This is a genomic window from Paractinoplanes rishiriensis, from assembly GCF_016862375.1.
In the GTDB taxonomy this organism is placed as follows: domain Bacteria; phylum Actinomycetota; class Actinomycetes; order Mycobacteriales; family Micromonosporaceae; genus Actinoplanes; species Actinoplanes rishiriensis.
Genome location: NZ_BOMV01000001.1, coordinates 170,224 through 225,312, shown reverse-complemented (window position 1 = coordinate 225,312; position 55,089 = coordinate 170,224). Strand labels below are relative to the sequence as shown.

The 55,089-nt window shown below is 71.9% G+C and carries 50 protein-coding genes and 2 pseudogenes (2 of these 52 cut by a window edge); 32 read left to right on the top strand and 20 right to left on the bottom strand.

Going from position 1 to position 55,089, the window contains the following annotated elements; genetic code table 11:
* The 6 genes from Ari01nite_RS01060 to Ari01nite_RS01035 all read left to right on the top strand — a co-directional run.
* On the top strand, positions 1-1,579 hold the 3' portion of the coding sequence (locus tag Ari01nite_RS01060; RefSeq protein ID WP_203778683.1) for a phytoene desaturase family protein. It extends 8 nt beyond the left edge of the window; 1,579 of the gene's 1,587 nt are visible here — the last part of the coding sequence; the start codon falls outside the window, past its left edge; its stop codon occupies positions 1,577-1,579.
* Positions 1,580-1,674: 95 nt separating this feature from the next.
* Complete coding sequence (locus tag Ari01nite_RS01055) at positions 1,675-2,862, top strand: glycosyltransferase (protein ID WP_203778483.1); 1,188 nt, start codon at positions 1,675-1,677, stop codon at positions 2,860-2,862.
* 94 nt (positions 2,863-2,956) lie between these two features.
* A complete protein-coding gene (locus Ari01nite_RS01050; protein WP_203778482.1) occupies positions 2,957-3,865 on the top strand; it encodes an ABC transporter ATP-binding protein in 909 nt (302 codons plus the stop codon).
* Position 3,866: 1 nt separating this feature from the next.
* Positions 3,867-4,607 carry an ABC transporter permease gene (locus tag Ari01nite_RS01045; RefSeq protein ID WP_203778481.1) on the top strand — a complete coding sequence of 247 codons (741 nt, stop codon included), beginning with the start codon at positions 3,867-3,869 and terminating at the stop codon, positions 4,605-4,607.
* 27 nt (positions 4,608-4,634) lie between these two features.
* The gene (locus Ari01nite_RS01040) at positions 4,635-5,906 is read left to right on the top strand and encodes a sensor histidine kinase (protein WP_203778480.1); all 1,272 of its coding nucleotides are present in this window, start codon (positions 4,635-4,637) and stop codon (positions 5,904-5,906) included.
* The gene (locus tag Ari01nite_RS01035) at positions 5,903-6,526 is read left to right on the top strand and encodes a response regulator (protein ID WP_239162384.1); all 624 of its coding nucleotides are present in this window, start codon (positions 5,903-5,905) and stop codon (positions 6,524-6,526) included. The genes Ari01nite_RS01040 and Ari01nite_RS01035 overlap by 4 nt, the downstream gene beginning before the upstream one ends.
* Here Ari01nite_RS01035 and Ari01nite_RS01030 read toward each other — a convergent pair.
* Positions 6,515-7,249 carry a TioE family transcriptional regulator gene (locus Ari01nite_RS01030; RefSeq protein ID WP_203778681.1) on the bottom strand — a complete coding sequence of 245 codons (735 nt, stop codon included), beginning with the start codon at positions 7,247-7,249 and terminating at the stop codon, positions 6,515-6,517. The genes Ari01nite_RS01035 and Ari01nite_RS01030 overlap by 12 nt on opposite strands.
* Positions 7,250-7,314: 65 nt before the next feature.
* Between Ari01nite_RS01030 and Ari01nite_RS01025 the strand changes: the two genes are divergently transcribed.
* Entirely contained in the window at positions 7,315-8,883 is a 1,569-nt protein-coding gene (locus Ari01nite_RS01025; RefSeq protein WP_203778479.1) for a DUF6194 family protein, read from the top strand.
* A 25-nt stretch (positions 8,884-8,908) separates the two neighbouring features.
* Here the strand turns inward: Ari01nite_RS01025 and Ari01nite_RS01020 are convergent, their stop codons facing one another.
* The 5 genes from Ari01nite_RS01020 to Ari01nite_RS01000 all read right to left on the bottom strand — a co-directional run bounded on the left by Ari01nite_RS01020 (position 8,909) and on the right by Ari01nite_RS01000 (position 17,149).
* Positions 8,909-14,242, bottom strand: coding sequence for a DUF4062 domain-containing protein (locus Ari01nite_RS01020; RefSeq protein WP_203778478.1), 5,334 nt, complete (start codon positions 14,240-14,242; stop codon positions 8,909-8,911).
* 65 nt (positions 14,243-14,307) lie between these two features.
* Positions 14,308-14,730 (bottom strand): VOC family protein, encoded by a 423-nt coding sequence (locus Ari01nite_RS01015; protein WP_203778477.1) that lies wholly within the window; start codon positions 14,728-14,730, stop codon positions 14,308-14,310.
* Entirely contained in the window at positions 14,723-15,565 is an 843-nt protein-coding gene (locus tag Ari01nite_RS01010) for a helix-turn-helix transcriptional regulator (RefSeq protein WP_203778476.1), read from the bottom strand. Before Ari01nite_RS01010 ends, Ari01nite_RS01015 begins: the two co-directional genes overlap by 8 nt.
* Positions 15,566-15,569: 4 nt before the next feature.
* Entirely contained in the window at positions 15,570-16,577 is a 1,008-nt protein-coding gene (locus Ari01nite_RS01005) for a Fic family protein (RefSeq protein WP_203778475.1), read from the bottom strand.
* Positions 16,578-16,645: 68 nt separating this feature from the next.
* Positions 16,646-17,149: a hypothetical protein gene (locus Ari01nite_RS01000; RefSeq protein WP_203778474.1), complete on the bottom strand. Its 504-nt coding sequence runs from the start codon at positions 17,147-17,149 to the stop codon at positions 16,646-16,648.
* Positions 17,150-17,290: 141 nt separating this feature from the next.
* Between Ari01nite_RS01000 and Ari01nite_RS00995 the strand changes: the two genes are divergently transcribed.
* Positions 17,291-18,457, top strand: a complete 1,167-nt coding sequence (locus Ari01nite_RS00995; protein WP_203778473.1) for an RtcB family protein — start codon at positions 17,291-17,293, stop codon at positions 18,455-18,457.
* Between the two features lie 30 nt (positions 18,458-18,487).
* Here the strand turns inward: Ari01nite_RS00995 and Ari01nite_RS00990 are convergent.
* Positions 18,488-19,385, bottom strand: a pseudogene (locus Ari01nite_RS00990) (SDR family NAD(P)-dependent oxidoreductase).
* A 97-nt stretch (positions 19,386-19,482) separates the two neighbouring features.
* On the opposite strand from Ari01nite_RS00990, the gene Ari01nite_RS00985 reads away from it, so the two are divergent.
* On the top strand, positions 19,483-20,148 hold the full coding sequence (locus tag Ari01nite_RS00985) for a TetR/AcrR family transcriptional regulator (RefSeq protein ID WP_203778472.1): 666 nt from the start codon (positions 19,483-19,485) through the stop codon (positions 20,146-20,148).
* On the opposite strand, the gene Ari01nite_RS00980 is transcribed toward Ari01nite_RS00985, so the two are convergent.
* From Ari01nite_RS00980 to Ari01nite_RS00970, 3 genes are all read right to left on the bottom strand, one after another.
* Positions 20,111-22,363 carry a heavy metal translocating P-type ATPase gene (locus Ari01nite_RS00980; protein ID WP_203778471.1) on the bottom strand — a complete coding sequence of 751 codons (2,253 nt, stop codon included), beginning with the start codon at positions 22,361-22,363 and terminating at the stop codon, positions 20,111-20,113. The two genes, Ari01nite_RS00985 and Ari01nite_RS00980, sit on opposite strands and share 38 nt — an antisense overlap.
* A gap of 11 nt (positions 22,364-22,374) precedes the next feature.
* The gene (locus Ari01nite_RS00975; protein ID WP_203778470.1) at positions 22,375-23,325 is read right to left on the bottom strand and encodes a DUF8832 domain-containing protein; all 951 of its coding nucleotides are present in this window, start codon (positions 23,323-23,325) and stop codon (positions 22,375-22,377) included.
* Between the two features lie 68 nt (positions 23,326-23,393).
* Positions 23,394-25,052, bottom strand: a complete 1,659-nt coding sequence (locus Ari01nite_RS00970) for a RecQ family ATP-dependent DNA helicase (protein ID WP_203778469.1) — start codon at positions 25,050-25,052, stop codon at positions 23,394-23,396.
* 287 nt (positions 25,053-25,339) lie between these two features.
* Between Ari01nite_RS00970 and Ari01nite_RS00965 the strand changes: the two genes are divergently transcribed.
* Positions 25,340-26,911 (top strand): glycoside hydrolase family 3 protein, encoded by a 1,572-nt coding sequence (locus Ari01nite_RS00965; RefSeq protein WP_203778468.1) that lies wholly within the window; start codon positions 25,340-25,342, stop codon positions 26,909-26,911.
* Here Ari01nite_RS00965 and Ari01nite_RS00960 read toward each other — a convergent pair.
* Both Ari01nite_RS00960 and Ari01nite_RS00955 read right to left on the bottom strand, forming a co-directional pair.
* A complete protein-coding gene (locus Ari01nite_RS00960; RefSeq protein ID WP_203778467.1) occupies positions 26,900-29,605 on the bottom strand; it encodes an AfsR/SARP family transcriptional regulator in 2,706 nt (901 codons plus the stop codon). The genes Ari01nite_RS00965 and Ari01nite_RS00960 overlap by 12 nt on opposite strands.
* Before the next feature lie 124 nt (positions 29,606-29,729).
* On the bottom strand, positions 29,730-30,011 hold the full coding sequence (locus tag Ari01nite_RS00955; protein ID WP_203778466.1) for a GNAT family N-acetyltransferase: 282 nt from the start codon (positions 30,009-30,011) through the stop codon (positions 29,730-29,732).
* A 41-nt stretch (positions 30,012-30,052) separates the two neighbouring features.
* Between Ari01nite_RS00955 and Ari01nite_RS00950 the strand changes: the two genes are divergently transcribed.
* The 7 genes from Ari01nite_RS00950 to Ari01nite_RS00920 all read left to right on the top strand — a co-directional run bounded on the left by Ari01nite_RS00950 (position 30,053) and on the right by Ari01nite_RS00920 (position 34,109).
* The gene (locus tag Ari01nite_RS00950) at positions 30,053-30,376 is read left to right on the top strand and encodes a hypothetical protein (protein WP_203778465.1); all 324 of its coding nucleotides are present in this window, start codon (positions 30,053-30,055) and stop codon (positions 30,374-30,376) included.
* Positions 30,377-30,412: 36 nt separating this feature from the next.
* Positions 30,413-31,237, top strand: coding sequence for a DUF1206 domain-containing protein (locus Ari01nite_RS00945; protein ID WP_203778464.1), 825 nt, complete (start codon positions 30,413-30,415; stop codon positions 31,235-31,237).
* Positions 31,238-31,334: 97 nt separating this feature from the next.
* On the top strand, positions 31,335-32,516 hold the full coding sequence (locus Ari01nite_RS00940; RefSeq protein WP_438872115.1) for a mechanosensitive ion channel family protein: 1,182 nt from the start codon (positions 31,335-31,337) through the stop codon (positions 32,514-32,516).
* A 73-nt stretch (positions 32,517-32,589) separates the two neighbouring features.
* A complete protein-coding gene (locus Ari01nite_RS00935) occupies positions 32,590-33,021 on the top strand; it encodes a phage holin family protein (RefSeq protein ID WP_203778463.1) in 432 nt (143 codons plus the stop codon).
* Entirely contained in the window at positions 33,018-33,317 is a 300-nt protein-coding gene (locus Ari01nite_RS00930; protein ID WP_203778462.1) for a DUF3618 domain-containing protein, read from the top strand. The genes Ari01nite_RS00935 and Ari01nite_RS00930 overlap by 4 nt, the downstream gene beginning before the upstream one ends.
* On the top strand, positions 33,314-33,583 hold the full coding sequence (locus Ari01nite_RS00925; protein WP_203778461.1) for a DUF4235 domain-containing protein: 270 nt from the start codon (positions 33,314-33,316) through the stop codon (positions 33,581-33,583). Before Ari01nite_RS00930 ends, Ari01nite_RS00925 begins: the two co-directional genes overlap by 4 nt.
* 319 nt (positions 33,584-33,902) lie before the next feature.
* Complete coding sequence (locus tag Ari01nite_RS00920; RefSeq protein WP_203778460.1) at positions 33,903-34,109, top strand: cold-shock protein; 207 nt, start codon at positions 33,903-33,905, stop codon at positions 34,107-34,109.
* 357 nt (positions 34,110-34,466) lie between these two features.
* On the opposite strand, the gene Ari01nite_RS00915 is transcribed toward Ari01nite_RS00920, so the two are convergent.
* Complete coding sequence (locus Ari01nite_RS00915) at positions 34,467-35,444, bottom strand: aldo/keto reductase (RefSeq protein ID WP_203778459.1); 978 nt, start codon at positions 35,442-35,444, stop codon at positions 34,467-34,469.
* A gap of 66 nt (positions 35,445-35,510) precedes the next feature.
* Between Ari01nite_RS00915 and Ari01nite_RS00910 the strand changes: the two genes are divergently transcribed.
* Positions 35,511-36,272: a trans-aconitate 2-methyltransferase gene (locus tag Ari01nite_RS00910; protein WP_203778458.1), complete on the top strand. Its 762-nt coding sequence runs from the start codon at positions 35,511-35,513 to the stop codon at positions 36,270-36,272.
* Positions 36,273-36,284: 12 nt separating this feature from the next.
* Positions 36,285-37,310 carry an adenosine deaminase gene (locus Ari01nite_RS00905; RefSeq protein ID WP_203778457.1) on the top strand — a complete coding sequence of 342 codons (1,026 nt, stop codon included), beginning with the start codon at positions 36,285-36,287 and terminating at the stop codon, positions 37,308-37,310.
* Here Ari01nite_RS00905 and Ari01nite_RS00900 read toward each other — a convergent pair.
* The 4 genes from Ari01nite_RS00900 to Ari01nite_RS00885 form a co-directional block, all read right to left on the bottom strand.
* Positions 37,307-37,462, bottom strand: coding sequence for a hypothetical protein (locus Ari01nite_RS00900; RefSeq protein WP_203778697.1), 156 nt, complete (start codon positions 37,460-37,462; stop codon positions 37,307-37,309). The two genes, Ari01nite_RS00905 and Ari01nite_RS00900, sit on opposite strands and share 4 nt — an antisense overlap.
* A 14-nt stretch (positions 37,463-37,476) precedes the next feature.
* Positions 37,477-39,657 carry an RICIN domain-containing protein gene (locus tag Ari01nite_RS00895; protein WP_239162383.1) on the bottom strand — a complete coding sequence of 727 codons (2,181 nt, stop codon included), beginning with the start codon at positions 39,655-39,657 and terminating at the stop codon, positions 37,477-37,479.
* A 209-nt stretch (positions 39,658-39,866) separates the two neighbouring features.
* A complete protein-coding gene (locus tag Ari01nite_RS00890; protein WP_239162382.1) occupies positions 39,867-41,174 on the bottom strand; it encodes a HAMP domain-containing sensor histidine kinase in 1,308 nt (435 codons plus the stop codon).
* A 104-nt stretch (positions 41,175-41,278) separates the two neighbouring features.
* Entirely contained in the window at positions 41,279-41,968 is a 690-nt protein-coding gene (locus tag Ari01nite_RS00885; protein ID WP_203734162.1) for a response regulator transcription factor, read from the bottom strand.
* A gap of 96 nt (positions 41,969-42,064) precedes the next feature.
* Between Ari01nite_RS00885 and Ari01nite_RS00880 the strand changes: the two genes are divergently transcribed.
* Complete coding sequence (locus tag Ari01nite_RS00880) at positions 42,065-43,018, top strand: ADP-ribosylglycohydrolase family protein (protein WP_203778456.1); 954 nt, start codon at positions 42,065-42,067, stop codon at positions 43,016-43,018.
* 91 nt (positions 43,019-43,109) lie between these two features.
* Positions 43,110-43,586 carry an HIT family protein gene (locus Ari01nite_RS00875; RefSeq protein WP_203778677.1) on the top strand — a complete coding sequence of 159 codons (477 nt, stop codon included), beginning with the start codon at positions 43,110-43,112 and terminating at the stop codon, positions 43,584-43,586.
* On the opposite strand, the gene Ari01nite_RS00870 is transcribed toward Ari01nite_RS00875, so the two are convergent.
* Complete coding sequence (locus tag Ari01nite_RS00870) at positions 43,587-45,758, bottom strand: elongation factor G-like protein EF-G2 (RefSeq protein WP_203778455.1); 2,172 nt, start codon at positions 45,756-45,758, stop codon at positions 43,587-43,589.
* Between the two features lie 167 nt (positions 45,759-45,925).
* On the opposite strand from Ari01nite_RS00870, the gene pgsA reads away from it, so the two are divergent.
* The 4 genes from pgsA to Ari01nite_RS00850 are packed head-to-tail and all read left to right on the top strand — an operon-like array spanning position 45,926 to position 49,121.
* Positions 45,926-46,558, top strand: a complete 633-nt coding sequence (gene pgsA / locus Ari01nite_RS00865) for a phosphatidylinositol phosphate synthase (RefSeq protein ID WP_203778454.1) — start codon at positions 45,926-45,928, stop codon at positions 46,556-46,558.
* Complete coding sequence (locus Ari01nite_RS00860; RefSeq protein ID WP_203778453.1) at positions 46,555-47,418, top strand: phosphatidylinositol mannoside acyltransferase; 864 nt, start codon at positions 46,555-46,557, stop codon at positions 47,416-47,418. The genes pgsA and Ari01nite_RS00860 overlap by 4 nt, the downstream gene beginning before the upstream one ends.
* Positions 47,419-47,428: 10 nt before the next feature.
* Complete coding sequence (locus tag Ari01nite_RS00855; protein ID WP_203778452.1) at positions 47,429-48,583, top strand: glycosyltransferase family 4 protein; 1,155 nt, start codon at positions 47,429-47,431, stop codon at positions 48,581-48,583.
* A 25-nt stretch (positions 48,584-48,608) separates the two neighbouring features.
* A complete protein-coding gene (locus Ari01nite_RS00850; protein ID WP_203778451.1) occupies positions 48,609-49,121 on the top strand; it encodes a hypothetical protein in 513 nt (170 codons plus the stop codon).
* A 1-nt stretch (position 49,122) separates the two neighbouring features.
* Here the strand turns inward: Ari01nite_RS00850 and pdxS are convergent, their stop codons facing one another.
* Positions 49,123-50,019, bottom strand: a complete 897-nt coding sequence (gene pdxS, locus Ari01nite_RS00845; RefSeq protein WP_203778450.1) for a pyridoxal 5'-phosphate synthase lyase subunit PdxS — start codon at positions 50,017-50,019, stop codon at positions 49,123-49,125.
* 185 nt (positions 50,020-50,204) lie between these two features.
* Here pdxS and fliQ point away from each other — a divergent pair, with 185 nt between their 5' ends.
* From fliQ to Ari01nite_RS00825, 4 genes are all read left to right on the top strand, one after another.
* Positions 50,205-50,474: a flagellar biosynthesis protein FliQ gene (gene fliQ, locus Ari01nite_RS00840; protein WP_203778449.1), complete on the top strand. Its 270-nt coding sequence runs from the start codon at positions 50,205-50,207 to the stop codon at positions 50,472-50,474.
* 336 nt (positions 50,475-50,810) lie between these two features.
* Positions 50,811-51,416, top strand: coding sequence for a pyridoxal 5'-phosphate synthase glutaminase subunit PdxT (gene pdxT / locus Ari01nite_RS00835; protein WP_203778448.1), 606 nt, complete (start codon positions 50,811-50,813; stop codon positions 51,414-51,416).
* A gap of 17 nt (positions 51,417-51,433) precedes the next feature.
* The gene (locus Ari01nite_RS00830) at positions 51,434-52,186 is read left to right on the top strand and encodes a YebC/PmpR family DNA-binding transcriptional regulator (protein ID WP_203778447.1); all 753 of its coding nucleotides are present in this window, start codon (positions 51,434-51,436) and stop codon (positions 52,184-52,186) included.
* Positions 52,187-52,226: 40 nt separating this feature from the next.
* The gene (locus tag Ari01nite_RS00825; protein ID WP_203778446.1) at positions 52,227-52,772 is read left to right on the top strand and encodes a Uma2 family endonuclease; all 546 of its coding nucleotides are present in this window, start codon (positions 52,227-52,229) and stop codon (positions 52,770-52,772) included.
* Here the strand turns inward: Ari01nite_RS00825 and Ari01nite_RS00820 are convergent.
* Positions 52,766-53,296: a hypothetical protein gene (locus Ari01nite_RS00820; RefSeq protein ID WP_203778445.1), complete on the bottom strand. Its 531-nt coding sequence runs from the start codon at positions 53,294-53,296 to the stop codon at positions 52,766-52,768. The two genes, Ari01nite_RS00825 and Ari01nite_RS00820, sit on opposite strands and share 7 nt — an antisense overlap.
* A gap of 102 nt (positions 53,297-53,398) precedes the next feature.
* Here Ari01nite_RS00820 and ruvC point away from each other — a divergent pair, with 102 nt between their 5' ends.
* The 3 genes and pseudogenes from ruvC to Ari01nite_RS51640 all read left to right on the top strand — a co-directional run.
* Positions 53,399-53,935 carry a crossover junction endodeoxyribonuclease RuvC gene (ruvC, locus tag Ari01nite_RS00815; RefSeq protein WP_203778444.1) on the top strand — a complete coding sequence of 179 codons (537 nt, stop codon included), beginning with the start codon at positions 53,399-53,401 and terminating at the stop codon, positions 53,933-53,935.
* Positions 53,932-54,534, top strand: coding sequence for a Holliday junction branch migration protein RuvA (gene ruvA / locus Ari01nite_RS00810; RefSeq protein WP_203778443.1), 603 nt, complete (start codon positions 53,932-53,934; stop codon positions 54,532-54,534). The genes ruvC and ruvA overlap by 4 nt, the downstream gene beginning before the upstream one ends.
* Positions 54,531-55,089, top strand: a pseudogene (locus Ari01nite_RS51640) (LAGLIDADG family homing endonuclease); its annotated part runs 458 nt beyond the window's last position; the annotation flags it as partial. The gene ruvA and the pseudogene Ari01nite_RS51640, both read left to right, overlap by 4 nt.

Sequence of the window (55,089 nt, the reverse complement as noted above, 5' to 3'; positions counted from 1 at the left end):
CGCGATCGTGATCGGCGCCGGCCACAACGGTCTGGTCGCCGCAAATCTGCTGGCCGACGCGGGCTGGTCAGTGCTGGTGCTGGAAGCGACGCCGCAGCCCGGCGGCGCGGTGCGCTCGGGTTTCGTGACCGCGCCGGGCTATCTGAGCGACCTGTTCAGCTCGTTCTTCCCGCTCGGGTTCGCCTCGCCGGTGCTGCACGGGCTGGACCTCGACATCACCTGGCGGCACGCGCCGGACGTGCTCACCCACCTGCTCCCGGACGGCCGGGCCGCCACCATCAACCGCGATCTGGACGTCACGGCGGCCTCGATGGAGCAGTTCGCGCCGGGTGACGGCGAGCGCTGGCGCCGGGTCTACCGGGAGTGGGCCGGGCTGTCCGGCAACCTGGTGGCATCGCTGTTCGCGCCGTTCCCGCCGGTGCGTGCCGGCCTGGCGCTGGCCCGGCAGGTGCGGGTGGCGGGCGCGCTGCGGCTGGGCCGCCGGCTGGTGCTGCCGGCCCGGCAACTGGCCGCCGAGTTGTTCCGTGGCGAGGGCGCCGCGCTGGCGCTGACCGGCTGCGCGCTGCACACCGACCTCGCGCCGGACGACGCCGGCAGCGGGGTGTTCGGCTGGCTGCTGGCGATGCTGGGCCAGGAGGTCGGCTGGCCGGTGCCGGCCGGCGGCGCGCAGCGGATCACCGACGCGCTGGTGTCCCGGCTGGAGAGCCGGGGCGGCCGGATCGTGTATTCGGCGCCGGTGGAGCGGGTGCTGATCGCCCGCGGCCGGGCCGTGGGCGTGCGGAGCGCGGGTGGCGACTACCGGGCCACCCGGGCGGTGCTGGCCGACGTCCCGGCGCCGGCGCTCTACCTCGACCTGGTGGGCCCGCGCTGGCTGCCGCCGCGGATGGTCGAGGATCTCGAACACTTCCGCTGGGACGGCGGCACCATCAAGATCGACTGGGCGGTCGACGGCCGGATCCCGTGGCGCAACCCGGCGGTGGCCGGCGCCGGCACCGTCCACCTGGGCGCGGACATGGCCGGGCTGAGCCGGTACGCAGCCCACCTCGCGGCCGGTGACCTGCCGCCCGACCCGTTCCTGCTGCTCGGCCAGATGACCACGGCCGATCCGTCGCACTCACCGGCGGGCACCGAGTCGGTGTGGGCCTACACCCACCTGCCGCACCGGCGGGACTGGCCGGCCGACGAGATCGCGGCGCACGTCGAGCGGATGGAAGCCGTGCTCGAGGACCACGCGCCGGGCTTCGGCAAGCTGGTGGCGGGCCGGAACGTGTTCGCGCCCGGCGACCTGGAACGGGAGAACCCGTCGCTGGTCGGCGGCGCCCTCGGCGGCGGCACGTCGGCCGCCTACCAGCAGTTGTTCCTGCGTCCGGTACCCGGGCTGGGTCGGGCGGACACGCCGGTCGACCGGCTCTTTCTGGCCAGCGCGTCGGCCCATCCGGGCGGCGGGGTGCACGGTGGCCCGGGGGCGAACGCGGCCCGCGCGGCGCTGGCCCGTAACCGTCGCCTGACCGGTGACCTCTACCGGCGGGTGATCGGCGCGGCGCACCGGACCGCGTACGAGACGGGTACTCTGCGTTAGGCGCCCTGGTCAGAAGGCTGCGGCACCCGGTGATGTTTACCGATTTCGACGTCGGGCATGGAACCCGCGTACCGCAGCCCGACCGGAGGGACCACGTGCGCATCGCGATGATTTCCGAGCACGCCAGCCCCTTGGGCGACGGCGGCCAGCACACCCATGTCGCCGACCTGTCCGCCGCGCTGATCGAGCTCGGTCACGAGGTACGCGTCTACACCCGGCGCGACGACCCGGCGGCGCCCGACGAGGTGACCGTTCCCGGCGGCACCCTGGTGGTGCACGTGCCGGCCGGACCGGCCCGGTTCGTTCCGCCCGACCTGCTGCTGCCGCACCTGGGCGAGTTCGCCCGGTGGCTCGGTGAGAGCTGGCGGGTCGGCGGCTGGATGCCCGAGGTGGTGCACGCGCACTTCTGGACCAGCGGCCTGGCCGCGGTGACCGTGGCCCGTCAGGTCGGCGTCCCGGTCGTGCAGTCGTTCCACGAGCTGGGCGAGATCGAGCCGGGCGACGGCAAGCCGTCCCGGTCCGGCTACGAGCGGGCGCTCGGCCGCGCGGTGGACCGGGTGGTGGCGCAGAGCCAGGACGAGGTACGCGGCCTCGTGCGCATCGGCGTGCCCCGGGCCCGGCTCACGGTCGTACCGGCCGGCGTGGACAGCATCCGGTTCTCGCCGGAGGGCCCGGCCGTCGAGCGCGACCCGGAACGCCCCCGCATCCTCTCCGTCGGCCGGCTGGTCGAGCGCAAGGGCTTCGGCGACGTCATCCAGGCGATGCGGTACGTGCCCGGCGCCGAGGTGGTGGTGGTCGGCGGCCCGGCACCGGAGCAGCTGCCCGCCGACCCGGGCGCCCGGTCGCTGCGCGCACTCGCCGAGAAGTTCCAGGTGGCCGACCGCTTCCGGCTGGTCGGCCGGGTGCCGTTCGGCGAGATGGCGCGCTGGTACCGCTCGGCCGACGTGCTGGTGGCCGCGCCCTGGCAGGAGCAGTACCAGGCGTCCGTGCTGGAGGCGATGGCCTGTGGCGTGCCGATCGTCGGTACCGCGGTGGGCGGCCTCACCGACACCGTGGTCGACGGGCTGACCGGCGACCTGGTGCCGGCCCGCGACCCGCGGGCGCTCGGCAGCGCGCTGCGCCGGCTGGTCAACGACAAGGTCCGGCGGTTCGCGTACGCCACCGCGGCGCTCGACCGGGCCCGCCAGGCGTACTCGTGGAAGCGGGTCGCCGCTCAGGCCGGCTCGGTCTACGCGACCGTCACCGGGCTGCGCAAGGGCAGCAGTGAGGCCGTCGCGTCATAAAGTCGCGTCGTAATACCGGGTCCACCAGTTGGTGGATACGAATGCCCGCTTGCCGGTCGATCCGGTGGACCCGTGCAGCTGTGAATCTCGATGCATGGCAGTTATCGAGGTCCAGAAGCTTGAGAAACGCTACGGGGACACGGTCGCGGTGCGGGACGTCTCGTTCACCGTCGACCGTGGCGAGATCTTCGGCATCCTCGGCCCGAACGGCGCCGGCAAGACCACCACGGTGGAGTGCATCTCCGGCCTGCGCACGCCCGACGGCGGGCGGATCGACGTTCTCGGCCGGGAGCCGGGCGACCGGGACCTGCGCCGGCTGGTCGGGGTGCAGCTGCAGGACTGCGAGCTGCCGGAGCGCCTCGGCGTGGCCGAGGCGCTCCAGCTCTACTCGTCGTTCTATCCCGACCCGGCCGACTGGCGGGCGCTGGCCCACGACCTGGGCCTGAGCGACAAGCTCGGCACCAGGTTCGGCAAGCTCTCCGGCGGCCAGAAGCAGCGGCTGTCCATCGCGCTCGCGCTGATCGGCAAGCCGCAGATCGCGATCCTGGACGAGCTGACCACCGGACTCGACCCGCAGGCCCGCCGGGACACCTGGGACCTGATCGAGTCGGTCCGCGATTCCGGCGTCACGATCCTGCTGGTCACCCACTTCATGGAGGAGGCCGAGCGGCTCTGCGACCGGATCGCCGTTATCGACGGCGGCACGGTGGCGGCGCTGGACACCCCGGCCGGCCTGATCGCCGGCCTGCACGTGGAGCAGCGCATCCGGTTCCGCCCGTCCGACCCCGTCGACGACGACCTGCTGCGGAAGGTGCCCGGGTTCCGCGACGTGCGCCGGCACGGCACCCAGATCGAGGTCGTCGGCGAGGGCAACCTGCTGTACGAGGTGACCGCGATGCTCGTGCAGCACCAGATCATCCCCAACGACCTGCGGATCGAGCAGGCCAGCCTGGACGACGCCTTCGTGCGGCTGACCGCCAAGGCCGGCACGGAGGAGAACTGAGATGACCGCGTTCACCAAACTCACCATCACCGAACTCCGGCTGCTGCTGCGCGAGCCGCTGGCGACGTTCTTCTCGGTGTTCTTCCCCAGCATCCTGGTCGCGATCCTGGGCGCCGTCCCGTCCTTCCGGGAGCCGGGCGAGGAGCTCGGCGGTCTCCGGGTGATCGACCTGTACGTCGGCATCGCGGTCGTGCTCACCCTCGCCATGCTCGCCCTGCAGGTGACGCCCGGAGTGCTGTCGACGTACCGGGAGAAGGGCATCCTGCGCCGGCTGGCCACCACACCGGTGCCGCCGGCCGTGCTGCTCGGCGCGCAACTGGCCGCCGCGATGATCACCGCCCTGGTGTCGGTGGCGCTGGTGCTGGCGCTGGGCCGCATCGCGTACGCCGTGCCGCTGCCGGCGAACCTGCCCGGTTTCGCGTTGGCGTTCGTGCTGGCCGCGCTCGGCATCTTCGCGGTCGGCCTGTTCATCTCGGCGGTGGTGCCCAACAGCAAGGCCGCCACCGCGGCCGGCACGCTGCTGTTCTTCCCGATGATGTTCTTCGCCGGCCTGTGGACGCCGCGTCAGGTCATGCCGGAGATGCTGCAACGGGTCAGCGACTTCATGCCGCTGGGCGCGGGGGAGCGGGCCCTGCACGAGGCGATGACGGGACACTGGCCCAACCTGCTGTCGGTTACGGTTCTGGTGGGCTACCTGGCGGTCTTCGGAGTGGCGTCGGCCCGGCTGTTCCGCTGGTCCTGACGCGCTCACGGGGAGGATGGTGTTCAGATGTCGGACATCGCGCGGCTGGAGCAGTGGCGTAACAAGGTCGACCGCAAGCTGCTGCACCTGCCGTACGCCGCCCTCGCCTGTTCCGTTGCGCTGCTGCCGGCCGGCGCCGCGATCGGGGCGCCGCGGCAACCGTGGCAGGTGATCGCGAGCGTGGTCGCCGTCACCGTGGCGTGGCTCTTCTACTTCGTCGACCTGCGGCCTCGCTGGGACGACCGCCGCCGCGCCGTGGTCTTCTTCGCCGGGCTGACCGTGCTGACCTTCGCGCTGGTCTGGTGCAGCCCGTTGTTCGGCTTCTTCAGCTGGTGCGGCTACCTCTTCACCAGCTTCGCGTTCCGCACCCGCATCGCGCAGATAGCCGGTAACACGTTCGCCGCGATGGCCACCGCGCTCGCCCAGGTCGGCGGTTTCTGGATCCTCTCGGCGCCGGAGGCGTGGGGCTTCTTCGGCATTGTGCTGCTGTTCAACCTGGTGATCGCCAACTCGATGGCGTTGCTGACCGACCGGATTGACCGGCAGACGACCAAGCGGGCCATGATGATCGACGAGCTGGCCGAGGCGAACGAGAAGCTCGCCGCGGTGGTGCAGGAAAATGCCGGCCTGCACGCCCAGCTGCTGATCCAGGCCCGGGAGGCGGGCGTGCTCGACGAGCGGCAGCGGATGGCCGGCGAGATCCACGACGTGCTGGCCCAGGGCCTCACCGGCATCGTGACCCAGCTCGAGGCGGCCGACGCGGCGGCCGACCGGTCCGCCGACTTCCGCCGGCATCTGGACACCGCGAAACGGCTGGCCCGGGACAGCCTCACCGAGGCGCGCCGGTCGGTGCAGGCGCTGCGGCCGCAGACCCTGGACACGGCCGAACTGCCCGAGGCGATCGGCGAGGTGGTGACGGCGTGGAGCGGGTTGCACGACGTCAGCGCCGAGCTGATCACGACGGGCACGCCGCGGGCGCTGCTGCCCGAGATCGAGACAACCTTGCTGCGTACGGCTCAGGAGGCGCTTGCGAACGTGGCCCGGCACGCCGCGGCCGGCCGGGTGGCGCTGACGCTGTCCTACATGGAGGACGTGGTGACCTTGGACGTGCGGGACGACGGCGCCGGCTTCGACCCGGAAGTTCCGCGGCTGGTCTCGGCCGAGGGCGGCTACGGGCTGGCGGCCATGCGCGAGCGGCTGCTGCGGATCGCCGGCACCCTCGAGATCGAGTCCGAGCCCGGTACCGGCACCGCGCTGTCCGCCTGCGTGCCCGCCATCCCGGTCGGGGCGGCGGCATGATCGGCCTGGTCATCGTCGACGACCACCCGGTGGTGCGGGACGGCCTGCGCGGCATGTTCGCGGGCGACGACCGGTTCCGGGTGCTCGGCGAGGCGGGCAACGGGCGCGAGGCACTGGCGGTGGCCCGGGCGATGGACCCGGACGTGGTGCTGATGGACCTGCGCATGCCCGAGATGGACGGGGTGAGCACCATCAAGGCGCTGCGCGAGCAGGGTTCGCGGGCCCGGGTGCTGGTGCTCACCACCTACGACACCGATCGGGACGTGCTTCCCGCGATCAAGGCGGGCGCCACCGGTTACCTGCTCAAGGACACCCCGCGCGAGGAGCTGTTCCGGGCCGTCACGGCGGCGCACCGGGGCGAGTCGGTGCTGTCGCCCGCGGTGGCCGGCCGGGTGCTGGGTTCGCTGCGCTCGCCCGGCAAGGAGCCGCTCAGCCAGCGCGAACTCGAGGTGCTGACGCTCATCGCCCGGGGCAACAGCAACCGCGAGGCGGCGACCCAGCTGTTCATCAGTGAGGCGACAGTCAAAACCCATTTGCTGCACGCGTACGCGAAACTGGGCGTCCGCGACCGCGCGGCGGCCGTGGCCGCGGCGTTCGAGCAGGGACTGCTAAGCCGCTGATCCCCGGCCCGGCTTCTCCGCGCCGGGGTCGCCGGCCGGCGGCTCGGCAGCGAGGTATGTGTCCAGCCGGGCGGCCGCGGTGAGCATCGCGCGGCCGCGGGCGGTCAGCCGGCGCCGCCAGTCCGCCAGCGAGGCGGCCAGCGGTTCGGCGCCGCCCGCCTCCTGCACGTGCCGCACCACGGTCGCGATGTGCGCCAGCGGATAACCGCCGCGGCGCAACAGGTGCGCGAGTTCGGCGTCGCGGACGTCCGCGACGCGATAGACGCGGTAGCCGGCCCGGTCGCGCTGCGGGGTGAGGATGCCGGCCCGTTCCCACTTGCGCAGCGCGGCGGCCGTGACGCCGAGCCGGTGCGCCACCGCCCCCACCGGCAGCGGCCGGTCCGGCCGGTCGGCGGGCGGCCGGTCGAGCAGCAGGCCCACCGCCGACTCGACCGCGTCCAGGGTCTGCCGGTCCCGGGTCAGCTGGGCGTGCCCGGCGTCGATCGCCTGGAACGCGGCGTCCAGGTCGCCGCGGTGCACGGCCCACATGACGGTGCGCGCGGCCGGGTAGCCGTACGCCGGCACCAGCGCCAGGAACGCGGCGAGCGCGCCGGCGTGCCGCTCGGTGTAGACCCGGTAGCCGCTCGCGGTGCGGCCCGCGGCCGGCAGCACCCCGGCCGCCTCGTAGTTGCGCACGGCCTGCGCCGAGATGCCGTGCTCCTTTGCCAGCTTTTGAGGGTTCAGGCCATCCTCCCGGGCTAGGCTCCGCCCAAACTATCAACAGCAAGTTCAACGATACGGTCAAAGCCATGGAGACTTTCCTGGCAACCCGGCCCGGCCTCGAGGTGCTCGCGCTCGGCGAGCCGACCCACGGTGAGCCGGCTTTCCCGCGCCTGCGCAACCACATCGTCAAGCGGCTCGTCGCCCACGGGTTCCGCTCCATCGCCGTCGAGTCCGACCGGATCGCGGCGCTGGCCGTCGACGACTACGTCCGCGGCTTCTCCGGAACACTCGACGATGCGCTGGCCACCGGCTTCAGCCACCGGCTGGGCGAGGTCGCGGCCAACCGGGAGCTGCTGACCTGGATGCGCACCCACAACGAGTCGGTCCCGGCCGGCGAGCGGCTGTCGTTCCACGGCTTCGACGCGCCGCTCGAGATGGTCAGCGCGCCCAGCCCCGGACCGTACCTGCGGCACCTGAGCGACCACCTCGGCGGTGCGGTCCCCGACCTGGACCGGTTGATCGGCGACGACACCCGGTGGAGCTCGACCGAGGCGCTGATGGACGCCGCCAAGTCGGTGGGCCGGTCCGCGGACGCGGTAACCCTGCGGATCATCGCCGACGACCTGCTGACCCTGCTCGACACCCGGCCGGCCGGGCCCGGACACCGGCGGGCCCGGTTGTACGGCGAGACCGCCCGGTGGCTGCTGCGCTACCACGCCGTCGCGGCCGACCCGGCGCCCGGTGCCGAGCGCACCTCGCTGCTGCTCGGCGTCCGCGACGCCTGGATGGCCCGGAACCTGCTGGACCTCCGGGTCGCCGAGCACGGCCGCGGCCCGACGCTGGTCTTCGCCCACAACCGGCACCTGCAGCGGCACCCGAGCACCTGGCACCTGGCCGGCATGGACCTGGAGTGGCAGCCGGCCGGCGCGACCGTGTCCGCGACCCTGGGCCGCCGGTACGCGTTCGTGGCCGGCAGCCTGGGCGCCTCGGTCGCTCTCGGCCTCGGCCAGCCGGCCGCCGGAACGTTCGAGGCCGGCCTGTCCGGTGACCTCGTCGTCGACGCCGCGGCCATCGACCGCGACCGCGCGGCCCGCCCCGGCGCGGCCGACTACTTCCCGCTGGACGCCTCGACGGTCGCCGGCTGCGACGCCGTGTGGCACGTCGACCGCTTCCCGGCCGCGGCCGAGGAGACGGCCGCCCGCCTGGCGGCGCTGCCCGAGGTGGCCGAACTGGTCGGCGGCCCCGAGGCGGGCACCCCCGAGATGGCCTGGGACGAGCGGTTCTACTTCGTGGGCCCGGACCGGCGCAATCCGTTCGCCACCATCGTGGGCCACGACCTGCCCGGCTTCGACGACGAGTCCCGGCTGGACCGGATCGGCGTCTTCCGGCTCAACGTCGAGCTCGGCAGGATCCACTTCGAAGAGGTGTTCGGCTATCCGCCCAAGGACTTCCCCGACCACCGCGACCAGGTGGATTTCGCGGCCCTCGACCGGATCGTGCCGCACCCGGTCTACGCCACCCACGGCTGGGCCAGCGTGCTCAACCCGGGCCCGGCCGCCGAGCCCGCCCTCACCCGGCTGCTGGCGAACGCACACCGGCGCGCCACCGACCGGGCCCGGCTGCGGGAAACGCGCCGGCCGAGCTCGCCGCGGTAGGTGCCGGACACCGGGTGTGGCCGGCTCAACTCGAGGCGAACTCCCGCAGGGTCTCGGTGGCCAGCCTGCTGAGGACCCGTTCCCGCTCGTCCTCGCTGAGGCTGGTGAGTGGCTCGGACGGCTTGTTGAACGCCTGGAACCCGGCCAGTTCGGGGATCTCAGCGATCACGCTGTGCCCGGCGATCAACGGCCACACCCGGCAGCCGTCGCTCCGCGACGCCGCCAGCAGCCGGGGCAGCTCGACCTCGGTGATGAACTTCGACGCCAGGAAGCTCGCGCTGACCACCAGGATGGCTACCTGAGCCCGGTCCAGCGCCGATTCGATCTCGTCGCGCCACCTGTCGCCCGGGTTGAGCTTGGTGTCGACCCACACGTCGAGCAGGCCCCGGGACTCGAGCGGGGTCATGTGCCGGAGCAACCGGGCCAGCAGGTCGGCGTCCTCGTGGCTGTAGCTGATGAAGATCTGTGACCGCGGCGCCTCGTCGCGCTTGCCGGTCGCCCGGACCAGGGCCGTCCGCTCGCGCTGCCGCAGATAGAACAGTAGGAGTGGATTCTCCACCACGAGCTGCCGGGAATGCGGGTCCAGGAACAGATGCTGGCGCAGCACATCGCCGACCGGTCCCTCGAAGCCGTTCGGGAACGGTTCGAGGATTGCGGTCCGGATGTCCCGCGCCACCGCGGGATCCTCCCGCTGCACGTCGTCGAGGGCCAGTACGCCGTCCGTGCCGGCCAGCCGCAGCAGCAGGTCGACGCAGGTGCGCCGCTTGTCGCCGTCGAGCCGGCAGAACAGGTGCACCACGTCCTGGTAGGTCGCGTGCAGGGCCCGGTCGAGGTATTGCATGGCCCGGTCGATGCCGTCGGTGATGACCATGTGCTGCTCGGCGGTCCGGTCGATCCGGCTCAGCTGGGCGATGTGCAGACAGAGGATCTGCGCCACGTTCAGGCTGCCGGCCGCCTGCCGCACGATCTGGCCCGCCTGCTCGAACGTCACGTTCAGTGCCTTCTCGCCCCGCCGGATCATCTGCAGCACCAGGTCGTCGTCCACCTTGGGCAGCTGGAAGATCTGGATCCGGGTGCCGAGGTCGTGTCCGAACCGGACCAGGTTCCGGCCGGTGTCCGGTATCCCGACGATGAGCAGCTTGCGGTCCTCGTCGCCACGGTCGGCCAGCAGCTTGAGATAGTCGGCGACCCGGCCGCGCAGCTCGGCCGGTAGCCGGTGGAAGTCGTCGACCGCCACCGTGCCGTCGTGATCGCCGCCGAGAATCTCCAGGAGCCGGGGCCGGTGCCTGGGATCGCGGGCGGACAACTCCTCGACCCGGTATCCCTCGTCCCGGAGCTCCTCGAGGCACGCGTGCACCAGGCTGGTCTTCCCGATGCCGGTCGGTCCCTCGATCACGATGCCGAGGCCGGGTTGCCGTAGGGCCATCCGCAGCAGGTCGTAGTCCGGCGGCTCGACGAAGGTGTGTACCGGCGGCCCGTTCCTCCGGAAGACAGAATCGATCTTGAGGATGACCTGCGGAAGGTCGTCCTCGACCGGCTCTTCCGCCGCCGGCTCGGCGAGTTCGGGTTCCGGCACCGGGAGGTCCGGCAGCCGCGCCGGATCGGCGTCCGGCAGCCAGGTCAACGCCTGCCCGCTGATCGCGCGGACCAGCGGATCCGGTGCGTTCGCCGCCAGTTCCCGGACCAGAGCGAGGATGTCGTGGTCGGCCGTCGCGGCGCGGCACAGGGCCTGTGCGGCCGCCACGCGCACCGCCTGATCGCCGTCCATCACCGCGTCGATCAGGACCTGGCGGGCCTCGGCGTCCTCGGTGTACCGGCGGCCGAGCAGCCGCACCGCCGTCACCCGAATCCGGGAGCCCGGGTCCTTGGTGCGCTCCAGCAGGGCCGCCCGCATCGGTGCGACCGGCCCGAAAGCATCGACGTACGTGAGCGCCAAGGCCTCGATCACCGCGGGGTCGGCTGCGACTCGGACCCGGTCGACGAGGCGCGCGCCGAAGTGCTCGTCTGTTTGCGGACCTCTGACGAGATCCGCCAGCACCTCCTGGACGGTCTCGGCAGCCAACCCCGTGTTGATCCGGCCCAGTTCCGGCCTGCCGAGGGCGTGCGCGACCAGAACCTGGGTGGCGGCAGCCCGGACCGCGGCATCAGCGTCGGCCTCGCCGAGCCGGCCGAGCAGAAGGACGGTGGGCGCCAGGAGGACCTGCTCACCGAGTGCGGTGACGGCCGCGGCCCGTACCGTCGGCGACGTGTCGGACACCGCGGCGACCAGGGCCAGCTCGACGGTCCGGCGGTCGTCGGTGTCGGCGGTGCCGAGCGCCGTCACGGCCGCCGCCCGGACCGCCTCGTCGGGGTCCGTGCCGGCGCACCCGATCAGCGTGGGCACGTGCTGGATGAGGGCCAGTACACCGCGCCGGACCTCGGCCGCCTCATCGTTGCGGAGGGTATGGCCCAGCGCCTCGAGCACGGCGGCGTCGGCCGGGAGCACCTCGGCGGCGGTGCGGGCCACGGCCAGCCGGCTGCTCGCCGCGGTATCCGTGCGCAGGCGGCCGAGCAGGATGTCCCGGACCTCGTCGGCCGCGCCGAACCGCGTGGCGAGTGCGTTGGCGGCAATACCGAGCACGCCCTCGTCCTCGTCCGCTTTCAGCCGGTCACGGAAGAAATCGGACCCGGCCCGGTCCGCCAGGAACGCGACTCCCACCTGGCGGACCGACCCGTCCGATTCGCCGGGCACCCGGGCCTGCAACAGCGGGCCGGCGTCCTCGTCGCCGGGCCCGAGCGCCTCGACGGCTGCGGACACGACGGCGGCGCTAGGGTCGGACTGTATTCGCTCGCGCAGGGCGACCCGTACCGGTTCGGCACCGGCGTCGCCCTCCGCCGCGACGACCGCGGCCAACCGCACCGTCGGATCGGCATCGCGCACGGCCTCGAGCAGGGTCTCCTGGACGATCAACGGCTCGACCCGGCTGTGCGACAGAACGGCGAGGGCCACGACCCGGACCGGCGCGCGCTCATGGTGAGCGGCCCATACCAGCGCGTCCTTGGTCGGATCGTCGTCCGCGAACGACAACGCGAGCGCGACCAGCGCCGCCGAGCGGACCGTGGCGTCCTCGGCACCGCGTGCGTGGGCAAGCAGCGGAGCGCGGATGTGGGTGTGCGTGTCCGTGGCAGTCCACCGCGGCCGGAGGGCCAGGGTGGCCAGACCGGCGATCGCGGCCCGCTGAGCGACCGGATCGCCGGTGCGAAGCTCGTCGGCGAAGAGTTCGTGCACACTGTCGGCCGCCTTGGCCAGGATCGCGGCGATCCGGGCGGCCGGCGTGGCGACACCGTCCCACCGCAGCCGTACGCCGCGGCGCCGGTACCACTCCAGATAGGTGCGCCGCCGGGGCCAGGCGGCTCCGCAGGCCTTCACCGCCGGGACGAGTTCGTCCTCGATCAGGGTCACGGTAGCCGGGTCGTCGATGGCCACACAGTGCTCGAGCAGCAGGATGATCCGCCCCAGCACGTGCTGCGCGGCCGCTCTCACCTCGGGGGACTCGAACCGGTCCACCTCGCCGAGGCAGCGGACGGCGAGTACCAGGTAGCCGGGCGGCGGATCGAGCGGGCCGGGCTGCCACGACTGGCCCGCCCCGTCGGCGAGCAGGCGAAGCATCGCGGCGGCATCCCGCTCGGGCAGTCTCCCGGCGACCAGCCGGAGAACCTCGTGCCAGGCCGGGATCGCCCAGCGGTCGGTGTAGAGGGCGGTCAACCGGTCGAGCGGCCAGGTGGCAACGGCCCGGGCGCAGAAGAACTCCAGGAAGGAGCGGTGCGTGAAGCGGTAGTTCTCCGCGTCGTCCCGGCCGAGCAGGAAGCTGCGCTCCTCGAGCCGGCGGATCATCGTCTCGGCCGCTACCACCGACCCCGGTTCGTCCAGCGACAGCCGGTCGGCCAGGTGGGCCGCGGCGAGCGCGACGAGATCCGTCGGGGCGATGCTGTCGTCCGGGAAGATCCGGACCGCGAGTCCGGCCAGGAACTCCGCGATCACCGGCGGTTCCGGATCGGTCCCGCCGAGGTGCCGGGTGGCGTCCCAGTGGTCGAGGAGCACGTCGGCGGCCTGCTCCAGCGCGGGCCCGCGGGCCCGCGACCGGCCCTGCCCCATGATTGCCAGAACGGTGAGCAGCAGCGGGTTGCCGGCCAGGTCGGGGCCGGCGGCCGCGGGCGGCAGGTCGGGGCCGGACCGCCCCAACCGGCGCCAGCGATCCCACAGCTCGTCGCTGCGGCGCTGGTCGAGGCGCTGGATGGTGAAATGCTCGAAGCCGGCCAGCGGACGGTAGCCGGCGGCCCGGCTGGTGACGATCACGCGTACCTGCGGGAACTGCTCGGCGAACGTGTCGATCCGGTCCGCGGTCCGGGCCCGCAGGTCCAGGTCGGCGATTTCGTCGAGGCCGTCGAAGAAGGCGACTGCCGGCCCGCCCCGGTTCAGATATTCGAGCAGGTCGTCGCGGTGCAGGCCGCGCACGTCCAGGTAGTCGAGCACGTCCTGGCCGGACAGTTCGCGCAGCGGGATCAGCGTGGGCAGATGCCCGTCCAGGGCCGCCAGCCTGTCGTCGGCCGGCCGGCCGGTCCGCGCCAGGGCGATGACGAGGGCACGCACGGCCGTCGACTTGCCTGCCCCGGGATCGCCGAGCAGCACCAGCCGCCGGTGCGCCGGATCGGCCACGACCTCGAACAGCTCGCGCTCGGGCCCGGGCGGGCCGGCGCGGACAGCCGGCTCCACGAAGACCGACTCGAGCCGCACCTGGAGGAAGTCGGCCGGGGTCAGCGCGTCGAGATCCAGGTTCAGATTGCCGACGCGCAGCATCGTGTAGTAGCGCCGCAGCGTGTCCGGAGCCAGCGTGCCCAGCCCGCCGACGGGCTGCCCGGTCGAGGCCAGGAAGCGGGTCAGGTCCGCGGTCACCGCGGTGCCGAGATCCCCCGGCCCGCGGAAGGTGACGCACGGGTGACGCTCCTCGAGCCCGGCCCGGAACGCCTCGACCTGGGCGGCGGCCGGGCCGGTGTCCATGAAGGAACGCGGCCACGGCGCATCCTCGTCGAGGAGGAAGACCAGAACGGGCTTGCCGAGCCGAACCGCCTCCCGGTATTCCAGCTCCGTGATCGACCGGTCCGAGCCCGGCGGCACGTAGCCGTACCGCCAGGCCACGACGACCACGCAGATGTCGCTCTCCCCGACACCGGCGAGGCATTTCGCCAGCGGCCGGCGCTCCTCGGCCAGCGAGGCACCCGCGGAAACGTCCTCCAGGCCGAGGCGGCGCAGCGCGAGCGCCAATGCCGCGCGGCACTCCACCAGATCGGAGTAGGTGGCGGAGAGGTAGACCTTGGTCACGAAGCGATCCCGTCACAGACGTCGAAACCGGGCGTCGGGGACGGGCCGACAATACCGGTGCCGCGCTACGGAGCGGAACCGCCGCGTGGCTCGCCGCGGTAGGTGCCGAACGACCACAGGTTGCCCTCCGGGTCGCGGCAGGCGAACTCGAACGAGCCGTAGTCGGTGGAGGCCGGTTCGCGGATGATCTCGGCGCCGGCCCGGACCGCGCGCTCGTGGATCGCCTTGACGTCGTCGGTGACCGCGTACGCGCCGAACGTGCCCGGGCGCAGCGCCCACCTGTCGTCGTCGCCGCGGCCGGCGGAGCCGAGCATGATGCCCCCGCCCGGCGGCCAGCTGAGCTGGCAGTGGTCCACCCGGTCGCCCTCGCCGTAGACGGCGGTCTCCTCGAAGCCGAACACGTCGACCAGGAAGCGGATCAGGGCACGGGCGTCGGCGGCCCGCAGCGTCGGCCACACCTGCGGTGGCGGAGTCCGGTCATCAGTCATACGCCCGATCCTCGTCCGGCCGGCCCGCCCCGGCTTGGACAAAACCGAACTCGTCGGCGAGCCACCGGGAAGGCGTGCAGCCGGCCAGCGCGTGAAACTCGCGTACCAGATGGGATTGGTCGGCGTAACCATGCAGAGCCGCGACATCCGCGAGACGCCCGGTGGGCCGCAGGGCCCACCGGGCCCGGTCGAAGCGGGCCACCCGGGCCGCCTCCTTGGGACGCAGGCCGAACTCGGCCCGGAACCGGTCGGTGAGATACCGCCCGCTCCACCCGATCTCGTCGGCCACCGCGGCCACCGGCGCCGTGCCGGCCAGCAGCCGGCGCCACGCGTACGCGATCTCGGCCGGCACCCCCGGCCGGTCCTCCCGCGGCAGCCGGCGCAACACCGCGTCGAGCGCACCGAACCGCCCCGGCCAGTCCGCCGCCGACCGCACCCGGTCCCGGATCTCGTCCACCAGCCCGTCGCCGAGCACCGCCGCGGCGTCCACGTCGAGCCCGGCCACCTCGGCCGCCGGCAGCCCGAACAGGGCCCGGCACCCGTGCGGCCGCAGCGCCACCTGCAGCCCCGACTGCCGCCCGGGATGCGTGATCAGCGCCGGCCGCAGATGCAGCCCGCCGAGCAGCGACCGATAGCTGCCCGGCGGCTGCCCGGGGTCCGGGTGCGCCGCGATCTCCAACGGCTCGTCCATGGTGAAAATCAGGGTGAGGTACGGCGAGGGCAGCCCACGATGCTTCGCCGGCGGCAGCCCGCGCTGCCGATAGCCGGTGTAGAACGCGACGTACGGGCGCAGAGCGGCACTGGGCCGCACCTGCGCGTACTCGTCGACGCTCACCCGATCAAGGGTAGGGCGAGTCCAGCGTGAACGGCGTCCGTGCCAGGTCCAGCACTTCCGCGGGAAAGCGCGGCCCTTCGGTGTAGTAGCGGGCGCGGGTGCGGCCGACCGGGGCGAGCAGGCCGGCCGTGGCCAGCTCCCGCAGATCGCGTTGGGCCTGCTGAAGCGTGAGGTTCTCGGCCTGCTCGTATCGCGTCCGGCGGACCCGGCCCCCGACCGCGACGTCGTGCAGCGCGGACACGACGCGTTCGTCCAGCCCGCCGCGGTCCGCGAAGGTGGCAAGCAACTCCCAGACAGCGGCCGACCGGTCCATCCGGTGCCGGACCGCCTGCGCCTGCTGGTGGTAGGCGGTCAGGTTGAACCGGACCCAGCCGGAGACGTCCTGGTCGGGCCGATAGACGGCGCCCCTCCGCTGGAGTTCCCGGTAGTACTCCCAGGTATTGCCGGGCCGGCCGAACCACGCTTCGATCGAGGAGAACTCGGGCGCGAGGACTCCTTCGCGGGCGATCAGGAGCGTCTGCAGCGAACGTGACATCCGGCCGTTGCCGTCGGCCCACGGGTGGATCGACACCAGGTGCAGGTGCGCCATCGCGGCGCGGATCAGCGGGTGGGCGTCGTCGCCGGCGTTGAGCCAGTCGACCAGTTCGGCCATCAGCGCGGGTACACCGGCCGCCTCAGGGGCGGTATATGCGGCGACCTGCGGGTCGCGGGGATCGGTGACGTAGACCGGTCCCGCCCGCCACTGACCGGCTGGCTTGCGCTTCGTGTGGCGGTGCCCCTGCAGCATCCAGTGCAGGGCGTTCAGCAGTCCCTTGCTGTACTCGAAGTCGGCGACGTCGTGCAGCGACTGCACGTAGGTCATCATGCGCTGGTAGGCGAGGGTCTCCTCGCGGTTCTCGTCGGACACGTCGACGTCGCGTTCGCCGTCCATCAGGTCCTGGACGTCCTGGGTGCTGACCCGAAAGCCCTCGATGGAGTTCGACGCGGCTACGGCGTAGAATGACGCAATCATTGCGTCAACCGTGCATGGACGCGCTGCCAGGGCCCGGTCGAGGGTCGGCGGGCCCTGCCGAGGGGGTGTCAGTCGGCGAGGGCCTTGGCCAGGTCGTCGCGGAAGACGCGTTCGGTTTCGGTGATGGACTCGCCGCCCAGACCCAGGACGCCGCCGGTGGAGGCGGCGGTCACCACGCTCTCGGCGATCTCGACCAGCCAGTGCTTGTACGTCTCGGCGTCGGCCGGCTCGGCCTTGGCGGTGAGCAGAGCGTTGGCCTCGGCGGCTCGGCCCAGTACGTCCTCGGCGTAGCCGATCGGGTCGCCGGGCTCGATCACCGGGGGCTCCTCGCCCAGGTCGGGGTCGGCCACCTCGGTGACGATCGCGCCGGCCACCGCGGACACCAGCGGACTGGCCGACAACCGGGCGTCGGCGATCACGTCCAGCCCGGCCGCGGTCTCGGCGCGGGTCTTGCGGGCGCTGTCGGGCGTGGCCACGCTGGCCGCGGTCAGGACCGACTGCGGCAGGCCGACCAGCAGCCCCCACTCGGCGTCGGTGAAGCCCAGCGACGTGTACAGCGGCTCGTCGGTCACAACAGGTTCCTCACGTTTCATGGGGTCGAACACGTGTGATCCTCTTACCCCACCGGGTCGCGGGGTACCCGTTTATTCGGCGGCGCGACACGTTCGTGAACGTCTAGCCTCACCGCCGTACCTACGACGGGGGAAAGACCGATGGAGCAGATCAACAAGCGACTGATGAACTGGGCCAGCATGATCGAGGCCGGCACGCTGGAGCAGGCCGAGAAGGCGTCCCGGCTGCCGTTCATCTTTCCGCACATCGCGTTGATGCCGGACGCGCACCTGGGTAAGGGCGCCACGGTCGGCTCGGTCATCCCGACCATCGGGGCGATCATCCCGGCCGCGGTGGGCGTCGACATCGGCTGCGGCATGGCCGCGGTACGCACCCAGTACCACCGCGACGAACTGGGTGCGAACCTGTCCGTGCTGCGGACCGCGATCGAGAACGCGGTGCCGCTCTCGGCCGGCGTGTACAACACCGCGCTGACCGTGACGGCGACGGCCCGGGTCGAGGAGCTGACCCGCAAGGCGGAGAAGGCGGGCTTCGAGCCGGGCCGCTACGCCGGCAACTGGGAACTCCAGCTGGGCACGCTGGGCAGCGGCAACCACTTCATCGAGGCGTCCACCGACGAGACCGGTGCGGTGTGGCTGTTCCTGCACTCCGGCTCCCGCGGCGTCGGCAACAAGATCGCCTCGTACCACATCAGGGTGGCGCAGGAAGCGATGAAGCGCTGGTGGATCACCCTGCCGGACCCCGACCTGGCCTACCTGGCCGAGGGCACCGAGGAGTTCTGGCAGTACATCCGCCAGCTCCGCTGGGCGCAGGACTTCGCGCTGGCCAACCGCGACGAGATGATGGACCGGGTGGTGGCGTGCTTCGCCGAGTTCGCCGGCGGCCCGGTGCACGAGGTCGAGCGGGTGCAGTGCCACCACAACTACACCGAGCAGGAGACGCACTTCGGCAAGAAGGTGTGGCTCTCGCGCAAGGGCGCCATCAACGCGGAGAGGGGCCGCCCCGGCCTGATCCCGGGTTCGATGGGCGACGCGTCATACGTGGTCGTGGGCAAGGGCAACCCGCTCGCGCTGAACTCGTCCCCGCACGGCGCCGGCCGACAGCACTCGCGCTCCAAGGCCCGCAAGATGTTCACCCGCGACCAGCTGCGCACCGCCATGAAGGGCATCGAGTACCGCGACACCGACGCGTTCCTGGACGAGATCCCGCAGGCCTACAAGCCGATCGACGTGGTGATGCAGGACGCCGGCGACCTGGTCGAGGTACGCCGGACCCTGCGCCAGTTCGTCAATGTGAAGGGCGACTAACCGGCGGTGACTGTACTTACCCAAGCTGGGTCAGGCCGGGAACCGCACGCCGGTGAGGTCTTCGGAGACTGACCACAGGCGCTGCTGGAGGGCTTTGTCGTACGACTCCGGGCTGGACGTGACCGGCCGGGGATAGCCCCGGACCTCGCCCGCCCCGGCCGGGCCGTAGTACTGGCCGCCGAGCACGGCCGGGTCGGTGGCCGCCCGCAGCGTCGGCAGCGCGCCCCTCGACGCCGGCTGGGTGATGGCCGGTGCGAGCCAGGTCAGCGGGAGGCGGACCGCGGCCGGGGCGTTGCGGGCCAGTTCGGTGTTGGACATGCCGGGGTGGGCGGCCACCGCGACCGTCGTGCCGTGGGCCGCCAGGCGCCGCTGCAGCTCGTACGTGAACATCAGGTTGGCCAGCTTGGACTGGCCGTAGGCGCCGACCCGGCTGTACGACCGGGTCCACTGCAGGTCGTCGAAGTGGATCGCGGCGCGGATGCGGTGGCCGACGCTGCTCACCGTCACCACGGCGGGAGCCGGGCGCCGGCAGCAGCCGGTCGAGCAGCAGGCCGGTGAGTGCGAAGTGGCCCAGATGGTTGGTGCCGAACTGCATCTCGAAGCCGTCGCGGGTGATCTGCTTCGGGGTGTACATCACGCCGGCGTTGTTGATCAGCAGGTCGAGGTGCTGGTGGGTGGCGCGCAGGCCGGCGGCCGCGGCGCGGACGGACTCCAGCGACGTCAGGTCCAGCTCCTGCACGGTGACGTCGCCGGGCATCCGGGCGGCGGCCTGTTTGCCCTTCTCGACGTCCCGCACGGCCAGCACTACCGACGCGCCGCGCTCGGCGAGCGCCCGGGCGGTCTCGAAGCCGAGGCCGGTGTTAGCGCCGGTCACGACCGCCACCCGTCCCGTCTGGTCGGGGATGTTGCGCTTGGTCCAGTCCATCATGTCCTCCCCAAAGTACCGGTGGTCTCTTATGGGACGACGCTAAGAGACCACCGGTCTGCTGTCAAGAGACCGGCGGTCTTTAAGTTAGGGTGGTCACATGTCTTTCCAGCGGGCGCGCAACGACGAGCAGCGCGAGATCCGGCGCCGGGCGATCCTGGACACGGCGGCGGCGATGCTCGACGAGATGCCGGTGGCGGACGTCGGTCTCAACGAGCTGAGCCGGCGGGTCGGGCTGGCCAAGTCGAACGTGCTGCGGTACTTCGAGTCCCGCGAGGCGGTGCTGCTCGAACTGCTCGACTACTTCCTGCGCAACTGGCTCGCGGAGCTGGCCGGCGAGCTGGCCGCCGGCGTCGACCCGGGCCGGCCCGCGGTGGACCGGGCGGGCCGGCTGGCCGACGTCCTCAGCCGCTCGCTGGCCGACCGCCCGGTGCTCTGCGACCTGTTCAACGCGCAGGGCGGCGTCCTGGAGCACAACGTCTCGGTCGAGGTCGTCCGGCGGCACAAGCGGGACTCCCTGGAGAGCCTCGGGGCGCTGGCCGAGCTGGTCCGCCGGCACGTGCCGGAGCTGGGCGACGGTGCCACCTTCTTCTGCCTGCAGGTGATGGTCCTGGCCGGCGCGTTGTCGGCCTACAGCCCGCCACCGGCCAGCGTGCTCGCCGTGTACGAGGCCGACCCCGCGCTGGCCGTGTTCCACCTCGACCTGCACGAGGCGCTACGCATCACCGTCACCACGACGATCCTCGGGGCCTTGCCACGCGTTTAACGCCGGCGAAGCGGCGCAGCCGCAGGCTGTTTCCGACGACGAACACCGACGAGAAGGCCATCGCCGCTCCGGCGATCATCGGGTTGAGCAGCCCCGCCGCCGCCAGGGGCAGCGCCGCGACGTTGTAGGCGAAGGCCCAGAACAGGTTGCTCTTGATGATGCGCAGGGTGCGCCGGGACAGCCGGATCGCGTCGACGGCGGCGAGCAGGTCGCCGCGTACCAGCGTGAGGTCGGACGCCTCGATCGCGACGTCGGTGCCGGTGCCCATGGCCAGGCCCAGGTCGGCCTGGGCCAGCATCGCCGCGTCGTTGACCCCGTCGCCGGCCGCCGCGACGACCTTGCCGTCGGCTTGGAGCCGCTTGACGACGTCGACCTTGTCGGCGGGTAGCACCTCGGCGATCACCTCGTCGATGCCCACCTCGGCGGCCACGGCCCGGGCGACGGTCTCGTTGTCGCCGGTGAGCAGGACGGGCGTGAGGCCGAGCCGGCGAAGTGCGGTGATCGCCTCGCGGCTGGTCGGCTTGACCGTGTCGGCCACGGTGAGGATGCCGCGGGCCGCGCCGTCCCAGCCGGCGACGACGGCAGTCTGCCCGGCGGCCTGTGCGGCGACCATCGCCTGCTCGACCTCCGCAGGCACGCGGTAGCCGCGGTCGCGGAGCAACTGCGGCCGGCCGACCAGCACGGTGCGCCCCTCGACGGTGCCGGTGACGCCAAGGCCTTCCAGGTTGGCGAAGCCGGTGACCGGCGGCAGCGGGGACCGGTCGGCGCCGGCGCGGACGATGGCCTGCGCGATCGGGTGTTCCGAGGCGGCCTCGACCGCGGCGGCCAGTCGCAGCAGTTCCTCGCGGTCCTGTCCGGGCGCCGGGACGGCATCGGCCAGGGTCATCCGGCCGGTGGTGACGGTGCCGGTCTTGTCCAGCACGATCGTGTCCACCGTACGGGTCGATTCGAGCACCTCGGGGCCCTTGATCAGGATGCCGAGCTGGGCGCCGCGGCCGGTGCCGACGAGCAGCGCGGTCGGCGTGGCCAGGCCCAGTGCGCACGGGCAGGCGATGATCAGCACGGCCACGGCTGCGGTGAACGCGGCCGTCCAGCCGCTGCCGGTGCCGACCCACCAGCCGAGTGTGGCGGCGGCCAAGGCGATCACGATCGGAACGAAGACGCCGGAGATCCGGTCGGCGAGGCGCTGCGCGGCGGCCTTGCCGGTCTGTGCCTGCTCGACCAGCTTCGCCATCTGCGCGAGCTGGGTGTCGGCGCCGACCCGGATGGCGCGCACCACCAGGCGGCCGCCGGCGTTGACGGTCGCGCCGACCACCGCGTCCCCGGGGCCCACCTCGACCGGCACGGATTCGCCGGTGAGCATGCTGGCGTCGACCGCGGATGCGCCGTCCTCGACGACGCCGTCGGTGGCGATCTTCTCGCCCGGCCGGACGGCGAACACGTCTCCTACCGCCAGGTCGGCGATCGGGATGCGCCGCTCGCTGCCGTCACGCAGCACGGTGACGTCCTTGGCGCCGATCTCAAGCAGGGCGCGCAGGGCGGCGCCGGCGCGGCGCTTGGAGCGGGCCTCGAAGTAGCGTCCGGCCAGGATGAACGTGGTGACGCCGGCGGCGGCTTCCAGGTAGATGGCGCCGGAGCCGTCGGTCCGGGTGATGTCGAGGGTGAACGGGTGCGTCATGCCCGGCGTCCCGGCCGTACCGAAGAACAGCGCCCACAGCGACCAGCCGAACGCGGCGAGGGTGCCCAGCGACACCAGGGTGTCCATGGTGGCGGCGCCGTGTCGCAGGTTGGTCCACGCGGCCTGGTGGAAGGGCAGGCCGCCGTGGACGACGACCGGTGCCGCGAGGGTCAGCGACAGCCACTGCCAGTGGGTGAACTGCCAGGCCGGCACCATGGCCAGGACGACGACCGGAACGCTGAGCACGATCGCGGTGAAAAGCCGGATACGCAGGCTGCGCAGGCTGTCGTCGGGTGCGGGCATGGGCAGGGCGGCGGTGTAACCGGTCTTCTCGACCGTGGCGATCAGGTCGTCGGGCGTGACCCCGTCGTGGTACGCCACGGAAGCCTTCTCGGTGGCGTAGTTGACGGTTGCGGTGACCCCGTCCATCCGGTTGAGCTTCTTCTCGATCCGCGACGCACAGGAGGCACACGTCATCCCGCCGATCGACAATTCGATCTGGTTCGGCGCCTGTTGCAGCGGCCGGACTGTCGCCATGGCGCTCCTCCTCAGTCGTGGGTGTGGCCGTCGGACCCGTGCCCGGTGGGGGCGGGCGACGGGGGAGCCGGGGGCAGGAGAGCCGGGGACGGGGTGCCGGCGATCGCGGTGAACTCGGCGGTGCGCACCTTCCCGGCATGCTGGAAGTCCAGGTAGAGCCGGTAGGTGCCGGCGGACGGCACGTCGGCGTGGAAGGTGATCCCCGGCCCGGCCGCGGTCCGCCCGTCGCCGGGCGTTCCGTCGGGATGCACATGCAGGTAGGCCAGGTCGCCGCCGCGCAGGGCGACGAGGTGGCCGTAGGCGCCGAGGTACGGCTGCAGGTCGGTGACCGGCTTGCCGTCCCTGCTCACCGACAGCGTCAGCTGGGACGAGGCGCCCGGCCGCAGCGTACCGGTGAGGGTGACGGTGTAGCCGTCGACCGTGGTGGTGGTCTCGGCGGGTGGCATCGGCCGGGGCCGGTAGTCGCCCGGGGCGGGGATGTCCGTGCCCAGGGTGAGCCCGTCGTGTCCAGCCGGCCGGAAGTCGGCGAACACCCGGTACTGGCCGGGGGTGGCGACGGCGAGCGGGATCGACCAGGTGCCGTCGGCGGCCAGCCTCGGGTGCACATGCTGGAAGCCGGACAGATCGCGCCGCACCACGATGAGGTGCAGGTCTTTCTCGTGGCTGGTGGTGTAGGCGGTCACTGGGGTGCCGTCGGGGCCGACGATGCGGAACTGGAACGGCCGTGGTTCACCGGTCGACAGTTCGCCGGTCAGCGGCAGCAGTTGGTAGCCGCCCTCGCTCACCTGCAGTCCGGCGGGCAGCAGCTCCTTGCCGGCGGGTTGATCGCCGGCGGTGCCGTGCTGGTCATGGGTGGCGGCCGGCGCCGGTTCCGGTCCGACGGCGCGTCCCAGACCCAGGGCGGCGGTGAAGACGACCGCGAGCCCCAAACCGAACGCGCCGAGTCGCGCTGAGGTGTTCATGCCTCGACTATACCTATACCCCCTAGGGGTACCGCAAGCACATGGCCGGGCCCGTTCGGGCCCGGCGGTCAGGCGGAGTGAGCGGTGAGCAGTTCGTTCTCGATCACGACCGGGACCGAGAGGGTCTTGTAGCCGACCTCGTCGAAAAGGACCGTCATCCGGTTGTCCTCGTAGCCCATCACCATGCCGGCGCCCCACTCGCCGTGCTTGACCCGGCTGTGCACGGCGAACGGCAGGGGCTTCCTGCGCTTGTCCGCCCGCGAGCGGGCGCTGGGGCGGGGAGTCGGGCGGGCGCAGTTGTCGCAGTGGCCGCAGCGTTGCCGCAACGCCTCGCCGAAGTACGCCAGCAGGGCCTGCGTCCGGCAGTTCGTCGTCTCGGCGAAGGCGCGCATCATGTCGGTCCGGGAGCGGGTCACCACCTGCTGGCGCTCGAAGATCTCGATGGCCTTCCGGGCGGCGGCCGCGGGCAGCGGGGCGAAGTTCGGCACCGTCATCTTGGTGCCGCTGCCGGGGACCGCGGCGTTCGCCTGCTCCAGCAGGTTGAGGTATTGGCCCAGCTTGCGCGGGCCCAGGCCGGTCTTGTCCTTCAACGCCGTCTTGGTCTGCGGGCCCTTGCGCAGTGCCGCCGCCAGGGCGCGCAGTTCCTGCTCGTCGGGGGAGCCGCCGGCGAAGAAGCGCTGGATGGCCTCGTCCTCGGCGCGCCACAGCAGCAGGGCGTGCGCCTGTTCGCCGTCGCGGCCGGAACGGCCGATCTCCTGGAAGTAGCTGTCCGGGGAGTCGGGCAGGGCCACGTGGGCCACCCAGCGGATGTTCGGCTTGTCGATGCCCATGCCGAACGCCGAGGTGGCGACCATGATGTCGATCTTGTCGGCGGTGAAGTCCTCGTGCCGCTGTTCACGCGGGCCGGCCGCCATGCCGCCGTGGTAGTGCTGGGCGTTGTAGCCGGCCTCGGTGAGTTTCTCGGCCAGTTCCTCGGCGGCCCGGCGGGTGGCGACGTAGACGATGCCGGGCGGCTGGGTGGCGTCGATCAGGGCGGTCAGCCGGCGCCAGCGGTAGTCCTCGTCGGGGCAGTACGCGACCTCGAGGAACAGGTTGCGGCGGTCCAGCCCGGAGACGTGGATCTCGGGTTTACGCAGGCCGAGCCGCTCGATGATGTCCTCGCGGACGGGCGGCGACGCGGTGGCGGTGAGCGCCAGCACCGGCGGCCGGCCCAGGCCCTTGATCAGCTCGCCGAGGGCCAGGAAGTCCGGCCGGAAGTCGTGTCCCCAGGCCGAGATGCAGTGCGCCTCGTCGATCGCGACCAGGCCGGGCTTGAGCGCCTTGACCTCGGCCAGCCGCTCCGGGTTGCTGAGCTGCTCGGGGGTGATGAACAGGAACTCGGCGCGGCCCTCGCGGATCTCCCGGATCGCCTCGCGCTGCTGGTTCGGGGTCTCGGCCGAGCTCACCCGCACCGCCCGGATCTTGGGGTCGTCGCGCTCGTTCAGCGCGGCGATCTGGTCCTGCTGGAGGGCCAGCAGTGGCGAGACCACGATCGTGGGCCCGGGCAGCAGCACGGCGGGGATCTGGTAGATCGCCGACTTGCCGGCGCCGGTGGGCAGCACCACGAGGGCGTCGCGGCGCCGCAGGACGGCGCGCATCGGTTTGAACTGACCGGGGCGCAGGGAGGGCCACCCGAAGTGCTGGCGGGCGACGCGGCGCAGGCGGGGGCCGTACACGGGAAGCTTCATGGCGCGGCCATGGTGCCCCGAAGAACCCCCCGGCAAACAGCTATTTCCTGCCTCCGAACATGCGGCGGATCGCCCACAGCAGGATCAGGAACGCCAGAGCCACGCCGAGCAGGCGGACGGCATGAATCTCGGACCAGTCGACTCCCGTCACGCGGACATGCTATCGACTCCCGCCTAATAGGAAGGTTTGTTGACTATATACCGGCGGTGATGTGACCATAGGTCGGCACGAACACTGGGTGCGCTCCCACGAGCGCGCGACGACGTCACCGGAGGTACGGGGGCCCATGCCCAACCAAGGCGAATTGGCGGAGCTCGCCGCGACAGTGCTCCAGCCGGGCTTTGCCGGCACCGCCGCTCCCGACTGGGTGCGGCGATGGCTCGGCGAGGGGCTCGGCGGGGTGGCGCTGTTCGCCCGCAACGTCGAGTCGCCGGCCCAGGTGGCCGCGCTGACCGCGCAGCTGCGGGCGGAACACCCCGACGTGATCGTGGCGATCGACGAGGAGGCCGGCGACGTCACCCGGTTCGAGTCCCGGCACGGCAGTTCCCGGCCGGGCAACCTGGCGCTGGGCGCGATCGGCGACGTGGACCTCACCGAGGCGGTGGCGCGTGACCTGGGTGCCGAGCTGGCCGACGCCGGCATCACCCTGAACTACGCACCGGACGCCGATGTCAACAGCAACCCCGACAACCCGGTGATCGGCGTACGGGCGTTCGGGGCCGAACCTGACCTGGTGGCCCGGCACGCGGCGGCGTTCGTCCGTGGCCTGCAGGACGCCGGCGTGGCGGCCTGCGCCAAGCATTTTCCGGGTCACGGTGACACCGCCGACGACTCGCACCACGCCCTGCCGCTGATCGCCCGCGACCGCGCCCAGCTGGACGCCTGCGAGCTGCGCCCCTTTCGGGCCGCCATCGAGGCGGGCACCCAGGTCGTGATGACCGGGCACCTGCTGGTGCCGGCCTACGACGAGCACCTGCCGGCCACCCTGAGCCGGGCCATCCTGACCGGCCTGCTCCGCGAGGAGCTGGGTTTCCAGGGCCTGGTGGTCACCGACGGCATCGAGATGCAGGGGGTACGCCGGCAGTACGGGCTGGCCGGTGCCACCGTGCGCGCCCTCGCGGCCGGCGCCGACGCGATCTGCGTGGGCGGCGACAACGCCGACGAGCAGACCGCGATCCGGCTGCGGGACGCCATCGTGGCCGCGGTCCGGTCCGGCGACCTGCCCGCCGAGCGGCTGCACGAGGCCGCCACCCGGGTCCGCCGGCTCGGCGCCTGGACCACCCGCCAGCAGACCCGCACCGGCGCCCGGCAGGTCGCCGACGCGGCCGGCCGGGGGCGGTCCGAGGCGGTCCGCACCGCGGGTGTCGGCTTCGACGCGGCCCGCCGCGCGCTCCGGGTCACCGTCGCGGACGGCGCCGCCGGGCTGCCGGTCGCCGGGCCCGCGCACGTGGTCGAGTTCGCCCCGCCACGCAACATCGCGATCGGCGCCGAGACCCCGTGGGGAGTGGGCGCACCGCTGGACGACCTGCTGCCCGGCACCACCTCGGTCCGGCTCACCGCCGACGACCTGGCCGACCTCGGCGACCCGGCGGCCGCGGTGCTGCTCGGCGCGACCGGCCGGCCGCTCGTGCTGGTGACCCGGGACGTGCACCGGCACGCGTGGCTGTCCGACGTGCTCGGCCGGGTGCTGGCGGAACGGCCGGACGCGATCGTGGTCGAGATGGGCGTGCCGGTGACGGTGCTCGGCGGGGTGCATGTCGCCACCTATGGCGCGACCCGGGCCAACGGTCTGGCCGCGGCCGAGGCGATCGCCGGCGTGGGCGTGCCGGCGCCGGCCCCGCTGCCGTTAGCCGTCTGAGGTCAGTAGGGCGGCCTCCCGGCGGCAGGCCTCCGCCTCGCGGTCCAGGCCCTGACCGGCCAGCACCTTGGCGAGACTGGTCAGGGCCTCCGCGGCGGCCGCCCGGTTACCGGTCTCGCGGGCCAGCTTGGTCGCCTCGCGCAGCAGGTCGGCCGCGTCGCCGGGGCGGGCCGCCAGGCGTACGGTCTCACCGAGGTTGAGCACGATCAGCGCCTCCAGCGACGGGTCGCCGAGCCGCTGCACCAGCCGGCGGCCCTCCTCGTGCGCCGCGATCGCCTCCGGGTAGTGACCCATCGACTGGTAGATCAGGCCCAGGTTGTCCAGCGCGGTGGCCTCGCCGCGCCGGTCACCGATCTGCCGGCGTACCTCGATCACCTCGTGCAGATGGGCCACCGCGGTGCCGTAATCGCCCAGCCGGCGATGATAGATCGCCAGGTTGTTGAGCGACCGGCACTCGCCGGTCCGGTCGCCCAGCGCCCGGTACAGCTCCAGCGCGCGGGCGAAGCACTCGCCGCCGCCGGCCTCGTCGCCCGCCCGCAGCCGGGCGGAGCCGAGCTGGCCGTAGGCGTCGGCCCGGGCTCGGTCGTCGCCCAGTTCCTCGGCCAGCCGCAGCGCCAGCGCGGCGACTTCGGACAGCACCGGCCAATGCCCCCACGAGTTCAGGAACGGGCCCAGGTCGATGGCCAGGGCCAGCACCAGCGGACGGGCCTCGCCGCCGGCGTGCCGCAGCATCGCGATGATGTTGTCCCGCTCGGCCTCCAGCCAGCGCAGCGCGTCGTCGCGGTGCGCGAAGGTGGCCGCGGCCCGTTCCGGGGTCTGGTACCGCCCGGGGTAGAGCACCCGGTTAGCGCCCAGCAGCACACCGGAGTACCAGAGCAGCAACCGCCGCACCGCGCCGTCCCGGTCGTCGCCGGGCGACAGCGCCGCCTGTTCCCGGGCGAAGATCCGCAGCAGGTCGTGGCAGCGGTACCGGTCCGGGCCGGACCGCTCCAGCAGGTGGTCGCGGCAGAGCCGGTCGGCGGCCCGCTCGGCGGTGTGCTCGTCCCGGTCGAGCAGCGCCGCGGCCGCCGCGGCGGTCACGTCGGCCGCGTCCACCTGCCCGAGCCGGCGGAACAGCAGCACCGCGGTGGCCGCCGCCGGCTCGGCCGCCAGGGCCGCGTGGCTGACCAGGAAGCCGGCCCGCACGTCGAGGTCGTCGGCCTGCAGCTCGTCCAGCCGGCGGTGCTCGGACTCGAGCCGGTCGGCCAGCTCGCGCAGCCGCCAGTCCGGCCGGCTGATCAGCCGGCTCGCGGCGATCCGCAGCGCCAGCGGCAGGTGACCGCAGGCCCGCACGAGCCGCCGCAACGCGTCCGGGTCGGTGGCCGCGCGCTCCTCGCCCAGCAACCGGGTCATCAGGACGAGGGCCTCGGCGTCCGGCAGCTTGCCGACCGCCACGTGCGCGGCGTCCAAGGTGGCCAGTGTGCGGCGCGAGGTGACCACGACCGCGCAGGACGGGTCGGCGGGCAGCAGCGGGCGCACCTGCTCGGCCGAGCCCGCGTTGTCCAACACCAGCAGGATCCGCCGGCCGGCCAGGTGCGAGCGCAGCGCGGCGGCCGCCTCGTCCAGATCGGCCGGCACCGGGCCGGGCACCGCGAGGGCCCGCAGGAACCGGGCGATGACGTCGCGCGGGGTGGCCGGTGGCAGCCGGGCGTCGGCGCCGTTGAGGTTGGCGTACAGGCAGCCGTCCGGGAAATCCGGCCGGCGGGCGTGCGCGATCGCGGTGGCCAGGGCTGATTTCCCGGCGCCGGCCAGCCCGTGCAGGACCACCGCGGGACCGGTGGCGAGACCGGCCGTCGCGGCGTCGAATTCGGCCGGGCGTGGCACGAACGGGCTGGGCAGCGGCAGCGCCTGCCAGGGTCCGCGCCGCAGCGGAACCGTGGTGGTGCCGGCCAGCGCCGGGTCGTGCCGGAGCACGGCCTGATGGAGCCGTTCCAGCTCGGGGGCCGGGTTGACGCCCAGATCGTCGCGCAGCGCGCGCTCGGTGCGGCGGTAGAGTTCGAGGGCCTCGGCCGCCTGCCCGGCCCGGTACAGCGCGGTCATCAGATTGGCGCAGGTGCGTTCCCGATAGGGGTGCCGGGCCAGCGTCTCGCGGAGCACGGTCAGGTCGCCGGGTTCCGCACCCAAGGTCAACTTCAACTGCACACATTCGTCGTACGCGTCCAGCCGCGCCGAATCGAGCAGGTCGAGCTGGGCACCGACCGGTCCGGTCGCATCCGGACCACCCGCCGCCGGACCGCGCCAGCAGTCGAGCGCCCGCTGGTAGGCGTCCACCGCGAGCCGGCCGGCGCCCTCGTCCCGGTGCCGCCGGGCGGCCGCCAGTTCGGCGGCGAAGCGCAGCACGTCCAACTCGTCCGGATCGACGTGCAGGGTGACCCGGCCGGGCGCCCGCTCCAGCCGGGGCCGGCCGTCGGCGCGGGCGGGCAGCAGGCGGTGCGCCTCGGTGAGGTAGTTGCGCAGGTTGGCCCGGGCCGACGCCGGCGGCGACTCGTCCCACAGCAGGTCGACGAGGTGGTCGACGGCGACCGGTTCGTTGCCGTGCAGCGCCAGCACGATGAGAGTGAGCCGGGTCTTGGTGCGGGCGACGGTGACCGGTGTCCCGTCGATCGCCAGCTGGAACGGCCCGAGCACCAGCAGGGACAGTTGTCGATCGCCCACCAGGCCAGTATGCGGCCGGTATGCGCGCGGGAACGCCAAGGTCAGCATGCTGACACCGGGCGATCCGAAGTGGAGCGCCCGCTCAACGGGGGAGGGCGCCCGCGCATGCCGGGCGCCCTGAGCGTCATTCCACCAGGTCGGCGTACTCCGGGTGGTCGGCTACGAAACGGGCGAAGAACGGACAGGCCGGATAGACCCGGGCGCCGCGGGTGCGGAGCTCGTCGAGGGTGCGCCGGGCCAGTTCGCCGCCCAGCCCGCGGCCGCGGAACTTCGGGTCCACCTCGCTGTGGGTGATCACCACGACGCCGTCCCGGAGCCGGTACGCCGCGTGGCCACCCACCTCGCCGTCGACCAGCAGCTCGAACCGCTTGCCGCCGGGGTCTTCTCGGAGATCGATCTCACTCACGCCTCCAGCCTAGGCTGGCTTACTGCCCGTACCCTGGAAGCGTGCTCAAGCCCACCCCGCGGCTCGCCGCCGCTCTCAGCTCGGCCATTCTCGGCCTCGCGCTCCTCGCCGGTTGCAGCGACAACGTCGACTGCGGTCTCGACCAGTGCACCGTCACGATGGAGAAAGAGGTGAACGCGAGTGCCAGCGTGTTCGGCGTGGAGGCCAAGTTCGTCAGCGCCGACGCCGACACGGTGACGCTGGACATAGCCGGCGAGCAGATCAGCCTCACCAAGGGCCAGCAGGCGGTGGACGTCGGCGGGCTGTCGGTGTCCCTCGACGAGGTGACCGGCTCGACCGTGAGTTTCCAGGTGGCACGAAACTAGGTTTGCGGAACTTCACGTTCGGTCAATGAAGGAGGCATGTCCTCCGCCACCTCGAACGTCAAACACACCGCTTCGCGGGCCGCCGACAGCAAGCCGCTGGAGTACGTGGCCCGCACCGGCTTCGTCGGTTACGGCATCATCCACCTGCTGTTCGCGTGGATCGCCTTCCAGGTCGCGTTCCAGGGCTCCGGCCAGGACACCGATCAGTCCGGCGCACTCCACACCATTGCCCGGGCCCCGTTCGGCAAGTTCCTGTTGATCGTGATCGCCGTCGGCCTGGCCGGCATGGCGATCTGGCAGGCCTTCGAGGCCGCGATCGGCGAGAGCGGGCCGCGGGACCGCCAGGCCATGTTCGAACGCGTCCTCTCCGGCTTCCGCGCGATTCTCTACATCTGGTTCGCCTGGACGGCCTACAAGGTCATCCAGGGCGCGAACGCCTCGTTCGCCGACAGCGAGCAGAAGAAGTCGGCGGCCCTGATGGAGTCCACCGGCGGCCGCTGGCTGGTCGCGCTGATCGGCCTCGTGGTGGTCGGTGTCGGGATCGGCATCCTCTGGTACGGCTACCAGAAGAAGTTCGTGAAGCACCTCAACACGCACGAGATGACCCAGTCGGTGCGGACCAACACCGTACGGCTCGGCCGGGCCGGTTACATGGCCAAGGGCGCCGCCTACGGGATCGCCGGGATTCTGCTGGTCTTCGCGGCCATCGACTACGACCCGGAGAAGGCCCGTGGCCTGGACGCCGCGCTTAAGACCCTGGCCGGCCACGCCTACGGCGTCTGGCTGCTGGCCCTGATCGGTCTCGGCATCGCGGCGTTCGGCGTCTACTGCTTCGCACAGGCCAAGTACCGGAAAGTGTGAGGCATACCTAAACCTCCGCGGGTGAGGGTTGCGGGGATCGATGGCCCGGGCAAGCTGGGTCGCTGATCCCCCCTTCATTTTTGCGGAGGAGAGACGAGTGCGTGATGTGATGAACGCCGTCCTGGCGGTCGTGGTGTCGGCGGGCGCCGCGATCGTGGTCGTTGAGATCGTCCACTGGCTGCTGACCCGGGCCGGCCGCAAGTCGGAACTGGCCGCCGACCTGGCCCGCACGGCACACAAGCCGTTCCTGGCCGCCGTCACCATCTTCGCCGTGCAACAGGCGATCCGCGCCGCGGCCGGGGAGTTCCCCGGCCGCGGCGGCGTGCTGCACGCTCTGGTGATCGCGTTCATCGCGGCCGTCGCCTGGCTGATCGCGGCGCTGCTGCTGGTGCTGGAGGACGCCGCGCTGAGCCGGTGGCGCACCGACGTGCCGGACAACCTCAAACGCCGCCGGTTCAAGACCCAGGTGGTGATCCTGCGCCGGGTCACCGTGGCGGCCATCGTGATCCTCACCCTCGGCGTGGTGCTGATGACCTTCCCGGGCATCCGGACGCTCGGTGCCAGCCTGCTGGCCTCGGCCGGTGTGATCAGCGTAATCGCGGCCCTGGCCGCGCAGAGCACGCTGGGCAACGTCTTCGCCGGCCTCCAGCTCGCGTTCAGCGACGCGGTCCGGGTCGACGACGTGGTGGTGGTCGAGGGGGAGTGGGGCCGGATCGAGGAGCTCACTCTCACCTACGTGGCGGTGCAGGTCTGGGACGACCGCCGGCTGCTGCTGCCCACCTCGTACTTCACCACCAAGCCGTTCCAGAACTGGACCCGGACCGGTTCGGCGGTGCTCGGCACCGCGGAGATCGACGTGGACTGGTCCACCGAGGTCGAGCCGCTGCGCGCCGAGTTGCGGGCGATCTGCGAGGGCACCGAGCTGTGGGACGGCCGGGTCTGCGTGCTCCAGGTGACCGCCGCGATCGACGGCAAGATCCGGCTGCGGGCGCTGGTCAGCGCCGGCGACGCACCGGCCCTGTGGGATCTGCGCTGCCTGGTGCGCGAGCGCCTGGTCGGGTACGTGTGGCAGCACCAGCGGGACACCCTGCCGCGGGTCCGGGCGGACGTGCTCACCACCGGCACCAGTGCCGGTACCACGGTCCCGCGCCCGGCCGCGCCGCTGCCGGCCGCCGAGCCGGACGCCCCCGGCGACGCCCGGGTCTTCTCCGGCGACCACGACGGGCAGGCCCGCGGCGCGCAGTTCGCCGGGCCGGAGGAACCGACCGTCCGGCGCTGAATGGCGGGTTTCGCACCGGAGGATTGACGGCCCGGTGGCCAGGGCATAAACCGGGACAGGAAAGGGGGATCCGATGGCCGATGTCCTGAACAGTCGTCCGTCCCGGCCCGTTGCCGAGCAGTCCACCGGGGAGCTGGTGCAGCGGGCGAGCGAACAGATATCCCGGCTCGTCCGCGACGAGATCGCGCTGGCCAAGGCCGAGCTCACCGAGAAGGGTAAACACGCCGGGATCGGGGTCGGCCTGTTCGGCACCGGCGGCGTCTTCGCCCTGTACGGCGTGGGCGCAATGGTCGCCACCCTCATCATCGTGCTCCACCTGTTCCTGGAGCTCTGGCTGGCCGCTCTGATCGTCACGGTGACGTTGTTCCTGATCGCCGGCGTCCTGGCGCTGTTCGGCAAGAAGCAGGTGACCAAGGCGGTGCCGCCGGAGCCGACGGCCGCGATCGAGAGCGTCAAGGCCGACGTCGACGAGGTCAAGCACGCGGTCAAAGGGAGCCGGGCATGAGCGAGAAGACAACTGAACCGAAACCGACCGAGCCGAAACCGACCATCGAGGAGCTGCGCGCGGAGATCCAGCAGACCCGCACCGAGCTCGGCGAGACGGTGCAGGCGCTGGCCGCCAAGGCCGATGTCAAGGCCCGCGCTCTCGACCAGGTCGAGCACGCCAAGCAGCGGGTCCGGGTGGCGGCCGGTGAGGCGCAGCAGCGGGTGCGCACCAGCCCGGTGCCCCTCGCGCTGGTTGTCGCCGGGGTGGCCGCCCTGGTCGGCGTCGTACTGATCATCCGTGGGAGGAAGCGGTGAGCAAGATCTCGAAGGTCGCGTACAAGCCGGTCGGGCTGCTGCTCGGCATCGCCGGCGGTGCGCTGGCCGGTTTCGTCTTCAAGGAGGTCTGGCGGGTCGCGTCCGGCGACGACGACGCCCCGAACGCCACCGACGAGGACCGCGGCTGGGGCGAGGTGCTCGCGGCCGCCGCCATCCAGGGTGCGATCTTCGCGCTCGTGAAGGCCGCCGTCGATCGCGGTGGCGCCGCCGGAGTGCGCAAACTGACTGGTCAATGGCCGGACTAACGCGGTACTGATCGGTGCCGTTTCCCACATCGCGAGAGCGAAGCGGGGGGTCTTTTCCGCATCTGCCGACGTTTATGCGATTTGGTCGGGGGGCAGCTTTGCGGCCCGCTTTTCAGGTACAGTGTGCCCAGTTTTTGCGTATGTGGTTTGCTGCTTCCGCCAGACCACGGGATACCGGCCGGTGTCGCAGACCGACTGGTGTGAACGAGGCCGGGCGGATTGGGACGTCCTCTGGAAGGTCCGCCTCACGGCGCCGCTGCTCGAAAACGGTCATCGGCCCAGGCAGTGAGGGCCGGCATTTTCAGAGGGAGAGTTCAGTATGGCGCAAGGAACCGTGAAGTGGTTCAACGCGGACAAGGGCTTCGGCTTCATCACCGTCGACGGCGGGGGTGCTGACGTGTTTGTCCACTTCTCGGCCATCCAGATGAGCGGCTACCGCACTCTGGAGGAGAACCAGCGGGTCGAGTTCGAGATCGCCCAGGGGCAGAAAGGCCCGCAGGCGGAGCAGGTTCGCCCACTGCAGTGAACACTACCGCCGGCCCACGCGGCCGGCTGCCGATCGCCTGGCGGAGATCGGCTCCGATCGGAACAAAGCCCCGCACTCGTCGCGAGTGCGGGGCTTTTCCATTCCTGTTTAGCGCGGCCTAATCAGTCTGAGTTTTCTCTCTTGATCGGGTTCGGACTCGAACACCAACCACGATCAAGATCAGACCGACTGCCGCCACGATTGGTCCGACAATTGCCCAGGTTTCATTCCCACTCATCTTGCTGTCGGTGAGAATGTCGAGGCCCTGAAGTGTCCATACCGCACCGATGACGATCCCGAGCACTCCGAGAGTCATCGGGAGCCAACCCTTGAGTCGCGGGGCAGGTGCCGGTTCGTTCACCATTTGTCATGCACCGCCGGACGGATCAGTTCGTCATAGACGGCCGTCACCGCGGCGCGCGTCTCGTCCGGCAATGGCGGCAGGCCGGCGGCGGACGCGTTGGCCCGGGCCTGATCGGGGTTGCGGGCGCCCGGGATGACCACGGTGACGCCGTGCTGGTCGAGGATCCAGCGCAGCGCGAACTGCGCCATCGTGGCGCCCTCGGGGACCAGCGGGCGCAGCCGGCGGACCGCCTCGAGTCCGGTCGCGTAGTCGACGCCGGAGAACGTCTCGCCCACGTCGAACGCCTCGCCGTGCCGGTTGTAGTTGCGGTGGTCGTCGGCGCCGAACGTGGTGTTCTCGTCGTACCGGCCGGAGAGCAGGCCGCTGGCCAGCGGCACCCGGGCGATGATGCCGACGCCGGCCTCGGCGGCGGCCGGTAGCACCCGCTCGAGCGGCTTGAGCCGGAACGCGTTCAGGATGATCTGCACGCTGGCGGTTCCGGGGCGGGCGATCGCGGCCAGCGCCTCGTCGGTCTTCTCGACGCTCACGCCGTACGCCCTGATCCGTTTTTCCTGTACCAGGGTGTCGAGCGCGTCGTAGACCGCGTCGCTGGCGAACACCGGGGTGGGCGGGCAGTGCAGCTGGACCAGGTCGAGCGTGTCGACGCTCAGGTTGGCCCGGGACCGGTCGGTCCAGCGCCGGAAGTTGTCCAGTGTGTAGATCTCGACCCGCTGCTCTTCCCGGCGCCCCATCTTGGTGGCGACCGTGAGCCCCGGGCGGTCCTTGATGAACGAGCCGATGATCTGCTCGCTCCGGCCGTCGCCGTAGACGTCGGCGGTGTCGATGAACGTGACGCCCGCGTCGACCGCGGCCTGCAGGGTCTCGTGCGCGTCGGCCTCGGTGACCTGACCCCAGTCCGCGCCCAGCTGCCAGGCGCCCAGGCCGATCACTCCGGCCTCGCGGCCCATCCTCCGAAAACTGCGATTCTCCACGGGCCGACCCTACCGGCTAAGATGCTGGCGACTCACAAAACGTACGTACGGTTTGGGAGGTTGGCCATGTGGGATCCGGCCGCGTACCGGCGGTACAGCACCGAGCGTTCCCGTCCCTTCTACGACCTGACCGCACGGATCGGGGCCGAGCGGCCGCGCGCCGTCGTGGACCTCGGCTGCGGGCCCGGTGAGCTCACCCTCAGCCTGGCCGGGCGCTGGCCGCAGGCCCGGGTGACCGGCGTCGACTCGTCGCCCGAGATGGTCGACCGGGCGGTGGCGCTCGGCGGGCCGGCCTGGTTCCAGCTCGGCGACGTCCGCGACTGGAAACCCGGGCCGGACGTCGATGTGCTGGTCACCAACGCCACCCTGCAATGGGTGGACGGGCACCGCGACCTGCTCGCCCGCTGGGCCGCCGAACTGCCCGCCGGCGCCTGGCTGGCCATGCAGGTGCCGGGCAACTTCGACGCGCCGTCGCACCGCCTGCTGCGCACCCTCGCCGGACGCTACGGGGTGGCGCATGTGACCCGGGAGGCGCCGGTCGACGACCCCGGGGGCTATGCCGGCCTGCTGCTGGCCGCCGGCGCCACGGTCGACGCGTGGGAGACCACATATCTGCATCTGCTGGCCGGCGACGGCGCCGAGCACCCGGTGTTGCGCTGGCTGGAGGGCACGGCGTTGCGGCCCGTCAAGGCCGCGCTCGACGAGAATGCGTGGCAGTCCTTCCGTGCCGACCTGGGCCGGGAGCTGACCGCCGCCTACCCGGCGGCGCACGGTGCCGTCGCGTTCCCGTTCCGCCGCATCTTCGTGGTGGCGCGGACCGCCGTCTAGAAGGGACATCGGATGACCGAGCTGACCTCGTTCATCGCCGGGCTGCCCAAGGCCGAGCTGCACCTCCACCACGTGGGCTCGGCCTCGCCGCGGATCGTGGCCGAACTGGCCGCCCGGCACGAGGGCGACTCACCGGTGCCGGCCGACCCGGCGGCGCTGGCCGACTTCTTCGCGTTCCGCGACTTCGCGCACTTCATCGAGGTCTACCTCAAGGTGGTCGACCTGATCCGGGACGACGAGGACGTCCGGATGCTGACCTACGAGATCGGCCGCGAACTGGCCCGGCAGCAGGTGCGCTACGCCGAGCTGACCATCACGCCGTATTCCAGCGTCAAGCGCGGGATCCCGGCGCCGGCCTTCTGCGCCGCGATCGAGGACGCCCGCCGCGGCGCGGCCGCCGACTTCGGCGTCGACCTGCGCTGGTGCTTCGACATCCCGGGCGAGGCCGGGCTGCCGGCCGCCGAGGAGACGCTGCGGATCGCGCTCGAGGAAAAGCCGGACGGCCTGATCAGTTTCGGGCTGGGCGGACCGGAGCTGGGCGTGCCGCGGTCGCAGTTCAAGCCGTACTTCGACCGGGCTCGGGCGGCCGGGCTGCGCAGCGTGCCGCACGCCGGCGAGACCACCGGCCCGGAGACCATCTGGGCGGCGTTGCAGGACCTCGGCGCCGAGCGGATCGGCCACGGCATCGCCGCGGCGCAGGACGCGCAGCTGATGGCCTACCTGGCCGAGCGGGAGATCCCGCTCGAGGTGTGCCCGACCTCCAACGTGCGTACCCGCGCGGTCGCCGGCCTCGACGAGCACCCGTTGGCCACCCTGATCAGGGCCGGGGTGCCGGTCAGCATCAACTCGGACGACCCGCCGATGTTCGGCACCACGCTGGAGGAGGAGTACGCGGTGGCCGCCCGGCTGCTCGGCCTGGACGCGCACGGGGTGGCCGGTCTGGCGCGGGCCGCGGTGACGCAAAGCTTCCTGGAACCGGCGGGCAAGGCCGCGCTACTCGCCGAGATCGACGAGTACGCGGCGTCCAACGTGGCTTAGAACCGGGCGTACAGCGGCTCCTGCCAGACCGCGATGACCAGGACGATGCCGAAGGTGAGCACCGCGAACCACCGGATCAGCCGGCGGCGGCTGAACCGGGGCGGCAGTTGCTCCTCGGGCTCGGCCAGTCTTCTTTCCAGGGTGTCGCGCACGTCTCTCGCTCCCGTCAGTCGGGTACCGCAGTCCAGCTCTGATGGCGCTGGCCGTTGCCGTTCTGCAGCACCAGCACCCGGTGTGCGCCGAAGCGCTGTTCGCCTACGCCGGCGACCAGGTCGCCGACCGTTGTACGCAGCGTGAATCCGTATTCGGAGGCCTGCAACTGCCAGCGGGCCCCGTCGTCCGTGTTGCAGTCACCCTGTACCAGCGGGGAGCCGGCGACCGGGTTGCCGTCCAGCGGCACCACACACTTGCCGGTGGCCCGCGACACCAGTGAGTACGAGCCGGTGCCGGCCGGCACCAGTTGCCACTGCTGCTGGGCGTCGCCGTCGGTGCCGGCCAGGGTCACCGGCGTGCCGTTCCCGGTCCGGGCCGCGTACAGGTCGGCGGCGCCGCCGGTCAGCGCGTTGGTCAGGATGAACCAGGTGTTCTGCGCCGGCCGGGCAGCCGGCGAAGTCTCGGCCGTGGCCTTTGCCGTGTACGCGTCACCGGACTTTATGGTGACCTGGTACTTCTCGTCCGGCTTGAGGCCGATGAGGCGGGCCCGGGTGGCCTTGGTCGTGGCGATCGGCTGGCCGCCGACCCAGACCTCGTACGTGGCCTCGGGCGCGGCCGCGCTCCAGGTGAGCCGGACCGAGCTGCTGGTGGCGTCGCGGATCTCCAGGACCGCCTGCACCGGGGCGGCCCGGTGCTTGGCCGCCGCGATCGGCCGGGCGCCGGGCTTGCCGCGCACCTGCTCGGGCGTCGCCGTCGGGTCGGGCCGGCCCTCGTCGTCGCCCTGCGGTCCGTCGGTCTGCTCCACCTCGGGGCCGGGCGGCCCGTTGCCAGGCCCGTCCGCGGTGTCCGGGCCGGGCGGCCCGGCCGGCGCGCTGGCCGGCGGGCCGGAGTCGACCGGGGAGGGCTCGACCGGCGGGGCGCTCGGGGCGGTGACCACCTCGGAGCCGGGGCCGCCCGCGTCGGCCACGTCGTCGCCGCCGTCGCTGCGCAGCAGGAACTCGCTCTGCGCGATGTTCCAGTTCTTGGCCAGGTAGCTGCCCGGCTTGGGGTTGGTGCTGAAGTAGTCGTCGTGGCCGCAGTCCAGGCGGTTCTCGTTGCGCTTCGGGCAGACGTTGCGCACCGGCTTGCCGGACCGGTCCGAGCCGCAGAGCAGGTCGTACTCGTCGAGGCAGCCGCCCGCGCCGCTGGAGTTGGGCGAGTCGATCAGCACCGCGCCGAGCGTCTGGGTGACCTCCTTGGCCGCCATCACCGAGCTCCAGCAGCCGGCGTCGACCCGCCCGTACGACGGCCCGCCGTTGTTCCGGTTACCCGGGCCGGACCGCCGGTCGGCGATGTAGGTGGCGATGCCGCAGTAGACGTTCGCGTCGGCGAACATCAGGTACTTGCGGTCGTTGCGGTTGTAGCCCAGCGTCTGCAGCGCCTGGATGCTGGTCGCGAACGAGGCGAGCGCGCTGGTCGGCAGCTGCACCTCGGCCACGTCCACCCGGCACTGCGGGGTGGTCACGTACCGGATGTGCCGGGAGCCGCCGGTCTCGGCCGCGCTCTCGTCGAAGATGTTGTCGACGCCGGCCGACCAGGTGCGGATGGAGCCGAGAAAGTCGGTGTAGCGCGACGGGGTGCCGAACTCGTGCAGGTAGAGCACCTGCACCCGCTTGCCGCTGCGGCCGTCGCCCTCGCACGCCACGTCGTGGGCGCCCATCACGAACGCCGCCTCGCCGGGCGCCGCGTCCGGTACCAGGGCCGGAGCGTCCGCGGTGAGCGCGCTGCCGCCCTCGTCCCGGGCGATCTCGGCGTCGGTGGGCACGTTGCCGGACTCGCGGGTCGGCGGCGCCGGCTCGGGCGCCTTCGCGGTCACCGGGGTGACGTCGCGGCGCACCGACAGGCCGGCCGGCGCCGCGTCCGGGCCCTTGGTGCAGGTTTCGGCGTCCAGCTGGTACGAGCCGGCGCAGATCGAGTCGGCCTTGGCCGGCTGCAGTCCCTCGTAGACCAGGCCCTGGTCGGGAGTGTCCTCGGGGAGGGAGGTGAGAGCCAGCTGGTTTTGCCCGTCGCCGGTGACCTCTTCCACCACGCTGGGGCCCACCACGCCGCCGATGCCCAGGACCGCAAGTCCCAGGCCCACCGGCAACAGCCGGTGGGCCCACGGACGGGCCACCCGGCGATGTCCGCTCGGGGTCGGCCGGCGGTGGGTGGACAAAAACTCTCCTTGCCTGGCGGGGGCGCGGTGGGAGGTGGTTATGGGGTTGCCACCTCTCACCGCGCGTGAGCTCCGCCGGTTCGCTTCGCGGGGACGAATTGCGGGCTTCGAACCGGGAAGCCGGATGGGATCGGAGGGAACATTGCCAGCCCGGGCTCGCCGAGGGAACGCCTTTAATACAGATCTAAGCAACTGTTGTACCGCCCGGCTCAATCGCGCTCATTCGACCGGCCCGGGCGGCTGGTCCGCTCCCGGGCGAGCCGTCCCACCAGGCCGAACCGGCTCGCCTGTTTCGGCGTCGCCTCGGCGTCGGCCAGCAGCATCACCACGCTGGCACCACCCATCGCGGCCCGGTCCAGGCTGACCGAGCCGCCCGCGGCCTGCGCCGCGCGCCGGGCGATGTCGAGTCCGAGGCCGGTGGAACCCTGGTTGCTCTGGCCACGTTGCATCGCCTTCTCCGGATCGGGGATACCGGTGCCCGCGTCGTCGACGCGCAATGCCACCCAGCCGTCACGCCGGGAGATGCCCACCTCGAACGCGGTGCCCTGCGGTGTGTAGCGGAACACATTACCCAGTACGGCATCGAGCGCCGCGGCCAGTTCGGCCCGGCCTACCGGGACCGGAATCCGGGTGTGCGCGCCGATCACCCGATACTGCCGGTTCTGGTCACCGGCTAGGGCCGACCAGAACAGCATCCTTTCCCGGACCACCTCGCTGGCGTCGCACAACCCGTCCTCGGGCGCCTCGGCCACCTGTGCGGCGACCGCCTGCCGGGTGGTGTTGATCAGCTGGTTGACCTCGCCCTCCAGGGTCACGATGGCCTGCCGGATGCGCCGGATGCCCCGGCGTCGGTCGAGTTCGTCCTGGTCGAACATGATGCCGACCTGGGTGTCGTCCGGGTCGAGCGCCTCGGCGTCCAGGCGCAGCGCGGTGAGCGGCGTGCGCAGCCGGTGCGACAGGTCGGCGACCAGTTCCCGTTCGTCGGTCCGCGAGGTGATCAGCCGGTCCGCCATCCGGTTGAACGCGTACCCGGCCTCGGCCAGCTCGCGCGGGCCGGACGGCTGGATGCGGACGCCGAGGTCGCCGCCGCCGACCGCCATGGCCGCGTGCACCAGGTTGCGGGCCGACGCGACCGCGCCCCGGGCCAGCCGGTCGACCACGAAGACCGAGCCGCCGACCAGGCCGAGCGCGATGCCGAGCAGCACCCACCAGTTGCGCGCGGTGCCGGCGCCGAGATCGTGCTCGGAGACGAAGACCTCGACCACCGACGTCTTGCCCGCCACCGTGACCGGTTCGAGGCGGACCCTGCCGCCGTCGACGTCCTCGGTGCGGATCGCGCCCTTCTGCGCGGCGGCCTGCACCTGACCCGCGGTGGCCCGGCCGCCGGTGGTGACGGCCGGCGCGTACAGGGTGACGTCGGGCCCGGCGGCGGTGACCGCCGCGGTCACCCCCTTTTCGCCGGCGCCGGCGGCCAGTGCGCCGGCCACCGTGGCGCTGCGCCGCTCGGCCGCGGCCATGACCTGGTCCTGGTGGTCGGAGCTGAGTTCCCAGCCGAGCGGGACGAGAAAGGCGAGGGCGGCGATCGCCGTGGTGGCGGCGGTGATGACGGCCAGCCGGGACCTCAGTCCGGCGCCACCAACCGGAATCCGACCCCCCGCACGGTGCGCAGGTAGCGAGGTTTCGCCGCGGACTCGCCCAGTTTCCGACGCAGCCAGTACAGGTGGACGTCGATCGTCTGGTCCTCGCCGACCGATGGCTGTCGCCATACCTCCTCCAACAGCTCACGACGGGAAACCACGCGGCCCGGGCGGGCGGCCAGGTATGCCAGCAGGTCGAACTCCTTGCGGGTCAGCGCCAGCACCTGGTCGCCCAGGCTGGCGCTGCGCTCGCCGACGTCCACCCGCAGCTCGCCGACCTCGTGCACGGCGGGCTGGGCGGTGCGGCTGGCCCGGCCCACCCGGCGCAGCACGGTCGCGATCCGGGCGTCCAGGTGGGCGCCGGTGAACGGTTTGACCATGTAGTCGTCGGCGCCGGCCCGCAGCAGCCGGACGACAGTCTGCTCGTCGTCGCGGGCGGTGGCGATGATGATCGGCACATCGGTGATGCCGCGGAGCATGCGCAGCGCGTCGGAGCCGTCCAGGTCGGGCAGCCCGAGGTCGAGAACCACGAGGTCGGGGGTCTCGGCCGCGACCCGCCGGAGCGCGTCCAGCGCGGTGCCCACCGCATGCACGGCGTGGCCCCGATCGGTGAGCGAGCGGAGCATGGCGCCACGCACGACGTGATCGTCCTCGACGAGCAACACCGTGGCCATGCAGAGACCGTACTGCCAACGGCAAGCTGGGCCTAACCGGTGATTCAGGGACACCCTTCGATTACGGTGCGTGATCTAATACCATCCGAAGTGCCGATGTCATTCACGCTTTTCCCCGGTACGCGGCTGGCCCTGGCCCTGGAGAGCCTGGCCGGCCTCAGTGTGGGCGATGCCCTTGGCGCCCAACACTTTATAGCCCCTGTCGATCTTTCCGATCCGCCCCCGGCGCCGTGGGAGTGGACGGACGACACCGAGGAGGCGTGCTGCCTGGTCGCCGTGCTCGCGGAGGGTGATTTCGACCGCGACGGATTCGCCGACCTGCTCGGCCGTCACCATGACCCCTACCGCGGGTACGGCCCGGGCGCCGTGACGATGCTGCGGGCCATCCGCGAGGGGCTGCCGTGGCCGATCGCGGCCGCCGCGGCGTTCGACGGGCAGGGCTCGGCCGGCAACGGCGCCGCCATGCGGGCCGCACCGCTGGGCGCCTGGCACGCCGACTCGCTGGCGCACGCCGCCACGCAGGGTGCGCGGGCCGCCGAGGTGACCCACGCGCACGCCGACGGGATCGCCGGCGGGGTGGCGGTGACCGTGGCCGCGGCGGTGGCGGCGGCCGGCCGGCTCGACGGGCACCGGCCCGACCTGCTGGGCGCCGTGATCGCGCACACCCCGGCCGGCCGGGTCCGCGACGGCCTGGTGGCCGCCGCCCGGCTGCGCGGGCCGTCCGGTGCCGCCGGTGCGCGATCGTCCGGGCCCGCGACGGCCGGCTCGGTGAGGGTGGCCGAGGCGGCCAACCAGCTCGGCAACGGCGCGCGGGCCATGGCGATCGACACCGTTCCGTTCGCGGTCTGGGTGGCCGACCGGTTCCTCGGCGACTATCCGGGGGCCATCGCGGCGTGCGGGAGCGCCGGCGGGGACGTCGACACCACCTGCGCGATCACCGGGGGCATCGTGGCCGCGTACACCGGGCTGGACGGCATTCCGGCGGACTGGCTCTCGGCCCGCGAGCCGCTGCCCGGGTGGCTGGCCGCCGCCACCACGGCCGGCGAGTGACTAGGCTGCGTGAGTGGCCGACGTAGCGGAACAGCGAGTCGAGGAGACCGGCGAGCCGGACGGGCTGGAGCGGTTGTGGACGCCGCACCGGATGACCTACATCACCGGCGTGGACCGGCCCGAGGGCGGCTACGAACAGCCGGCCGGTTGCCCGTTCTGCCAGGCGCCCGGGCGCAGCGGGGCGGAAACCCTGGTGGTCGCCCGGGGCGAGCTGGTGTTCGCGGTGCTCAACCTCTATCCGTACAACCCCGGGCATCTGCTGATCTGCCCCTACCGGCACGTGGCCGACTACACCGAGCTGACCGAGGACGAGACCGTCGAGCTGGCCGCCTTCACCCGCACGGCGATGCGGGTGGTGCGCACGGTGAGCCGGCCGCACGGCTTCAACCTGGGCATGAACCAGGGGTCGGTGGCCGGCGCCGGCATCGCCGCCCACCTGCACCAGCACGTGGTGCCGCGGTGGGGCGGCGACGCCAACTTCATGCCGATCGTCGGCCGCACCAAGGTGCTGCCGCAGTTGCTCACCGACACCCGGATCATGTTGTCGGACGCGTGGCCGGCCGCCTGACTATTTGCTGGCGTGCTCCTTGCGGACCGCCTCGGCCAGGTGGGCCGGCATCGGCTCGTGCCGGATGTACTTGCGGGTGAAGGTGCCCGCGCCGGAGGACAGCGCGCGGAGCTCGACCGAGTAGCGGATCAGCTCGGTGGCCGGCACCTCCGCCCGCACCAGGCTGTGCGCCCCGTCCGGTTCGGACTCCGAGCCGAGCGGCCGGCCGCGGCGGCCGGACAGATCGCTCATCACCGCGCCGACGTACGACTCCGGGACGCGGACGCAGATCTCGTCGATCGGCTCGAGCAGCGTGACCTGGCCGGCCGCGGCCGCCTCGCGCAGCGCCAGCGCCCCGGCGGTCTGGAACGCGGCGTCCGACGAGTCGACGCTGTGCGCCTTGCCGTCGAACAGCGTCACCTTGAGGTCCACCACCGGGTAGCCGGACACCAGGCCGCGCTCCAACTGGCTGCGGACGCCCTTCTCCACCGAGGGGATGTAGTTGTGCGGCACCGCGCCGCCGACCACCTTGTCGACGAACTGGAAGCCGGACCCGCGGGGCAGCGGCTCCACCTGGATGTCGCAGACCGCGTACTGGCCGTGGCCGCCGGACTGCTTGACGTGCCGGCCGTGGCCCTTGGCGCCGACCCCGAAGGTCTCCCGCAGCGGCACCTTGACCGGCTCGGTGTCCAGCTCGACGCCGCCCGAGCGGAGCCGGTCGAGCACCACGTCGGCGTGCGACTCGCCCATGGTCCACAGCACCAGCTGGTGCGTCTCGATGTTGCGCTCGAGCCGCATGGTCGGGTCGCCGGCGACGAGCCGGCCCAGGTTTTTCGCCAGCGCGTCCTCGTCCGAGCGGGTCTTGGCCACCACCGCGATCGGCAGCAGCGGCTCGGGCATGGTCCACGGCTCGACCAGCAGCGGCGCGTCCTTGCCGGACAGGGTGTCGCCGGTCTCGGCGCTGCCCGACTTGGTGATCGCGCAAAGATCACCGGCGATGCAGTACGCGACCTCGCGCAGCTGGGCGCCGAGCGGGGAGTAGACGTGCGCCACCCGTTCGTCGGCGTCGTGGTCGGGGTGACCGCGGTCGGCCATGCCGTGCCCGGAGACGTGCAGCACCTGCTCGGGCCGGAGCGTGCCGGAGAAGACCCGGACCAGCGAGACCCGGCCGACGTGCCGGTCGATCGTGGTCTTGACCACCTCGGCCACCAGCGGGCCGTCCGGGTCGCAGGTCAGCGGCGGGCGCGGCGAGCCGTCCACGCCGGTGACCACCGGCAGGTCGTGCTCCAGCGGCGACGGCGCGCCGTTGACCAGGCCGTCGAGCAGCGCGTCCAGACCCACGCCGGTGAGCGAGCAGACCGGGATGACCGGGTAGAAGTTGCCCTTGGCCACGGCTTTTTCCAGGTCGGTGACCAGCGTGTCCGCGGTGATCTCCTCGCCGCCCAGGTAGCGGTCCATCAGGGTCTCGTCCTCGCTCTCGGCGATGATCCCCTCGATGAGCGCGTTCCGGTCGTCGGCGATCGGGTTGAGATGCTCGGGCTCGGCCGCGCGTTCCTGCGGTGGGTAGCCCGCCGAATAGTCCAATACCCGCAGCGTGACCAGGCCGATCAGGCCGGCGACCGACTGGCCGTCGTCGCCGAGCATCGGGTGGTAGATCGGCATGACGTTTTCGCCGAACGCGTCCTGGCAGTCCTGCAGGGTCTGGTCGTAGTCGGCGCGCGGGTGGTCGAGGCGGGTGATCGCCACGGCCCGGGGCATGCCGACCGCGGCGCACTCCTCCCATAACGTGATCGTGGCGTCGGAGATCCCCCCGTCTGTTCCGTCGACCGCCGAGACGACGAAGAGCGCGGCGTCCGCGGCCCGCAGGCCGGCGCGCAGCTCACCGACGAAATCGGCGAAGCCCGGGCTGTCCAACAGATTGATCTTGACGTTCTGATGTATCAGCGGGGCACACGCCAGCGCCACCGAGCGCTGCTGGCGTACCGCCGCGGGATCGTGGTCGGACACCGTGGTGCCGTCGGCCACCGTGCCGGCCCGGGAGATCGTCCCGGTGGCGGCGAGCAGGGCTTCGACCAGCGTGGTCTTGCCCGCGCCCGAGTGGCCCACCAGCACCACGTTGCGTACTCTGCCGGGCTCGGTCACCACCGGCGCCGCCGCGCCGTTGAGCCCCTTCTCTGAGGTCTTCTGCGCCATGGCGGCCGCTCCCATCGTTTCGACAGTGTTAACGACGACGCTGCCTATGAATCCCACACCCGGTGCTGTTGCCGCCGCAACCCTTTGTAGTTGCGGAGATGACGATACGGCTACGTACCGGCGGGGCCATGTCACGCCCCGCCGCTCGCCGTTATGGTGGGACGGCCATGGCAAAGATCGTCCAAGTACCCGCCCGTGCCATCGTTTCGCACGGGGTCATCCCGACCGCCCACTTCCTGCTGCGCCTCGGTGTCACGCCGAACGCGGTGACCATCGCCGGCACGGTCGGCGTGCTGTGCGGGGCCTACCTCGGCGCCATCGGAGAGCTGTTCTGGGGCACCGTGGTGGTCACCGCGTGCGCGCTCACCGACGCGCTGGACGGCACGATGGCCCGCATCCGCGGCGGCACCGGCAAATTCGGCGCGCTGCTCGACTCGTCGATGGACCGCCTCGCCGACGGCGCCGTCTTCGGCGCGGTCGTCTACTACATGGCCGGCCAGGACAATCCGTACGGCGGCATGATCGCCGCGCTGATCAGCCTGGTCGCCGGTCAGGTCGTCTCGTATGTGAAGGCGCGCGCCCAGAGCCTCGGGCTGGACGCCGACGTCGGCATCGCCGAGCGCCTGGAACGCCTGCTCATCTTGGGCGTCGGCGGTCTGCTCGGCGCCGCCGGGCTGGACTGGGGGCTGCCCGCCGCGCTCTGGGTGCTGGCCGTGCTGTCCCTGGTCACGGTGTTCCAACGGCTGATCCACGCGGCCCGCTCGGACATCCCGGCCACCGAACCCGGACCGGCGGAATGAAGGACCGGCTGACCGAGTTCGGCTTCGCAGCCGGGTGGCGGCTGGTCCGTGCGCTGCCGCTGCCGGCCGCGCGCGCCCTGTTCAATTTCGCGGCCGATCGCGCGTACCGCCAAAACGGACCCGGCACCCAACGCCTGCGTAAGAATCTCACCCAGGTGGATCCCCAGCTTTCCGAGGATCTGGTACGCGACGCGCTGCGCTCCTACGCGCGCTACTGGATGGAAGCGTTCCGGCTGCCGTCGCAGACGAAAGAACAGTTCCTCGCCGGGTTCGGGATGTCGGCCGAGCACTACGACTGGCTCAAGACCGGCATGGCCGAGGGCCGGGGCGTGATCCTGGCGTTGCCGCACATGGGCAACTGGGACGCGGCGGCGGCCTGGGTGGTCTCCAACGGCTGGCCCATGGTGACGGTGGCCGAGCGGCTCAAGCCCGAGGGCGTGTTCCGGCAGTTCGTCGCGTACCGGGAAAAGCTCGGCATGGAGGTCATCCCGCTGACCGGTGGCCAGCGCGCGCCGCTCGACGTGCTGGCCGAACGGCTCGGTCAGGGCTGGGTGGTGGCCCTGCTGGGCGACCGCGACCTGTCCCGCAACGGGGTCGAGGTGGAGTTCTTCGGCGCCCGCACCCGGATGCCGGGCGGTCCGGCGATCCTGGCGCTGCGCACCGGCGCGCCGCTGATCGCCGCCGACCTGTCGTTTACCGAGACCCAGACGTACGCGGTGCTGCGCCGGATCACGCCGCCCACCGAGGGCCCGCTGGACGAGCGGGTCAAGGCCACCACCCAGCTTCTCGCTGATGCGTACGCGGCCGGAATCGCCGAGCATCCGCAGGACTGGCACATGCTCCAGAAGCTGTGGCTGTAGGGGGACGGGCGTGCGGATCGGGATCGTCTCGCCGTACTCGTTCGACGTGCCCGGCGGCGTGCAGAACCACATCATGGACCTGTCCGAGGCGCTGATCGGGCTGGGCCACCAGGTCAGCGTGCTCGCACCGGCGGACGAGGACGCCGACCTGCCGCCGTACGTGGTGCCGGCCGGGCGGGCGCTGCCGTTCCCGTACAACGGCTCGGTGGCCCGGATCGCGTTCGGCCCGGTCTCCACCGCCCGGGTCCGGCGCTGGCTGGCCCGGGGCCGCTTCGACGTGCTGCACGTGCACGAACCGCTGGCGCTGAGCCTGTCGATGCTGGCGGTGCTGTCCGCCCGCGGCCCGGTGGTCGCCACCTTCCACACCGCGATGACCCGCTCCCGGGCGCTGTCCGCGGCCCAGGGCCTGCTGCAACTGGTCATCGAAAAGATCACCGCCCGGATCGCGGTCAGCGAACTGGCCCGCAAGGTGCAGGTCGAGCATCTGGGCGGGGGAGCGGTGGAGATCCCGAACGGGGTGGCGGTGGCCAAGTTCGCGGCGGCCGAACCCCTCGACGGCTGGCCCGGCGACGGCGGCACGATCGGCTTCCTGGGCCGGTTCACCGAGCCGCGCAAGGGCTTCGACATCCTGCGCGCCGCGTTCGTCGACCTGGCCCGGCTGCGCCCCGGCCTGCGCCTGCTGGTGGCCGGCCCGGGCGACCGCGACAACCTGTACGACGAGATCCCGCGCGACCTGCGCGACCGGGTGACGTTCCTGGGCCTGGTCTCCGAGGCGGACAAAGCGCGCATGCTGCGCAGCGTGGACGTCTACGTGGCACCGAACACCGGCGGCGAGAGCTTCGGCATGATCCTCACCGAGGCGATGGCGGCCGGCACCGCGATCGCGGCCAGCGACCTGGACGCGTTCCGCCGGGTGCTGGACGGCGGCCGGGCCGGAGCGCTTTTCCCGACCGGCGACGCATCCGCGTTGTGCCTGCTCCTGGGCCAGTTGCTGGACGACCCGGCGAGGCGGCAGTCACTCTCCGCAGCGGCCCGCACCGCGGTGGCGGCCTTCGACTGGCCCAGCGTGGCGCTGCGGGTGCTGGAGGTGTACGCGACCGCCATCGAGGCGACCGACGGCCGCGTGATCGACGAAGAGTGGGCGGAACCACGGTCGGGCGCGTGACTCTCCGACACCAGCGGGCACTACGATGCCCCGCATGTGGTGGGTACTGGGGGCGGTCGCGGTGGTCGCGTTGCTCTCGGCCTACCTGGGCTGGACGGCGCACCGGGTGGAGCGGGTGCACGTACGCGCTCAGGCTGCCGAGCGTGCCCTCGACGCCCACCTGATGCGCCGCGCGGCGGCCGCCGCCGTGGTGGCCGAGCACCACGAAAACGTCGAGTTGTACGCGGCGGCGCGGCTGGCCCTCGACGCCGACCCCGACGAGCGCGAGACGGCGGAGAACGACCTCACCCGCCAGCTGCAGGCCGTGCCGCTGACCGGCGCCGACCCGGACACCAAGGCCCTGCTCGGCACCAGCCGGCGGGCGGTGGTGGCCCGTCAGGTGCACACCGACCAGGTGCGCGACGCGCTCACCGCTCGCCGGCGGCCGCTGGTGCGGGCGCTCGGGATGGCCCGGCGCTACCCCCGCCCGCAGTATTTCGACATCGAGGACCCAGCGCTGCCGGAGCCGGTCGCGGCCGTGCCTCTTGAATCGGTCTGAATCACCAGCCGCGTTCCGCCAAGCGGTGCGGCACCGGGATGTCGTCGACGTTGATGCCCACCATGGCCTCGCCGAGGCCGCGGGACACCTTGGCCAGCACGTCCGGGTCGTCGTGGAAGGTGGTCGCCTTCACGATCGCGGCGGCCCGCTGCTGCGGGTTGCCCGACTTGAAGATGCCGGACCCGACAAAGACGCCCTCGGCGCCCAGTTGCATCATCATGGCCGCGTCGGCCGGCGTCGCGATGCCGCCCGCGGTGAACAGCACGACCGGCAGCTTGCCCGCCTCGGCGACCTCCTTGACCAGTTCGTAGGGCGCCTGGAGCTCCTTGGCGGCGACGAAAAGCTCGTCCTCGGGCAGGGTCTGCAGCCGGCGGATCTCGCCCCGGATCTTGCGCATGTGGGTGGTCGCGTTGGAGACGTCGCCGGTGCCCGCCTCGCCCTTGGAACGGATCATCGCGGCGCCCTCGGTGATCCGCCGCAGCGCCTCGCCCAGGTTGGTGGCGCCGCACACGAACGGCACGGTGAACTGCCACTTGTCGATGTGGTTGGCGTAGTCGGCCGGGGTCAGCACCTCGGACTCGTCGACGTAGTCCACGCCCAGCGCCTGCAGCACCTGGGCCTCGACGAAGTGCCCGATCCGCGCCTTGGCCATCACGGGGATGGACACGGCACTGATGATCCCGTCGATCATGTCGGGATCCGACATACGCGACACGCCGCCCTGGGCGCGGATGTCGGCGGGCACGCGCTCCAGCGCCATGACCGCCACGGCTCCCGCGTCCTCCGCGATCTTCGCCTGCTCCGCGGTGACGACGTCCATGATCACGCCGCCCTTGAGCATCTCCGCCATACCGCGCTTGACCCGCGCGGTCCCGACTGCGGGCTGGTTCTCAGACATGGTGAATCGGCTCCTCGCACAGGAATTCGGTAACCCGAATCGTACTCATCAGGGGTGCCCCGTCCGATGGCCAATCCACCCCCCGGTGGCCTGCACTTGAGGGTTTCCGGCGCCCGAACCGAACCGCAACCGTCGGGCACCGTTGCTGCACTCCACGAGCCCGCGCAGCGCCCGAATGGACTGGCATGACCGACACGATGATTGTTGAGCTGGGCCTGCAGGCAATGACCATCGCCGCCAAGATGTCCGCGCCGATCCTGCTGACCGCCCTCGCGGTGGGCTTCGCGATCTCGCTGTTCCAATCGGTCACCCAGATCCAGGAGGCGACCCTCTCGTTCGTCCCGAAGGCCGCCGCCTGCGGCGCCGCCCTGCTGTTCTCGGGCAACTGGATGCTGCACGAGATGATCACCTACACCCAGCAGCTGTTCGAGCGCATCCCCCAGCTGCTCGGCTGAGGTTCGATCACTTGCGGAAAGGCCGGCCCCGGTGGGCCGGCCTTTCGCAGTTTCCGGGGTCGGCCGCATTGGTCCGACGCCGGTTGCGACGGCGGGAGTGCCAATTGCCCGTGTTGTCGCGCATGATGGCCTCTACGCCGTATGGGCGGTCGGAGGGTTCCTGGATGAAGGTCACCCCGGCCCGCGCTCAGGTCGGCGTACGTTTTGCGGCAATCGTCGACGCGGAGGCCCAGGCCGCCCACCAGGATGTCCAGCGTGATCGGCCCGGGGTGTGGCGGTCCAGGTGGTCGCGCACCCGGCGCAGGGCGAACACCGCCGAAGCCTAAGCTCTGACGAGTGAACATCGGAGTGCTGGCCCTGCAGGGCGACGTCCGGGAACACCTGTCCGCGCTGGCCGAGAGCGACGTGCTGGCCCGGCCGGTGCGCCGGCCCGAGGAACTCGCCGGCGTCGACGCGCTGGTCATCCCGGGCGGCGAGTCGACGGCCATCAGCAACCTGGCGGTCTCGTTCGGCCTGCTCGACCCGATCCGCAAGCGGATCGCCGACGGCATGCCGGTGTACGGGTCGTGCGCCGGCATGATCATGCTGGCGGCGACGGTGCTGGACGGCCGTCCCGACCAGGAGTCGTTCCACGGGATCGACATGACGGTGCGGCGCAACGCGTTCGGCCGGCAGGTCGACTCGTTCGAGGCCGCGGTGCCGATCGACGAGATCGCGGGCGGCGATTTCCGCGCCGTCTTCATCCGGGCGCCGTGGGTCGAGGAAGTGGGCGGCGACGTGCGGGTGTTGGGCCGCGTCAAGGACGGGCCGGCCGCCGGTAGGATTGTCGCTGTTCGGCAGGGGAACCTGCTCGCCACGGCATTCCACCCGGAGCTCACCGGCGACCTGCGCGTCCACCGGTACTTCGTCGAGATGGTCCGCCAGGCCGCTGACGCACGGTAGAGACACGGAGGTTCCGCATGTCCGGCCACTCAAAGTGGGCGACGACCAAGCACAAGAAGGCGGTCATCGACGCCAAGCGCGGCAAGATGTTCGCCAAGCTGATCAAGAACGTCGAGGTCGCTGCGCGCACCGGCGGTGGAGATCCGGCGGGCAACCCCACGCTTTTCGACGCCATCCAGAAGGCGAAGAAGAGCTCGGTCCCCAACGACAACATCGACCGGGCGGTCAAGCGCGGATCCGGCCTGGAGGCCGGCGGCGCCGACTGGCAGACCATCATGTACGAGGGCTACGGGCCCAACGGTGTGGCCATCCTGATCGAGTGCCTCACCGACAACCGCAACCGCGCCGCCACCGAGGTGCGCACCGCGCTGACCCGCAACGGCGGCACGTTCGCCGACGCCGGCAGCGTGTCGTACCTGTTCAACCGCAAGGGCGTGGTGATCGTGCCGAAGGCGGGCCTGAGCGAGGACGACCTGATGCTCGCCGTCCTCGACGCCGGTGCCGAGGAGATCAACGACCTGGGCGACTCGTTCGAGGTGGTCAGCGAGCCGACCGACCTGGTGCCGGTCCGCACGTCCCTGCAGGAGGCCGGCATCGAGTACGACTCGGCCGAGTCGTCGCTGGTGCCGACCATGACGGTCCCGGTCGACGAGGACGCGGCCCGCAAGGTGTTCAAGCTGATCGACGTCCTCGAGGACTGCGACGACGTCCAGAACATCTACGCCAACTTCGATGTCAGCGACGAGGTCATGGCCGCCATTGACGCGTGACAACATGCTCAGCGGCTAGTGGGGTGAGGAGGTGCTTGCGATGACCGGCTTCAATCTGCCACCAGTCGGAGACCTCGATGTTGATGACCTCCTCACCCTGCCCGAGGGCTACCGATACGAACTGCGCGAGGGAAACCTCGTCATCATGACGCCGGCCACGTTCTGGCACAGAGTGATCTCGCGGCGTCTGTTGTTCATGCTGCACGCTGCCGGTCTCGATGCGTTCCAGGACCCGGGCGTGCTGGGGGATCGGCCGCGGGACTGCCGGCTTCCCGACGTCGGTGTCGTCACGAGCCTGCCGCCCGGCAAGATTTCATACTCGAACTTGCCGGGCGCGGCCCACGCCCTCGTCGCCGAAGTTGTTTCGCCGAACTCGCTGAACGGCGAGTACACCGACAAGATGGACTGGTACGCCCGGCGCGGCATTCCGCAGTACTGGATCGCGGATCAGACGCCTGACCGCTCTGACGATGACGCGCTGGTCATCATGCACCGGCTGGAGTTGTTCGGCGGCGAGCCCAGGTATCAGTGCGAACGCACTCTGCTGCTGTCCGAGCTCGAGGCCGAATACCGCGCCGCTCAGTAATCCGAGAGCAGGGTCATGTACTGGATCATGCCGCCGATCAGGAAGATGCCCAGGGCCACCAGCCGGCCCACCCGGTGCCACTCCTGCTTGCGGTAGGCCTTCACCCAGGCAATACCGGCGTCCGCGTACGGGATCGCCCCGCTGCGCGCCGTACCCGGGAGCAACGCGGCTTTCCGGAATGCCAGGCTTCTCGGCGTACCGCCAAAAAGCGGAACCATCGCATGCTGCCGGACCACATGGATGTCCACGTCGTAGATCTGGTCGTCGCGCCACTGCTTGGTGCGCGCCGCCAGGCGCCGCTGCAGATACTCGCCCAGCGCGTCGCGGCCGGTCAGCCTGCCCCACCAGCGCAGCCGCCGCCAATGGCCGGCCACGTCGGCCAGCACGTCCAGGTACAGCTCGACGCCGTCGGGATCGCCGCCCACCAGCCGGTGGACCTCCTGGCGCAGATAGGCCAGGTGGCTGGTGACGAAAGCGACGAACTCGGGTGGCGGTTCGTCGTCCATCGGCGGAACGAGGTACATGCCTGCCTCCCGACCTCATAGTCGAGGCGTGTCGGTGCCGTGCGCAAGACCGGGGCGTATTAGGGTGTCGAACACACGTACGTGAGGCAGGGGAGGTCCAGGGTGCGCGTGCTCGGCATCGACCCGGGGCTCACCCGCTGCGGGGTCGGGGTCGTCGAGGGCGTGCCCGGGCGGCCGTGCAAGCTGATCGCGTACTACGTCGTCTACACCGAACCCGACGACGACATCGCGCTGCGCCTGCTCCACCTGGACAAATCGCTGGCCGACCTGCTCGCCGAGCACAAGCCGCAGAGCGTCGCCGTCGAGCGCGTGTTCTCCCAGCACAACGTGCGCACCGTGATGGGCACCGCGCAGGCCAGCGGCGTCGCCATCCTGGCCGGCGCGCGGCTCGGGCTGCCCGTGCAGACCTACACCCCCAGCGAGGTCAAAGCGGCCGTGACCGGCTCCGGCACCGCCGGCAAGACCCAGGTGACCAGCATGGTCACCCGCCTGCTCAACCTCGACGCCCCACCCCGCCCGGCCGACGCGGCCGACGCCCTCGCGCTCGCCATCTGCCACATCTGGCGCGGCGGCACCCGCGCCCGCATCGAGGCCGCGGCGCACGCGGCAGCGCGCAACATCCGAGGAGCCCGTCGATGATCGCCAGCGTCCGCGGCGTGGTGGTCGCCGTCGCCCCCGACAGCGCCGTGATCGAGGTCGGCGGCGTGGGCCTCCAGGTCCAGTGCGCGCCCGGCACCCTCGCCGGCCTGCGCACCGGTGCCGAGGCCCGGCTGTACACCAGCATGGTGGTACGCGAGGACTCGCTCACCCTGTACGGCTTCGCCGACGACGACGAGAAGCACCTGTTCGAGCTGCTGCAGACCGCGAGCGGGGTCGGTCCGCGGCTGGCGCAGGCGGTGCTCGCCGTGCACTCCCCGGACGTGGTCCGCCGCGCCATCGTCGGCGGTGACCTGGCCACGCTCACCCGGGTGCCCGGCATCGGCAAGAAGGGCGCCGAGAAACTGGTGGTGGAGCTCCGCGACCGCATCGGCCCGGTGCCGCTGGCCGACGGCGCGCCCGCGGGCGTGCTGAACGGCGCCTGGCAGGAGCAGGTACGCCAGGGCGTACTGGCGCTGGGCTGGTCGGCCGCCCAGGCCGAGCAGGCGGTGGCCGCGGTGGCCGAAACCATCGACGGCGACGTCCCGCCGGTCCCGGTCCTGCTGCGCCAGGCGATCCGCCTGCTGGGCCGCACCCGATGACGGAGCGCGACCTGGTCTCGGACGACGCCGGCGACGACGAGCTGGATGCGGAGGCGAGCGTCCGGCCGCGCCGGCTGGCCGAGTTCATCGCCCAGCACCGCGTGCGCGATCAGCTGGAACTGCTGCTCAAGGGCGCGATGGGCCGCGGCACCCCGCCGGACCACATCCTGCTCTCGGGGCCTCCGGGGCTCGGCAAGCCGGTATCGGTGGACGCGCTGGTGCTGATGGCCGACGGCTCCCGGCGCCGCCTCGGCGACATCGAGGCCGGGGTCGAGGTGATCACCCGGACCGGCGAGCCGGCCGCTGTGCTTGTGGTGCATGAGCAGGGCGAGCTTGATTCGGTACGCATCCGGACCGCGACCGGCCGGGAGGTGGTCGCGGCGCCGGACCACCCGTTCTGGACCACCGAGGGCTGGGTGAAGGCGGGCGACCTCACGCCGCAGGACGTGTTGGCCAACGTGCTGGAGCCGCAGACCGTCGCGCAGAGCACTGAGGAGACTGACGAGTTCCGCCTGGCCGGTTACATGATCGGTGACGGTTGCACGAGCAACCAGG

What these genes read in the sequence shown, in the direction of transcription:
- Ari01nite_RS01050 (WP_203778482.1), top strand. Translation starts at nt 2,957, where the DNA reads ATGGCAGTTATCGAGGTCCAGAAGCTTGAGAAACGCTACGGGGACACG.
- Ari01nite_RS01045 (WP_203778481.1), top strand. Translation starts at nt 3,867, where the DNA reads ATGACCGCGTTCACCAAACTCACCATCACCGAACTCCGGCTGCTGCTG.
- Ari01nite_RS01040 (WP_203778480.1), top strand. Translation starts at nt 4,635, where the DNA reads ATGTCGGACATCGCGCGGCTGGAGCAGTGGCGTAACAAGGTCGACCGC.
- Ari01nite_RS01035 (WP_239162384.1), top strand. Translation starts at nt 5,903, where the DNA reads ATGATCGGCCTGGTCATCGTCGACGACCACCCGGTGGTGCGGGACGGC.
- Ari01nite_RS01025 (WP_203778479.1), top strand. Translation starts at nt 7,315, where the DNA reads ATGGAGACTTTCCTGGCAACCCGGCCCGGCCTCGAGGTGCTCGCGCTC.
- Ari01nite_RS01015 (WP_203778477.1), bottom strand. Translation starts at nt 14,730, where the DNA reads ATGACTGATGACCGGACTCCGCCACCGCAGGTGTGGCCGACGCTGCGG.
- Ari01nite_RS01005 (WP_203778475.1), bottom strand. Translation starts at nt 16,577, where the DNA reads ATGATTGCGTCATTCTACGCCGTAGCCGCGTCGAACTCCATCGAGGGC.
- Ari01nite_RS00995 (WP_203778473.1), top strand. Translation starts at nt 17,291, where the DNA reads ATGGAGCAGATCAACAAGCGACTGATGAACTGGGCCAGCATGATCGAG.
- Ari01nite_RS00985 (WP_203778472.1), top strand. Translation starts at nt 19,483, where the DNA reads ATGTCTTTCCAGCGGGCGCGCAACGACGAGCAGCGCGAGATCCGGCGC.
- Ari01nite_RS00980 (WP_203778471.1), bottom strand. Translation starts at nt 22,363, where the DNA reads ATGGCGACAGTCCGGCCGCTGCAACAGGCGCCGAACCAGATCGAATTG.
- Ari01nite_RS00975 (WP_203778470.1), bottom strand. Translation starts at nt 23,325, where the DNA reads ATGAACACCTCAGCGCGACTCGGCGCGTTCGGTTTGGGGCTCGCGGTC.
- Ari01nite_RS00970 (WP_203778469.1), bottom strand. Translation starts at nt 25,052, where the DNA reads ATGAAGCTTCCCGTGTACGGCCCCCGCCTGCGCCGCGTCGCCCGCCAG.
- Ari01nite_RS00965 (WP_203778468.1), top strand. Translation starts at nt 25,340, where the DNA reads ATGCCCAACCAAGGCGAATTGGCGGAGCTCGCCGCGACAGTGCTCCAG.
- Ari01nite_RS00945 (WP_203778464.1), top strand. Translation starts at nt 30,413, where the DNA reads ATGTCCTCCGCCACCTCGAACGTCAAACACACCGCTTCGCGGGCCGCC.
- Ari01nite_RS00935 (WP_203778463.1), top strand. Translation starts at nt 32,590, where the DNA reads ATGGCCGATGTCCTGAACAGTCGTCCGTCCCGGCCCGTTGCCGAGCAG.
- Ari01nite_RS00930 (WP_203778462.1), top strand. Translation starts at nt 33,018, where the DNA reads ATGAGCGAGAAGACAACTGAACCGAAACCGACCGAGCCGAAACCGACC.
- Ari01nite_RS00920 (WP_203778460.1), top strand. Translation starts at nt 33,903, where the DNA reads ATGGCGCAAGGAACCGTGAAGTGGTTCAACGCGGACAAGGGCTTCGGC.
- Ari01nite_RS00910 (WP_203778458.1), top strand. Translation starts at nt 35,511, where the DNA reads ATGTGGGATCCGGCCGCGTACCGGCGGTACAGCACCGAGCGTTCCCGT.
- Ari01nite_RS00905 (WP_203778457.1), top strand. Translation starts at nt 36,285, where the DNA reads ATGACCGAGCTGACCTCGTTCATCGCCGGGCTGCCCAAGGCCGAGCTG.
- Ari01nite_RS00890 (WP_239162382.1), bottom strand. Translation starts at nt 41,174, where the DNA reads ATGGCCGCGGCCGAGCGGCGCAGCGCCACGGTGGCCGGCGCACTGGCC.
- Ari01nite_RS00885 (WP_203734162.1), bottom strand. Translation starts at nt 41,968, where the DNA reads ATGGCCACGGTGTTGCTCGTCGAGGACGATCACGTCGTGCGTGGCGCC.
- Ari01nite_RS00880 (WP_203778456.1), top strand. Translation starts at nt 42,065, where the DNA reads ATGTCATTCACGCTTTTCCCCGGTACGCGGCTGGCCCTGGCCCTGGAG.
- Ari01nite_RS00875 (WP_203778677.1), top strand. Translation starts at nt 43,110, where the DNA reads ATGACCTACATCACCGGCGTGGACCGGCCCGAGGGCGGCTACGAACAG.
- Ari01nite_RS00870 (WP_203778455.1), bottom strand. Translation starts at nt 45,758, where the DNA reads ATGGCGCAGAAGACCTCAGAGAAGGGGCTCAACGGCGCGGCGGCGCCG.
- pgsA (WP_203778454.1), top strand. Translation starts at nt 45,926, where the DNA reads ATGGCAAAGATCGTCCAAGTACCCGCCCGTGCCATCGTTTCGCACGGG.
- Ari01nite_RS00860 (WP_203778453.1), top strand. Translation starts at nt 46,555, where the DNA reads ATGAAGGACCGGCTGACCGAGTTCGGCTTCGCAGCCGGGTGGCGGCTG.
- Ari01nite_RS00850 (WP_203778451.1), top strand. Translation starts at nt 48,609, where the DNA reads ATGCCCCGCATGTGGTGGGTACTGGGGGCGGTCGCGGTGGTCGCGTTG.
- pdxS (WP_203778450.1), bottom strand. Translation starts at nt 50,019, where the DNA reads ATGTCTGAGAACCAGCCCGCAGTCGGGACCGCGCGGGTCAAGCGCGGT.
- fliQ (WP_203778449.1), top strand. Translation starts at nt 50,205, where the DNA reads ATGACCGACACGATGATTGTTGAGCTGGGCCTGCAGGCAATGACCATC.
- Ari01nite_RS00830 (WP_203778447.1), top strand. Translation starts at nt 51,434, where the DNA reads ATGTCCGGCCACTCAAAGTGGGCGACGACCAAGCACAAGAAGGCGGTC.
- Ari01nite_RS00825 (WP_203778446.1), top strand. Translation starts at nt 52,227, where the DNA reads ATGACCGGCTTCAATCTGCCACCAGTCGGAGACCTCGATGTTGATGAC.
- Ari01nite_RS00820 (WP_203778445.1), bottom strand. Translation starts at nt 53,296, where the DNA reads ATGTACCTCGTTCCGCCGATGGACGACGAACCGCCACCCGAGTTCGTC.
- ruvA (WP_203778443.1), top strand. Translation starts at nt 53,932, where the DNA reads ATGATCGCCAGCGTCCGCGGCGTGGTGGTCGCCGTCGCCCCCGACAGC.